Source organism: Citrobacter sp. S39, assembly GCF_009495675.1.
Classification (GTDB): domain Bacteria; phylum Pseudomonadota; class Gammaproteobacteria; order Enterobacterales; family Enterobacteriaceae; genus Citrobacter; species Citrobacter freundii.
The window spans coordinates 1-57,671 of record NZ_CP045555.1 but is presented as its reverse complement, the minus strand read 5'-3'; the positions used below and the strand labels follow the sequence as shown (position 1 = coordinate 57,671).

At 52.5% G+C, this 57,671-nt stretch carries 51 protein-coding genes, 1 rRNA gene and 1 pseudogene (1 of these 53 running past the window's edge); 37 read left to right on the top strand and 16 right to left on the bottom strand.

Annotated features, from left to right (window positions below; all coding sequences use genetic code 11):
- The 6 genes from GFB57_RS00265 to fhuB all read left to right on the top strand — a co-directional run.
- Positions 1-882, top strand: the end of a protein-coding gene (locus GFB57_RS00265) for a fimbria/pilus outer membrane usher protein (protein ID WP_003018599.1). 1,602 nt of this gene lie to the left of the window's left edge; only the last 882 of its 2,484 coding nucleotides appear in the window; the start codon falls outside the window, past its left edge; the stop codon is at positions 880-882.
- Between the two features lie 35 nt (positions 883-917).
- Positions 918-1,919: a fimbrial protein gene (locus GFB57_RS00260; protein WP_224769938.1), complete on the top strand. Its 1,002-nt coding sequence runs from the start codon at positions 918-920 to the stop codon at positions 1,917-1,919.
- A 210-nt stretch (positions 1,920-2,129) separates the two neighbouring features.
- The gene (gene fhuA, locus GFB57_RS00255; protein ID WP_003018594.1) at positions 2,130-4,319 is read left to right on the top strand and encodes a ferrichrome porin FhuA; all 2,190 of its coding nucleotides are present in this window, start codon (positions 2,130-2,132) and stop codon (positions 4,317-4,319) included.
- 46 nt (positions 4,320-4,365) lie between these two features.
- Entirely contained in the window at positions 4,366-5,163 is a 798-nt protein-coding gene (fhuC, locus tag GFB57_RS00250; RefSeq protein ID WP_003018592.1) for a Fe3+-hydroxamate ABC transporter ATP-binding protein FhuC, read from the top strand.
- Entirely contained in the window at positions 5,163-6,053 is an 891-nt protein-coding gene (fhuD, locus tag GFB57_RS00245; protein ID WP_003018590.1) for a Fe(3+)-hydroxamate ABC transporter substrate-binding protein FhuD, read from the top strand. Before fhuC ends, fhuD begins: the two co-directional genes overlap by 1 nt.
- Positions 6,050-8,032 (top strand): Fe(3+)-hydroxamate ABC transporter permease FhuB, encoded by a 1,983-nt coding sequence (gene fhuB, locus GFB57_RS00240; protein ID WP_003018589.1) that lies wholly within the window; start codon positions 6,050-6,052, stop codon positions 8,030-8,032. The genes fhuD and fhuB overlap by 4 nt, the downstream gene beginning before the upstream one ends.
- Before the next feature lie 73 nt (positions 8,033-8,105).
- Here the strand turns inward: fhuB and hemL are convergent, their stop codons facing one another.
- The gene (gene hemL / locus GFB57_RS00235; RefSeq protein ID WP_003018587.1) at positions 8,106-9,386 is read right to left on the bottom strand and encodes a glutamate-1-semialdehyde 2,1-aminomutase; all 1,281 of its coding nucleotides are present in this window, start codon (positions 9,384-9,386) and stop codon (positions 8,106-8,108) included.
- A 168-nt stretch (positions 9,387-9,554) separates the two neighbouring features.
- Here hemL and clcA point away from each other — a divergent pair, with 168 nt between their 5' ends.
- The 3 genes and pseudogenes from clcA to erpA all read left to right on the top strand — a co-directional run bounded on the left by clcA (position 9,555) and on the right by erpA (position 11,402).
- Positions 9,555-10,976: a H(+)/Cl(-) exchange transporter ClcA gene (gene clcA / locus GFB57_RS00230; protein WP_003018583.1), complete on the top strand. Its 1,422-nt coding sequence runs from the start codon at positions 9,555-9,557 to the stop codon at positions 10,974-10,976.
- A 23-nt stretch (positions 10,977-10,999) separates the two neighbouring features.
- Positions 11,000-11,065, top strand: a pseudogene (gene yadW / locus GFB57_RS00225) (small protein YadW).
- A complete protein-coding gene (erpA, locus tag GFB57_RS00220) occupies positions 11,058-11,402 on the top strand; it encodes an iron-sulfur cluster insertion protein ErpA (RefSeq protein WP_003018581.1) in 345 nt (114 codons plus the stop codon). The pseudogene yadW and the gene erpA overlap by 8 nt, the downstream one beginning before the upstream one ends.
- A 119-nt stretch (positions 11,403-11,521) precedes the next feature.
- On the opposite strand, the gene GFB57_RS00215 is transcribed toward erpA, so the two are convergent.
- Genes GFB57_RS00215 through mtnN form a run of 3 tightly spaced genes read right to left on the bottom strand, consistent with a single transcriptional unit; the run spans position 11,522 to position 13,674 of the window.
- On the bottom strand, positions 11,522-12,145 hold the full coding sequence (locus GFB57_RS00215; protein ID WP_003018578.1) for a TRIC cation channel family protein: 624 nt from the start codon (positions 12,143-12,145) through the stop codon (positions 11,522-11,524).
- Between the two features lie 37 nt (positions 12,146-12,182).
- Positions 12,183-12,983, bottom strand: coding sequence for a vitamin B12 ABC transporter substrate-binding protein BtuF (btuF, locus tag GFB57_RS00210; protein ID WP_003018575.1), 801 nt, complete (start codon positions 12,981-12,983; stop codon positions 12,183-12,185).
- On the bottom strand, positions 12,976-13,674 hold the full coding sequence (gene mtnN / locus GFB57_RS00205) for a 5'-methylthioadenosine/S-adenosylhomocysteine nucleosidase (protein ID WP_003018572.1): 699 nt from the start codon (positions 13,672-13,674) through the stop codon (positions 12,976-12,978). The genes btuF and mtnN overlap by 8 nt, the downstream gene beginning before the upstream one ends.
- Positions 13,675-13,757: 83 nt before the next feature.
- Here mtnN and dgt point away from each other — a divergent pair, with 83 nt between their 5' ends.
- The 3 genes from dgt to cdaR all read left to right on the top strand — a co-directional run bounded on the left by dgt (position 13,758) and on the right by cdaR (position 18,143).
- Positions 13,758-15,275: a dGTPase gene (dgt, locus tag GFB57_RS00200; protein WP_003018569.1), complete on the top strand. Its 1,518-nt coding sequence runs from the start codon at positions 13,758-13,760 to the stop codon at positions 15,273-15,275.
- A 129-nt stretch (positions 15,276-15,404) separates the two neighbouring features.
- The gene (gene degP, locus GFB57_RS00195; RefSeq protein ID WP_003018567.1) at positions 15,405-16,838 is read left to right on the top strand and encodes a serine endoprotease DegP; all 1,434 of its coding nucleotides are present in this window, start codon (positions 15,405-15,407) and stop codon (positions 16,836-16,838) included.
- A gap of 147 nt (positions 16,839-16,985) precedes the next feature.
- Positions 16,986-18,143 (top strand): DNA-binding transcriptional regulator CdaR, encoded by a 1,158-nt coding sequence (gene cdaR, locus GFB57_RS00190; RefSeq protein WP_003018564.1) that lies wholly within the window; start codon positions 16,986-16,988, stop codon positions 18,141-18,143.
- Positions 18,144-18,230: 87 nt separating this feature from the next.
- Here the strand turns inward: cdaR and GFB57_RS00185 are convergent, their stop codons facing one another.
- From GFB57_RS00185 to map, 4 genes are all read right to left on the bottom strand, one after another.
- Positions 18,231-18,617, bottom strand: coding sequence for a DUF3461 family protein (locus GFB57_RS00185; protein WP_003018562.1), 387 nt, complete (start codon positions 18,615-18,617; stop codon positions 18,231-18,233).
- 109 nt (positions 18,618-18,726) lie between these two features.
- Complete coding sequence (gene dapD, locus GFB57_RS00180) at positions 18,727-19,551, bottom strand: 2,3,4,5-tetrahydropyridine-2,6-dicarboxylate N-succinyltransferase (RefSeq protein ID WP_003018560.1); 825 nt, start codon at positions 19,549-19,551, stop codon at positions 18,727-18,729.
- 31 nt (positions 19,552-19,582) lie between these two features.
- Positions 19,583-22,255, bottom strand: a complete 2,673-nt coding sequence (gene glnD, locus GFB57_RS00175; RefSeq protein ID WP_003018557.1) for a bifunctional uridylyltransferase/uridylyl-removing protein GlnD — start codon at positions 22,253-22,255, stop codon at positions 19,583-19,585.
- A gap of 113 nt (positions 22,256-22,368) precedes the next feature.
- Positions 22,369-23,163, bottom strand: coding sequence for a type I methionyl aminopeptidase (gene map / locus GFB57_RS00170; protein ID WP_003018555.1), 795 nt, complete (start codon positions 23,161-23,163; stop codon positions 22,369-22,371).
- A 324-nt stretch (positions 23,164-23,487) separates the two neighbouring features.
- On the opposite strand from map, the gene rpsB reads away from it, so the two are divergent.
- The 20 genes from rpsB (at position 23,488) to tilS (ending at position 46,965) form a co-directional block, all read left to right on the top strand.
- Positions 23,488-24,213: a 30S ribosomal protein S2 gene (gene rpsB / locus GFB57_RS00165; RefSeq protein WP_003018553.1), complete on the top strand. Its 726-nt coding sequence runs from the start codon at positions 23,488-23,490 to the stop codon at positions 24,211-24,213.
- Between the two features lie 136 nt (positions 24,214-24,349).
- Positions 24,350-25,201 (top strand): translation elongation factor Ts, encoded by an 852-nt coding sequence (tsf, locus tag GFB57_RS00160; RefSeq protein ID WP_003018551.1) that lies wholly within the window; start codon positions 24,350-24,352, stop codon positions 25,199-25,201.
- A gap of 145 nt (positions 25,202-25,346) precedes the next feature.
- On the top strand, positions 25,347-26,072 hold the full coding sequence (gene pyrH / locus GFB57_RS00155; protein ID WP_003018549.1) for a UMP kinase: 726 nt from the start codon (positions 25,347-25,349) through the stop codon (positions 26,070-26,072).
- A gap of 139 nt (positions 26,073-26,211) precedes the next feature.
- Positions 26,212-26,769 carry a ribosome recycling factor gene (gene frr, locus GFB57_RS00150; protein WP_003018547.1) on the top strand — a complete coding sequence of 186 codons (558 nt, stop codon included), beginning with the start codon at positions 26,212-26,214 and terminating at the stop codon, positions 26,767-26,769.
- 110 nt (positions 26,770-26,879) lie between these two features.
- Positions 26,880-28,076 carry a 1-deoxy-D-xylulose-5-phosphate reductoisomerase gene (ispC, locus tag GFB57_RS00145; RefSeq protein WP_003018545.1) on the top strand — a complete coding sequence of 399 codons (1,197 nt, stop codon included), beginning with the start codon at positions 26,880-26,882 and terminating at the stop codon, positions 28,074-28,076.
- 187 nt (positions 28,077-28,263) lie between these two features.
- On the top strand, positions 28,264-29,022 hold the full coding sequence (ispU, locus tag GFB57_RS00140) for a (2E,6E)-farnesyl-diphosphate-specific ditrans,polycis-undecaprenyl-diphosphate synthase (protein WP_003018543.1): 759 nt from the start codon (positions 28,264-28,266) through the stop codon (positions 29,020-29,022).
- Positions 29,023-29,034: 12 nt separating this feature from the next.
- On the top strand, positions 29,035-29,892 hold the full coding sequence (gene cdsA, locus GFB57_RS00135) for a phosphatidate cytidylyltransferase (protein WP_003018541.1): 858 nt from the start codon (positions 29,035-29,037) through the stop codon (positions 29,890-29,892).
- 11 nt (positions 29,893-29,903) lie between these two features.
- Positions 29,904-31,256: a sigma E protease regulator RseP gene (gene rseP, locus GFB57_RS00130; RefSeq protein ID WP_003018539.1), complete on the top strand. Its 1,353-nt coding sequence runs from the start codon at positions 29,904-29,906 to the stop codon at positions 31,254-31,256.
- Positions 31,257-31,285: 29 nt separating this feature from the next.
- Entirely contained in the window at positions 31,286-33,709 is a 2,424-nt protein-coding gene (gene bamA / locus GFB57_RS00125; RefSeq protein ID WP_003018536.1) for an outer membrane protein assembly factor BamA, read from the top strand.
- 122 nt (positions 33,710-33,831) lie between these two features.
- Complete coding sequence (gene skp, locus GFB57_RS00120) at positions 33,832-34,317, top strand: molecular chaperone Skp (RefSeq protein WP_003018533.1); 486 nt, start codon at positions 33,832-33,834, stop codon at positions 34,315-34,317.
- Between the two features lie 3 nt (positions 34,318-34,320).
- Entirely contained in the window at positions 34,321-35,346 is a 1,026-nt protein-coding gene (lpxD, locus tag GFB57_RS00115) for a UDP-3-O-(3-hydroxymyristoyl)glucosamine N-acyltransferase (protein WP_003018531.1), read from the top strand.
- Positions 35,347-35,449: 103 nt separating this feature from the next.
- Entirely contained in the window at positions 35,450-35,905 is a 456-nt protein-coding gene (gene fabZ / locus GFB57_RS00110; protein WP_003018528.1) for a 3-hydroxyacyl-ACP dehydratase FabZ, read from the top strand.
- A gap of 3 nt (positions 35,906-35,908) precedes the next feature.
- Complete coding sequence (lpxA, locus tag GFB57_RS00105) at positions 35,909-36,697, top strand: acyl-ACP--UDP-N-acetylglucosamine O-acyltransferase (protein WP_003018525.1); 789 nt, start codon at positions 35,909-35,911, stop codon at positions 36,695-36,697.
- The gene (lpxB, locus tag GFB57_RS00100) at positions 36,697-37,845 is read left to right on the top strand and encodes a lipid-A-disaccharide synthase (protein ID WP_003018522.1); all 1,149 of its coding nucleotides are present in this window, start codon (positions 36,697-36,699) and stop codon (positions 37,843-37,845) included. Before lpxA ends, lpxB begins: the two co-directional genes overlap by 1 nt.
- Positions 37,842-38,438, top strand: a complete 597-nt coding sequence (gene rnhB / locus GFB57_RS00095) for a ribonuclease HII (protein ID WP_003018518.1) — start codon at positions 37,842-37,844, stop codon at positions 38,436-38,438. Before lpxB ends, rnhB begins: the two co-directional genes overlap by 4 nt.
- A gap of 24 nt (positions 38,439-38,462) precedes the next feature.
- On the top strand, positions 38,463-41,945 hold the full coding sequence (dnaE, locus tag GFB57_RS00090) for a DNA polymerase III subunit alpha (protein ID WP_003018516.1): 3,483 nt from the start codon (positions 38,463-38,465) through the stop codon (positions 41,943-41,945).
- A gap of 12 nt (positions 41,946-41,957) precedes the next feature.
- The gene (accA, locus tag GFB57_RS00085; protein ID WP_003018513.1) at positions 41,958-42,917 is read left to right on the top strand and encodes an acetyl-CoA carboxylase carboxyl transferase subunit alpha; all 960 of its coding nucleotides are present in this window, start codon (positions 41,958-41,960) and stop codon (positions 42,915-42,917) included.
- 99 nt (positions 42,918-43,016) lie between these two features.
- Positions 43,017-45,155: a lysine decarboxylase LdcC gene (gene ldcC, locus GFB57_RS00080; RefSeq protein ID WP_003018509.1), complete on the top strand. Its 2,139-nt coding sequence runs from the start codon at positions 43,017-43,019 to the stop codon at positions 45,153-45,155.
- Between the two features lie 66 nt (positions 45,156-45,221).
- The gene (locus tag GFB57_RS00075; RefSeq protein ID WP_003018507.1) at positions 45,222-45,611 is read left to right on the top strand and encodes a VOC family protein; all 390 of its coding nucleotides are present in this window, start codon (positions 45,222-45,224) and stop codon (positions 45,609-45,611) included.
- Positions 45,612-45,672: 61 nt separating this feature from the next.
- Positions 45,673-46,965, top strand: coding sequence for a tRNA lysidine(34) synthetase TilS (tilS, locus tag GFB57_RS00070; protein ID WP_003018504.1), 1,293 nt, complete (start codon positions 45,673-45,675; stop codon positions 46,963-46,965).
- A gap of 62 nt (positions 46,966-47,027) precedes the next feature.
- On the opposite strand, the gene rof is transcribed toward tilS, so the two are convergent.
- Positions 47,028-47,288 carry a Rho-binding antiterminator gene (gene rof / locus GFB57_RS00065; protein WP_003018503.1) on the bottom strand — a complete coding sequence of 87 codons (261 nt, stop codon included), beginning with the start codon at positions 47,286-47,288 and terminating at the stop codon, positions 47,028-47,030.
- Positions 47,275-47,475, bottom strand: coding sequence for a YaeP family protein (locus tag GFB57_RS00060; protein ID WP_003018499.1), 201 nt, complete (start codon positions 47,473-47,475; stop codon positions 47,275-47,277). The genes rof and GFB57_RS00060 overlap by 14 nt, the downstream gene beginning before the upstream one ends.
- Before the next feature lie 188 nt (positions 47,476-47,663).
- Here GFB57_RS00060 and GFB57_RS00055 point away from each other — a divergent pair, with 188 nt between their 5' ends.
- From GFB57_RS00055 to nlpE, 3 genes are read left to right on the top strand one after another with little or no spacing between them, the layout of a single operon-like run.
- Positions 47,664-48,209 carry a YaeQ family protein gene (locus GFB57_RS00055; protein ID WP_003018497.1) on the top strand — a complete coding sequence of 182 codons (546 nt, stop codon included), beginning with the start codon at positions 47,664-47,666 and terminating at the stop codon, positions 48,207-48,209.
- Positions 48,206-48,628 (top strand): alternative ribosome rescue aminoacyl-tRNA hydrolase ArfB, encoded by a 423-nt coding sequence (arfB, locus tag GFB57_RS00050; protein ID WP_003018489.1) that lies wholly within the window; start codon positions 48,206-48,208, stop codon positions 48,626-48,628. The genes GFB57_RS00055 and arfB overlap by 4 nt, the downstream gene beginning before the upstream one ends.
- A 30-nt stretch (positions 48,629-48,658) precedes the next feature.
- Positions 48,659-49,357: an envelope stress response activation lipoprotein NlpE gene (nlpE, locus tag GFB57_RS00045; protein WP_085951559.1), complete on the top strand. Its 699-nt coding sequence runs from the start codon at positions 48,659-48,661 to the stop codon at positions 49,355-49,357.
- 44 nt (positions 49,358-49,401) lie between these two features.
- On the opposite strand, the gene proS is transcribed toward nlpE, so the two are convergent.
- The 6 genes from proS to metN all read right to left on the bottom strand — a co-directional run bounded on the left by proS (position 49,402) and on the right by metN (position 54,996).
- The gene (gene proS / locus GFB57_RS00040) at positions 49,402-51,120 is read right to left on the bottom strand and encodes a proline--tRNA ligase (protein ID WP_003018482.1); all 1,719 of its coding nucleotides are present in this window, start codon (positions 51,118-51,120) and stop codon (positions 49,402-49,404) included.
- A gap of 113 nt (positions 51,121-51,233) precedes the next feature.
- Positions 51,234-51,941 (bottom strand): tRNA (N6-threonylcarbamoyladenosine(37)-N6)-methyltransferase TrmO, encoded by a 708-nt coding sequence (gene tsaA, locus GFB57_RS00035; protein WP_003018479.1) that lies wholly within the window; start codon positions 51,939-51,941, stop codon positions 51,234-51,236.
- Entirely contained in the window at positions 51,938-52,342 is a 405-nt protein-coding gene (gene rcsF, locus GFB57_RS00030; RefSeq protein ID WP_003018477.1) for an Rcs stress response system protein RcsF, read from the bottom strand. The genes tsaA and rcsF overlap by 4 nt, the downstream gene beginning before the upstream one ends.
- Before the next feature lie 116 nt (positions 52,343-52,458).
- On the bottom strand, positions 52,459-53,274 hold the full coding sequence (gene metQ / locus GFB57_RS00025; RefSeq protein WP_003018474.1) for a methionine ABC transporter substrate-binding lipoprotein MetQ: 816 nt from the start codon (positions 53,272-53,274) through the stop codon (positions 52,459-52,461).
- Positions 53,275-53,318: 44 nt separating this feature from the next.
- Positions 53,319-53,972 (bottom strand): methionine ABC transporter permease MetI, encoded by a 654-nt coding sequence (locus GFB57_RS00020; protein ID WP_003018471.1) that lies wholly within the window; start codon positions 53,970-53,972, stop codon positions 53,319-53,321.
- A complete protein-coding gene (gene metN, locus GFB57_RS00015) occupies positions 53,965-54,996 on the bottom strand; it encodes a methionine ABC transporter ATP-binding protein MetN (RefSeq protein WP_003018468.1) in 1,032 nt (343 codons plus the stop codon). Before metN ends, GFB57_RS00020 begins: the two co-directional genes overlap by 8 nt.
- 189 nt (positions 54,997-55,185) lie before the next feature.
- Here metN and gmhB point away from each other — a divergent pair, with 189 nt between their 5' ends.
- Together gmhB and GFB57_RS00005 are read left to right on the top strand one after the other, a co-directional pair.
- Positions 55,186-55,752 (top strand): D-glycero-beta-D-manno-heptose 1,7-bisphosphate 7-phosphatase, encoded by a 567-nt coding sequence (gene gmhB, locus GFB57_RS00010; protein WP_003829138.1) that lies wholly within the window; start codon positions 55,186-55,188, stop codon positions 55,750-55,752.
- 366 nt (positions 55,753-56,118) lie between these two features.
- Positions 56,119-57,660, top strand: a 16S ribosomal RNA gene (locus GFB57_RS00005).
- Positions 57,661-57,671: the final 11 nt, after the last annotated feature.

Below are 57,671 nucleotides of genomic sequence, written 5' to 3'. Positions count from 1 at the left end.
TGGCAGGGCGTTAACTGGTCGCTGAATTACAGCCTGACAAAAACGCCATCAACCACTAACGATCAGCAGTTTTCTATCTCAATGAATGTCCCTCTTTCGCGTTGGCTGGCTAATGCCTGGGGAACATATACTCTGACAAGTTCAAAAAATGGTAATAGTGCACATCAGGTTGGCGTCAGTGGAACTTTACTGGAAGATAACAATTTAAATTATAACCTTCAGCAAACCTACACCGATAACGATGTCGGTTATGGTGCCTATCTCTCTTCCCGGTATCGGACATCGGTTGGCGAGTTCAGCGCCAATTACAGTTATCAAAAAGACAGTAAACAGTGGGGCTATGGCGCCCAGGGTTCCGTTGTTGCGCATTCGCAGGGAATAACGCTTGGACAATCCATTCAGGATGCTTTTGCCATTGTGCACATTACCGATGGCGATAATGTAAAAATACAAAATTCCCGGGGGGTTTACACCGATTATTGGGGCAATGCCATTGTGCCAACTTTAACCAATTATCGCCGTAATACTATTACTGTGAATACTCAGGGACGTGATGATATTGATATTCAGGATGCTTCTCTGGATGTGGTTCCGACAAAAGGGGCCGTCCTGAAGGCTGACTTCACGGCGCGTTCAGGTAAGCGTGCATTACTTACCTTAAAACATGGTCAGAGCGTGGTTCCTTTTGGTGCTCTGTTAAGTATGGACGGTACGACATCGATCGTGGGTGACGACGGTGAAGTGTATGTCACTGGGCTAAAAGGAACACAGCGCATTGAGGTGCAATGGGGAAATACCGCACAGACGAAATGTACGGGCAGCGTAAGCGTGCCTGAGAACATGGGTACGGGAATTCTCTCAGCTACGGTTAATTGCCAATAATGGAAGATGGCTTATGAATACGGAAATTGTCAGATATGAGTAAAAGGAACATAAACATTTTCAGGGCTATGTTGATCATATTGATTTTAGCTGGATCTGCGGCACCTGTTTATGCCGCCACATGTACCGGAAATTACCCGGAAAATGGCGCAATGACCTTTCAGCTACCGGCAAGCATCACTGTGGAACCTGACGTATCAGTTGGTACGGTTATTTATGAGGGAAGCATTGAGAGCGGCCAAATCGATATGGATTGCCAGGATACTGGCAACAAATACAAAGGTTACGCAGTGTTAACGGATGCCGATGCCCGCAATGGAGTGCTGGAAGGCGTTTATCAGACTAGCGTTCCAGGTATAGGTATCCGCATGGCTGAAGCGGAAGAACGAACACCTACCTTTACCTCTGAGGATATCGTCACACCCATGCATTTTTATAGCTATGGAGCAAGCGGATGGAACAGTATTCATACAAAGTACCATGCGTCAATGCAGTTGGTTGTGACGGGCGACGTCGAGGATGGTTATCTTGATACCTCCCGGCTGACAGCGCAAGAGAAGTGGGGTAATGATGTGATAGCTCAGATATTGGTATCTCCCACCAGCATTCATATCCAGACTAATACCTGTAACCTGGAGGATAAAAATATCTACGTGCCGCTGAAGACGATTAATGTCGATAACTTTGACAGTCAATTTTCAGAAGTACTCACCGATAACAGTTTCAAAATCGAGATTTCTGATTGTCGGGCAGGTACCCAAATCGATTATAAGTTCAACAGTGCTGGTTCGACAGGCGTTACGGATGGCAATATTTTGGCTATCGCCAGTGGAGACAGCTCTGCCAGCGGTGTCGGTATCCAGATTCTGGACACGAACAATAATGTGCTGAGTTTTGATCAAACCTATACAGCTGTGAGCAGCACCAGCGCTAACGAAGTGGCAGAAATTCCGCTGAAGGCACGCTATGCCAAAACCGGCAATGTCAAAGCCGGGAAAGTGGACGCCGTCGCGACTTTTGAGGTCTTTTACCGCTAACGCCTTGCGACCCGCTGCGGCGGGTTGTCAGCGCTCTAACATTCCAGCCTAATTTATTAACCCTTTCTTTTCATCTGGTTATTTCTTAACCCCTCAGTTTTAGTAGGGGCGCGTATTGCTTGCTATCTCGCCAGAGTTTCGAATATTATGCTGCCGTTATAATAATAATTCTCGTTTACGTTATCATTCACTTTCATCAGAGAAATACCAATGGCGCGTCTTAAAACTGCTCAGCCAAGTTCATCACTGCGTAAAATCGCAGTAGTGGTAGCCACAGCGGTTAGCGGCATGTCTGTCTATGCACAGGCGGCGGTTGACCCGAAAGAAGAAACCATCACCGTAACTGCAGCTCCTGCTCCGCAGGAAAGCGCATGGGGGCCAGCTCCGACCATTGCTGCTAAGCGTTCCGCTACTGCGACCAAGACTGATACGCCTATAGAAAAGACACCACAGTCTGTTTCGGTAGTGACCAACGAAGAGATGCAAATGCATCAATTCCAGTCGGTGAAAGAGGCTCTGGGATATACGCCTGGTGTGACTGTTAACAGTCGTGGCGCATCTAACACCTATGATTTTGTGATTATCCGTGGTTTCTCTTCCGTCGGCCTGAGCCAGAATAACTATCTGGATGGACTGAAATTGCAGGGTAACTTCTATAACGATGCGGTTATTGATCCCTACATGCTTGAACGTGTTGAGTTGATGCGTGGCCCAACGTCTGTACTCTATGGTAAGAGCAATCCTGGCGGCATCATCTCTATGGTCAGCAAGCGCCCGACCACAGAGCCGTTAAAAGAAATTCAGTTCAAAATGGGGTCGGACAATTTGTTCCAGACCGGTTTTGATTTTAGTGATGCGCTGGATGACAACGGGGAATTTTCCTACCGTTTAACCGGGCTGGCGCGCTCAACAAATGAGCAGCAGCAGGGTTCTGAATCACAGCGTTATACGATCGCGCCTTCCTTCTCATGGCGTCCTGATGACAAAACCAACTTTACGTTCCTGTCCTATTTCCAGAACGAACCGGAAACAGGTTACTACGGTTGGTTACCAAAAGAAGGCACCGTTGAACCGCTGCCAAACGGCAAGCGTTTGCCGACCGATTTCAATGAAGGTGCCTCAAACAATACTTATTCCCGCAATCAGAAAATGGTGGGATACAGCTTTGAGCATGGCTTTAACGATACATTTACCGTTCGCCAGAACCTGCGCTTTACTGAAATGAAGACGTCGCAGCAGAGTGTATACGGCACCGGGATCGCTTCCGATGGCCATACATTGAACCGTGGAACGGTCGTGGATGATGAGCGCCTGCAAAACTTTAGCGTCGATACGCAACTGGAAAGCAAATTTGCTACCGGTGCTGTGGAACATACTTTGTTAACTGGTGTTGATTTCATGCGCATGCGTAATGATATCAATGCTGCGTTTGGTAGTGCGCCACCCATTGATCTTAACGGCAACTATGACCCTGAGTATTTTGCATTTGGTGATACCGAACCGTATCAGATGAATGAAACCAAACAGACTGGTATCTACGTTCAGGATCAGGCTGAGTGGAATAAGTGGGTGTTTACCGTCGGCGGTCGCTACGACTGGTCTCAGCAAGCTACAACAATACGCCAGAACTCTTATACGCCAACGGAAGGATATATTGAGCGTAATGATCACCAGTTCACCTGGCGTGGTGGTGTAAACTACCTGTTTGATAATGGGATTACGCCGTATATCAGCTACAGTCAGTCGTTTGAACCGAGTTCATTTGACTTGTGGAGCGTGCCACGCGTTTCCTATGAGCCGTCCAAAGGCGAGCAGTATGAAGCCGGGATTAAGTATGTACCGAAAGATCTGCCGATTGTCGTCACCGGTGCGGTTTATCAGTTGACGAAAACCAATAATCTGACTGCTGATCCAACGAATCCACTGGCTCAGGTTCCTGCCGGTGAAATCCGTGCTCGTGGTGTTGAACTGGAAGCTAAAGCGGCGCTTACCGCGAATATCAACATGACTGCGTCTTATACCTATACCGATGCGGAATACACGAAAGACACCAATCTTAAGGGGAATACACCTGAGCAGGTGCCAGAACAAATGGCTTCTCTGTGGGGTGATTACACCTTCTATGAAGGTCCGTTATCTGGCCTGACGCTGGGTACCGGTGGGCGCTTTATTGGTTCAAGCTATGGCGATCCAGCAAATACCTTTAAGGTGGGTAGCGCAGCAGTCATGGATGCTGTTGTAAAATACGATTTAGCGCGTTTCGGTATGGCTGGCTCCAGTATTGCGGTTAACGTTAATAACTTGCTTGATCGTGAATACGTCGCCAGCTGCTTCCAGACCTATGGCTGCTTCTGGGGCGCAGAACGTCAGGTCGTTGCAACCGCAACCTTCCGTTTCTAATTTCTTTTGGGCACGCTTTGCGTGCCCGTTTTACAAGTTGGCTGCTATGCAGGAAAACAGATCCCATCCCGACACCACTTTTGCGTTGCGTAATGTCTCCTTTCGTGTGCCTGGCCGCACGCTTTTGCATCCTCTCTCATTAACTTTTCCTGTGGGCAAAGTGACCGGCCTTATCGGCCACAACGGTTCCGGAAAATCGACGTTATTGAAAATGCTGGGACGTCATCAGCCGCCGTCAGAAGGTGAAATCCTGCTCGACGAACAGCCGCTGGAGAACTGGAGCAGTAAAGCGTTTGCCCGCAAGGTCGCCTATCTGCCGCAGCAGTTGCCGCAGACCGAAGGGATGACGGTGCGCGAACTGGTGGCGATTGGCCGCTATCCGTGGCACGGGGCGCTGGGACGTTTTGGCGTTGCCGACAGAGAGAAAGTAGAAGAGGCGATTTCGCTGGTTGGCTTAAAACCGCTGGCGCACCGTTTGGTTGATAGTCTGTCCGGCGGAGAACGCCAGCGCGCGTGGATTGCCATGCTGGTAGCGCAGGACAGCCGCTGTCTGCTGCTTGATGAACCGACTTCCGCGCTGGATATCGCTCATCAGGTTGACGTACTGGCGCTGGTGCATCGCTTAAGTCAGCAGCGCGGGCTGACGGTGATTGCGGTGCTGCATGATATCAACATGGCGGCCCGCTACTGTGATTACTTAGTTGCGCTGCGCGGTGGTGAAATGATTGCACAAGGGACGCCAGCTGAACTGATGCGCAGTGAAACTCTGGAACAGATTTACGGTATCCCGATGGGCATTTTGCCGCATCCGGCCGGTGCCGCACCCGTGAGTTTTGTCTATTAATGATTGAATTACATCATATTACCCGTCGGCGGCTGCTTGCGGCGATGGCGCTGTCGCCGCTGCTGTGGCGGATGAATACGGCACACGCTGCGGCGGTTGATACGCAGCGCATTGTGGCGCTGGAATGGCTACCGGTAGAGCTACTGCTGGCGCTGGGTATTACGCCGTATGGCATCGCGGATATCCCTAACTACAAGCTGTGGGTCAGTGAGCCCCCGTTGCCGGATTCGGTGATTGACGTCGGGCTACGTACGGAGCCCAATCTCGAACTGTTGACCGAAATGAAACCCTCATTCTTGCTGTGGTCAGCAGGCTATGGTCCTTCCCCTGAAAAGCTGGCGCGGATTGCGCCTGGCCGAGGATTTAACTTCAGTGACGGTAAAAAGCCGCTGGCCGTTGCGCGACAATCGCTGCAGGAAATGGCGCAATTGTTCAATCTGCAAGCCTCTGCTGAACGCCATCTGACTGAGTACGATCGTTTTATCGCCAGCCTGAAACCGCGCTTCATTCAACGCGGCGCACGCCCTGTACTTCTCACTTCCCTGCTCGATTCACGACATATGCTGGTGTTTGGCCCAAATAGCCTGTTTCAGGACGTGCTGGATGATTATGGGATCCCCAACGCCTGGCAGGGCGAGACAAACTTTTGGGGCAGCACTGCCGTGAGTATTGACCGTCTGGCTGCTTATAAGGATGTCGATGTGCTGTGTTTTGACCACGGCAACGATAAAGAGATGACTGCACTGATGTCTACGCCATTATGGCAGGCGATGCCGTTTGTCCGCAGCGGACGTTTTCAGCGTGTGCCTGCCGTCTGGTTCTATGGTGCCACGCTCTCGGCGATGCATTTTGCCCGCATTCTGGATAATGCGCTGGGAGGCAAAGCGTGAGTAAACGAATTGCGCTGTTCCCAACGCTTCTTCTGGCGGTTCTGTTTGTCGCTGCCTGTTGGCTGACCTGGGTTAACTTCTCTGTTGCGCTACCGCGCAGTCAGTGGCAACAGGCTATCTGGTCACCGGATATCAATGCTATTGAGCAGATGGTTTTCCACTACAGTCTGCTGCCGAGGCTGGCGATTTCGCTGTTGGTCGGTGCCGGGCTGGGGCTGGTCGGTGTCTTGTTTCAGCAGGTGCTGCGTAACCCACTGGCAGAACCCACTACGTTAGGTGTCGCAACCGGGGCGCAGTTGGGCATTACGGTTACCACGCTGTGGGCTATTCCCGGTGCGCTGACCACGCAATTTGCGGCGCTGGCGGGAGCATGTGTTGTTGGGGCTCTGGTGTTTGGCGTTGCCTGGGGCAAACGTCTTTCTCCGGTGACGTTAATCCTTGCCGGGCTGGTGGTCAGCCTGTACTGCGGGGCAATTAACCAGTTGATGGTTATCTTCCATCACGATCAACTGCAAAGCATGTTTTTATGGAGCAGCGGTACGCTAACGCAGACCGACTGGAGCGGCGTACAGCGTCTGTGGCCGCAACTGCTGGGCGGTGTGATGCTGACGCTTTTGTTATTACGCCCAATGACGCTGATGGGACTGGATGACGGCGTGGCGCGTAACCTCGGTCTGGCGCTGTCGCTGGCACGTCTGGCGGCGTTATCGCTGGCCATTGTTATCAGCGCCTTACTGGTTAACGCGGTTGGGATTATCGGCTTTATTGGCCTGTTTGCACCGCTGCTGGCGAAAATGCTCGGCGCGCGTCGTCTGCTGGCGCGTCTGATGCTGGCCCCTCTGATTGGTGCGTTGATCCTCTGGCTCTCCGACCAAATCATTCTGTGGCTGACCCGCGTATGGATGGAAGTCTCCACTGGTTCGGTGACGGCGCTGATTGGCGCGCCATTGCTGCTGTGGCTGTTGCCGCGCCTTAGAAGTATGAGCGCGCCGGATATGAATGCCAGTAACCGCATCGCTGCTGAGCGCCAGAATGTACTGATGTTTGCCCTGGCGGGCGGGGCGATATTGCTGCTTACCGTTATTGTGGCGCTCGCGTTTGGCCGCGATGCGCACGGCTGGACATGGGCCAGCGGCGCGATGCTGGATGAGCTCATGCCCTGGCGCTGGCCACGTGTTCTGGCAGCGCTGATTGCCGGGGTAATGTTAGCGGTAGCTGGCTGTATTATTCAGCGTCTGACCGGAAATCCAATGGCCAGTCCGGAAGTATTAGGAATTAGCTCCGGGGCGGCATTTGGCGTGGTGCTAATGTTATTTCTGGTCCCTGGCAATGCCTTTGGCTGGCTGCTGCCGGCCGGGAGCCTCGGTGCGGCAGCCACCTTGCTTATCATTATGATTGCCGCCGGGCGCGGGGGCTTTTCACCGCACCGCATGTTGCTGGCAGGGATGGCGCTCAGCACGGCGTTTACAATGCTGCTGATGATGCTGCAGGCCAGCGGCGATCCGCGTATGGCGGGGGTGCTAACCTGGATCTCCGGCTCAACCTATAACGCGAGTGGCGAACAGGTGCTGCGCACCGGGATTGTAATGGTTATCCTGCTGGCGATGACGCCGCTGTGCCGCCGTTGGCTGACAATTTTACCGCTCGGCGGCGATACGGCACGGGCTGTCGGTATGGCTATTACGCCATCACGCGTGGGATTACTGCTGCTGGCGGCAGGGCTGACGGCGACAGCCACCATGACTATTGGACCGTTGAGCTTTGTCGGGCTGATGGCGCCGCATATTGCCCGGATGATGGGTTTTCGTCGGGCGATGCCGCATATGCTGATTTCGGCGCTGGCGGGTGGCGTGTTGCTGGTCTTTGCTGACTGGTGCGGCAGGATGGTGTTGTTTCCGTATCAGATCCCGGCGGGATTACTGTCGACGTTTATTGGCGCGCCGTACTTTATCTATCTGCTACGTAAGCAGAGCCGGTAAGTTATGCCGCCATCCGGCCTACGGCGTAGAATGTAGGCCGGGTAAGCGTAAGCGCCACCCGGCAATTCATCCTTTACAGTTTCGCAAACACCCGGCGCGCGGCGTCGATGGTGTTATTGATATCTTCTTCACTGTGCGCCACGGACATAAAGCCTGCTTCGAACGCGGACGGCGCCAGATAAACACCTTCATCCAGCATCATGTGGAAGAAACGCTTGAAGCGTTCAACGTCGCATGCCATCACATCCTGATAGCAGGTTACGGTTTCTGCATCAGTGAAGAAAATCCCGAACATCCCGCCTACATGGTTAACTACCAGCGGAATATTCGCTTCTTCGGCAGCTTCCAGCAGACCTTCCGCCAGACGCGTCGTCAGTTCGTTCAGCGTTTCATGAATACCCGGCTGGGCGACTTCGGTCAGACAGGCATAACCTGCCGCCATCGCGATTGGGTTACCGGAAAGCGTCCCCGCCTGGTAAACCGGTCCAGTCGGCGCCAGTGCGTCCATCACATCGCGACGCCCACCGAATGCGCCAACGGGCATTCCGCCACCGATGATTTTGCCAAGACAAGTCAGATCCGGCACGACGCCGTAATAATCCTGTGCACCGGCCAGCGCCACGCGGAAACCGGTCATCACTTCATCGATGATCAATAGCGCGCCAAACTCATCGCACAGTGCACGCAGGCCCGGCAGGAATTCCTGCAGCGGCGGGATGCAGTTCATGTTGCCTGCGACCGGCTCAACGATGATGCAGGCGATCTCCTGCGGATATTGTTCAAATGCCGCACGTACTGAAGCGAGATCGTTATAGGTGCAGGTCAGAGTGTGTTTCGCGAAATCAGCCGGAACGCCCGGGGAGTTCGGCTGACCCAGCGTTAACGCGCCCGAACCCGCTTTGACCAGCAGACAGTCGGCATGACCGTGGTAGCAGCCTTCAAATTTGATGATCTTATCGCGACCGGTGAAACCGCGCGCCAGACGGATTGCGCTCATCGTCGCTTCCGTGCCGGAGTTCACCATGCGCACCATGTCCATGGTCGGCACGAGTTCAGTGACCAGCTCCGCCATTTTCACTTCCATTTCGGTCGGTGCGCCAAAGCTTAAACCGCGCTCCGCAGCTTCAATCACCGCATTACGGATTGCCGGGTGATTATGGCCCAGCACCATCGGTCCCCAGGAACCGACGTAGTCAACATAGGCTTTACCATCGACATCGTACAGATACGCGCCGTCGGCTTTTTCGATAAACAGCGGAGTACCACCCACGCCAGTAAAGGCGCGAACGGGGGAGTTAACGCCGCCTGGGATAAGTTCGCGTGCTGCGCTGTAGAGATTTTCAGACTTACTCATGGATGGGGTCCTGGTTCGTAGAAAAAGTAAATGCCCGCTATTCTAGTTATTCAGAGAAGGTTATGAAAGTTTTACGCATTTGAAACAATACGATTTGCAGGGGATTTTCGTGAAATGTGCGAGTAGAATGCCGATTCCGTATTTGTATTACCAATTAATGATCATCTGATGAAGACAGACACTCCCTCTTTTGAAGCACAACAAATTGTGCGTTTACGCCGCAGGGATCAAATCCGTCGACTCCTGGAACGAGACAAAACGCCGTTGGCGATCCTGTTGATGGCTGCCGTAGTGGGTACAGTGACAGGGCTTGTTGGCGTGGCATTTGAGAAAGCGGTGACCTGGGTGCAGAATCAGCGCATTGGCGCGCTGGCTCAGGTTGCGGACCATGCCATTCTGCTGTGGCCGCTGGCATTTATTCTCTCTGCGTTGCTGGCGATGGTCGGCTATTTCCTGGTGCGTAAGTTTGCGCCGGAAGCCGGTGGTTCGGGGATCCCAGAGATTGAAGGCGCGCTGGAAGAGCTGCGGCCTGTGCGCTGGTGGCGCGTACTGCCGGTGAAATTTTTCGGCGGTATGGGCACGCTGGGTGCCGGTATGGTGCTCGGGCGAGAAGGACCGACCGTGCAGATCGGTGGTAACCTCGGGCGCATGGTGCTGGATATTTTCCGCATGCGTAGCGCAGAAGCGCGGCATACCTTATTGGCGACCGGTGCGGCAGCGGGCCTTTCGGCGGCGTTTAACGCTCCGCTGGCGGGGATCCTGTTCATTATTGAAGAGATGCGCCCGCAGTTTCGCTATAACCTTGTCTCGATCAAAGCCGTGTTTACCGGCGTCATCATGTCGAGCATTGTGTTTCGTGTTTTCAACGGCGAGGCACCGCTTATTGAAGTTGGGAAGCTCTCCAATGCACCGGTGAACACGCTGTGGTTGTATCTGGTCCTGGGGATTATTTTTGGCTGTGTCGGACCGTTGTTCAACACCATGGTGTTACGGACTCAGGATATGTTCCAGCGTTTCCACGGCGGCGATCTCAAAAAATGGGTGCTGATGGGCGGTGCGATCGGCGGTCTGTGCGGGATTCTTGGCTTAATTACACCAGAAGCGGCTGGAGGCGGGTTTAACCTGATACCTATCGCTGCGGCAGGGAATTTCAGCGTTGGTTTACTGCTGTTTATCTTTATTGCCCGCGTCATTACCACTCTGCTGTGCTTCTCGTCCGGCGCGCCCGGCGGGATATTTGCCCCGATGCTGGCATTGGGCACGTTGCTTGGCACCGCGTTCGGTATGGCGGCAGCGGCCTCTTTTCCGCATTATCATCTGGAGGCCGGGACCTTTGCCATCGCCGGAATGGGGGCATTGTTGGCGGCGTCGGTAAGGGCGCCGCTCACCGGTATTGTGCTGGTGCTGGAGATGACCGATAACTATCAGCTCATTTTGCCAATGATTATTACCTGTCTTGGCGCAACACTATTAGCCCAATTTATGGGCGGAAAGCCGCTATACTCGACTATCCTTGCCCGTACGCTGGCAAAACAGGAAGCGGAGCAGGCGGCTAAAAGCCAGGGTACAGCCGCTGGCGAGAATACTTGAACGAAATACCAGGGTATTAGATAATGGCCTTAACCATTGGGTTATAATTTGCCCAATTGCCAATGTCGTTTGGAGCAAAATATGAGTGATGACGTAGCGCTGCCACTGCAATTTACTGAAGCAGCAGCCAATAAAGTAAAAAGCCTGATCGCTGACGAAGATAACCCGAATCTGAAATTACGTGTGTATATCACCGGCGGTGGTTGCAGCGGTTTCCAGTACGGTTTCACCTTTGACGATCAGGTGAACGATGGTGATATGACCATTGAGAAACAAGGTGTTGGTCTGGTGGTTGACCCGATGAGCCTGCAATATCTGGTGGGCGGCGCGGTTGACTATACCGAAGGTCTGGAAGGTTCCCGCTTCGTTGTGACTAACCCGAATGCGAAAAGCACCTGCGGGTGTGGTTCTTCTTTCAGCATCTGATTGCTGTCTGTAATACCAGTGGTCTGATGGTGTAGGCCCGGTAAGCGTAGCGCCACCGGGCAATGTGCCGGATGGCGGCGTAAACGCCTTATCCGGCCTACATATTCTGCATCATCATGTCAACGTCCGTTATCATCCAGCGCAAACGTCGGTAATTTCAAATGCCAGCGAATGGCGGCAAGCCGAATCAGCAGGGTGACAATCATCCCCATCATACTGGCGTTTTCCAGTGAAACATCAAAGGTATAAAACGCCGTCGCATGCACGATCCCGCCGATAATACAGGCTGTGGCGTAGATCTCGGTGCGCAAAATCATCGGGACTTCACGTGCTAATACATCGCGAATGATCCCACCGCCGACGCCGGTAATCACCCCCATACAAATCGCAACCAAGGGTCCTGTTCCTGCGAGAAAGGCCTTGTTGACGCCAATACCCACGAACACCGCCAGGCCAACGGCATCAAGCACCGGAAGGATCCATTTCGGCAGGCGTCTTGGCTGCCGTACCAACAGGATCGTCAGCATGCTGGTGATCATCGCTACGACCAGATCGGTTGGATCTTTAACCCAAAAAACCGGTCCATTATCCAGCGCCATATCGCGGATCGTGCCACCTCCGACGGCGGTAACCACGCCGAGGACCAGGACGCCAAACGGATCCATACGTAATTTTCCGGCCAGTAATACGCCAGAGATTGCAAATACCGCGGTGCCGACAATATCCAGCCAATAGACGAGCATTTTTAAATCCTCACAACAGACCTGGTGGGGGCAGGCGCTAATTTATCTGTGAAAGCGCATTACAGAGTTGTTTTGCGGCGAGGATAATACGCGGGCTCGCGCGTTCGAACCAGTCACTATTAAGTGTAATAACGGGTATTTTTAGCTGGTTTCCCCAGTATTGCTCAATTTTCAGAGTTTCGCCCGGACCGCCGGTTGCAACAATAGCCTGGGGGGCTCGTGCCAGGACCTGTTCACGGCTAACCTGCGGCCAGGGAACCCGACTACCGGCAAAGATGTTTTCTCCGCCGCATACCTCAAGAACTTCGTGCTGAATAGAACCTTTTCCACTGGTAAACAGAGGATTGGCACCAAACTGGAGAAACACGCGTTTTTTCGGTTTGTTGGCATACTGAGATTTAAGTAAAGCATAGTCATCAAGCATGGTTTGCGCCGCCTGTTTAGCTTGTTCAGGCTTGGGACTCCACGCAGCCAACTGGCGTAGCGCATCGGCAACCTGCTCAATGGAAACGGCGTCCACCCAGATGACCTTAATTCCCAGGGAGGTCAGTTGATTCACCTGCCGCTCAGCATTTCCCCCGCGCCAGGCGACGACCAAATCAGGTTTCAGCGCCACAATACGCTCAAGATTCATACCTTGCCATGTTGAGACCTCTTCAATATTTTTGGCTTCTGGCGGGTAGTTTGAGTAGCTGCTGACGCCAACGGGGGTAATGCCTGCGGCAAAAGCGAGTTCGGTATTGGCAGGAGAAAGCGTTACAACACGCGGTGCGGCGTAAAGGAACGCCGGGAGAGTGAAAAGCAGGGCGACCAGCGCCCTGGAGAATAATTTAGCCATGCGCCAGTTTCTGCACCAGCGTTTCAACCATCAGGCTTGACTGCTTCGCGGCAACCACCAGGAATTCGTCAAAGCTGAGATGGGACTGCTGATCGGCAACGTCAGAGATAGCGCGAACCACGACAAATGGCACCTTAAAGTTGTGGCAAACGTGCGCAATTGCGGTCGCTTCCATCTCAACGGCAATCGCCTGCGGGAAGTTATGCTTAATTTTAGCCAGCCCCACGGAACCATTAATGAATGCATCGCCGCTGACGATAAGTCCGCGAACAGCGTTCAGATTGAGTTCGGCGATGCAAGATTCTGCGGCTGCAATCAACGCAGGATCGGCTTTAAAACCAGCCGGGCAACCCGGTAGCTGACCAAATTCATAACCAAAGGCAGTGACGTCGGCGTCGTGATAGCGCGCTTCATCAGAAACTACGATATCGCCGACTTTCAGCGTAGAGGCCAGGCCGCCCGCGGAACCGGTATTAATGATGGCGTCCGGCTTGCAGCGTTCAAGCAGCAGCGTAGCGCCGAGCGCCGCAGCCACTTTACCGATACCTGATTTCAGAAGCGCAACCTCAGTACCATTCAGTTGGCCGGTGTAAATTTCACAACCGCCGAGCGTGATGGTCTGACGGTTTTCGATTTTGTCACGCAGCAGCGTAACTTCTTCTTCCATTGCACCAATGATGCCGATTTTCATAGATTTACTCGCGATAAGCCAGATTTGAGGGCATAGTCTATCATGCGCTTAAGGGGTAGCGCATTTCTCAGGCGGGAGAGGATATGGTACAGATCGATTTCCGAAAAAAAATAAACTGGCATCGCCGTTACCGTTCGCCGCAGGGCGTGAAGACGGAGCATGAGATCCTGCGAATTTTTGAAAGCGATCGTGGACGTATTATCAATTCTCCGGCTATTCGCCGGCTGCAACAAAAAACCCAGGTCTTTCCGCTGGAGCGTAATGCAGCGGTGCGTACGCGTCTGACGCACTCGATGGAAGTGCAGCAGGTTGGGCGCTATATCGCGAAAGAGATCCTCAGCCGACTGAAAGAGCTAAAGCTGCTGGAGCAGTATGGTCTGGATGAACTGACGGGACCGTTTGAGAGTATTGTCGAAATGTCGTGCCTGATGCATGACATCGGTAATCCGCCGTTTGGTCATTTTGGCGAAGCGGCGATTAATGACTGGTTTCGCCAGCGGTTGTATCCCGCCGACGCGGAAAGTCAGCCTCTGAGTGATGACCGCTGCCAGGTGACGGCATTACGTTTGCGTGAAGGTGAAGAGTCGCTGAATGATATTCGCCGCAAGGTACGCCAGGACTTGTGTCATTTTGAAGGCAATGCGCAGGGTATTCGTCTGGTGCATACTTTGATGCGTATGAACCTTACCTGGGCGCAGGTTGGCGGTATTTTAAAATATACCCGTCCGGCATGGTGGCGCGGCAGTGCACCCGAGACGCACAACTATTTAATGAAGAAGCCTGGTTATTACCTTTCCGAGGAACCGTATATTGAGCGGTTACGTAAAGAATTATCATTAGCACCTTACAGTCGTTTTCCATTAACCTGGATTATGGAAGCTGCCGATGATATCTCATATTGCGTGGCCGACCTGGAAGATGCCGTTGAGAAAAGAATCTTTAGCGTCGAGCAACTTTACCATCATCTGCATGAAGCGTGGGGGCATCACGAAAAAGGCTCTCTGTTTAGTCAGGTTGTTGAGAACGCCTGGGAAAAATCACGTTCAAATACATTAAGCCGCAGCACCGAAGATCAGTTCTTTATGTATTTACGCGTCAATACGCTGAATAAACTGGTTCCGTATGCGGCCCAGCGGTTTATTGATAATTTGCCGCAGATTTATGAAGGCAGCTTTAATCATGCGCTGTTAGAAGATGCCAGTAGCTTCAGCCAGTTACTGGGCCTTTATAAGAATGTGGCGGTAAAACATGTGTTTAGCCATCCGGATGTTGAGCAACTGGAATTACAGGGCTATCGGGTGATCAGCGGGTTGCTGGAGATCTATCAACCGTTATTGAAAATGTCTCAGTCAGATTTTACTGAACTGGTCGACAATGAAAGAGTAAAACGTTTTCCTATCGAGTCCCGTTTATTTCAGAAGTTGTCTACCCGCCATCGTCTTGCGTATGTTGAGGCGGTTAGTAAAATATCGACGGAGTGCGCTGAGTATTCGGTTCTGGAATATTATTATCGCTGCCGGTTGATCCAGGATTATATCAGCGGGATGACAGATTTGTATGCCTGGGATGAATATCGTCGCTTGATGGCCGTAGAACAATAAATACTCATTTGTAAAGACGGCCAATAAAATTTTACTTTTTCCTTAAACTCAATTCTGGAACTTAGCGTTATAAAACGAATCTGACGTATACAGCAATTTTGCGTTACCTGTTAATCGAGAACGAAACACATGAAAAAAACCACATTAGCAATGAGTGCACTGGCTCTGAGTTTAGGTTTGGCGTTGTCCCCCCTGTCTGCAACTGCGGCTGAGACGTCGTCTTCAGCAATGACCGCCCAACAGATGCCAAGCCTGGCCCCGATGCTCGAAAAAGTGATGCCATCGGTGGTAAGTATTAACGTCGAGGGGAGCACGACGGTGAATACGCCGCGTATGCCGCGTAATTTCCAGCAGTTCTTTGGTGATAATTCACCGTTCTGCCAGGACGGCTCTCCGTTCCAGAGTTCACCGTTCTGCCAGGGCGGCGCACCGGGCGCTGGTAACGGCGGCGGCCAGCAGCAGAAATTTATGGCGCTGGGTTCCGGCGTAATTATTGATGCTGCGAAAGGGTATGTCGTGACCAACAACCACGTGGTGGATAACGCTACGGTAATTAAGGTTCAGTTGAGCGATGGTCGCAAATTTGACGCGAAGATCGTGGGCAAAGATCCACGCTCCGATATCGCGCTGATCCAAATTCAGGATCCGAAAAACCTGACGGCGATTAAGCTGGCAGACTCCGACGCGCTGCGCGTGGGGGATTACACCGTAGCAATCGGTAACCCGTTTGGCCTCGGTGAGACCGTGACCTCCGGCATCGTTTCTGCTCTGGGCCGTAGCGGCCTGAATGCGGAGAACTATGAAAACTTTATTCAGACGGATGCTGCGATCAACCGGGGTAACTCCGGTGGCGCGCTGGTCAATCTGAACGGTGAGCTGATCGGCATTAACACCGCGATCCTCGCGCCGGACGGCGGTAACATCGGTATCGGTTTTGCAATCCCAAGCAACATGGTGAAAAACCTGACTTCGCAGATGGTTGAGTTTGGTCAGGTTAAACGTGGTGAGCTGGGTATTATGGGGACCGAACTGAGCTCTGAGCTGGCGAAAGCGATGAAAGTTGACGCTCAGCGTGGCGCATTCGTCAGCCAGGTAATGCCGAACTCTTCCGCAGCGAAAGCCGGTATTAAAGCCGGGGATGTGATTACCTCCCTGAACGGCAAACCAATCAGCAGCTTCGCCGCTCTGCGTGCGCAGGTGGGGACGATGCCGGTCGGCAGCAAAATCACCCTGGGTCTGCTGCGTGACGGTAAGCCGGTCACCGTGAACCTGGAATTGCAGCAGAGCAGCCAAACTCAGGTTGATTCCAGCTCTATCTTCAAAGGCATTGAAGGTGCCGATATGAGCAACAAAGGCCAGGATAAAGGTGTCGTGGTAAGCGACGTGAAACCGAATTCTCCGGCTGCACAGATCGGCCTGAAGAAAGGGGATGTGATTATCGGTGCGAATCAGCAGCCGGTGAAAAACATCGCCGAATTGCGCAAAATCCTCGACAGCAAACCCGCTGTGCTGGCGCTGAACATTCAGCGTGGCGACAGCTCCATCTATCTGTTGATGCAGTAATCTCCCTCAACCCCTTCCTGTACAGGAAGGGGTTCTTTTTGTGATACCTCCCACAACTCCATATTTCTCCCTTCCGCTTTGTGCATTTGCACAATGTCGCCGCTTATTATCTTCCCTATGCTTGAGCTCTGCTCACAGGAGGGGTTTATGGCTGGCTGGCATCTTGATACCAAAATGGCGCAGGATATCGTGGCGCGAACCATGCGCATCATTGATACCAATATCAACGTAATGGATGCCCGTGGGCGGATCATTGGCAGTGGCGATCGCGAACGCATTGGTGAATTGCACGAAGGTGCGCTGCTGGTGCTTTCGCAGGGCCGGGTGGTGGACATTGACGATGCAGTGGCGAGGCATTTGCACGGCGTGCGTCAGGGGATAAACCTGCCGTTGCGCCTGGAAGGCGAAATCGTTGGCGTTATCGGGCTTACCGGTGAACCGGAACATCTGCGTAAATACGGCGAGCTGGTGTGCATGACAGCCGAAATGATGCTGGAGCAGTCGCGCCTGATGCATCTGTTAGCGCAGGATAGCCGCCTGCGTGAAGAGCTGGTGATGAATCTGATTCAGGCGGAAGAGAATACCCCGGCGCTGATGGAGTGGGCGCAACGTTTAGGCATTGATTTGAACCAGCCGCGCGTGGTGGCAGTGGTAGAGGTTGATAGTGGCCAGCTTGGCGTTGACAGCGCGATGGCGGAGCTACAGCAATTGCAGAACGCGTTGACTACGCCTGAACGTAATAATCTGATTGCGATTGTTTCCCTGACCGAGATGGTGGTGCTGAAACCGGCGCTCAATCAGTTTGGTCGCTGGGACGCGGAAGATCACCGCAAGCGTGTTGAGCAGCTCATTGCTCGCATGAAAGAGAACGGACAGCTGCGTTTTCGCGTGTCGCTGGGCAACTATTTTACCGGGCCAGGCAGTATTGCCCGTTCGTATCGTACGGCGCGCACGACCATGATGGTCGGCAAGCAACGGATGCCGGAAAGTCGTAGCTATTTCTACCAGGATTTGATGCTGCCAGTTCTGCTGGACAGCCTGCGCGGCGGCTGGCAGGCCAACGAGCTGGCGCGTCCGTTGGTACGGCTGAAAGCAATGGATAACAACGGCTTACTGCGTCGAACATTAGCGGCGTGGTTTCGGCATAACGTTCAGCCGCTGGCGACCTCAAAAGCGTTATTTATCCACCGTAATACGCTGGAATATCGCCTGAATCGAATTTCAGAGCTGACCGGGCTGGATTTAGGGAATTTTGACGACCGATTGCTGCTGTATGTCGCGCTACAACTGGATGAGCAGCATTAATTCCTTGCCTGTTGGCGCTACGCTTATCAGGCAAAATGCCGGGGGGCGGTTTCGCCTTACCCGGCCTACGAACACATTCACTCGCGGTTATTTACGCGTTAGTTTTTCCAGATCGGCTTCAATTTCGCTGATCTTGTTGGTCACGACGCTTTCCAGATGACGTAAATCATCAAGGATCTTGCGTTTAAGATCGACTTCGCTGCGATCGCGCTGGCAGATCTGATCCAGTTCGTCGATTACATAGCGCAGGTTGGGACTGATCTCCTGCACTTCTTTGTAACCCTGGCCGACGCCATCGGCGACAACCGTTTTACGCTGACGGGGATATTTGAACTTCACGCTCTTGGCAAAAAACTCGCCTTTATCCTTCTGGAAATAGATTTTCAGGATATCGTTGTTGGCTTCTTGCCGCAGGCTGTAACGATCGATTTCTTCAGGATTAGTAATGCCCAGACTTTTCAGATTGTCATACATAGCGGTACCCTTAAGCTCACCATAACCATTGAATAATTAACGAAAAGCCTTGTTTATGCCACTCGCAGATGTAAAAAAAGCGGGCTAAGCCCGCTTTTTCAAATCACTGTTAGTCGATGGTGCGTAACAGTTCGTTGATTCCTACTTTGCCACGCGTTTTGGCATCGACTTTCTTCACAATCACCGCGCAGTACAGGCTGTATTTGCCATCTTTCGACGGCAGGTTGCCGGAGACAACCACAGAGCCCGCCGGAACGCGGCCATAATGCACTTCGCCGGTTTCACGATCGTAAATACGGGTGCTCTGACCAATGTACACGCCCATAGAGATAACAGAGCCTTCTTCGACGATCACGCCTTCAACCACTTCAGAACGTGCGCCGATGAAGCAGTTGTCTTCGATGATGGTCGGGTTAGCCTGTAACGGCTCCAGTACGCCACCGATGCCAACGCCGCCGGACAGGTGAACGTTTTTACCAATTTGCGCGCAGGAACCCACGGTCGCCCAGGTATCAACCATCGTACCTTCATCCACATAAGCGCCGATGTTCACGTAAGACGGCATCAGCACGGTGTTACGGGCGATAAACGCACCCTGGCGTACGGCCGCTGGCGGAACCACGCGGAAACCTTCTTTCTGGAAGCGTGCTTCGTCGTAGTTGGCGAATTTCATCGGCACTTTATCGAAGTAACGGCTTTCCGCACCCTCGATAACCTGATTATCGTTAATACGGAAAGAGAGCAGGACCGCCTTTTTCAGCCACTGATGCGTGACCCACTGACCCTCAATCTTTTCTGCGACGCGCAGTGCACCGTAATCCAGTAAAGCAATAACCTGATTCACCGCTTCGCGGGTTACGGTATCTACATTTGCCGGAGTAATGTCGGCACGGCGCTCGAAAGCGGACTCAATAACGTTCTGTAACTGCTGCATTGTTAAACTCTTTCCATAATAAATAAAAACATCACCCTTTATCGTTTGGATTGAGGGCCTCTGTCAACCGTTGATGCACTTCCTGCTGCAGCTCATTATTAAGGGCGCGCCGGTCGGCGGTGGCGATTATGAATAAATCTTCTACTCGCTCGCCAATGGTTGTAATTCGGGCGCCATGCAGCGAAATTCCCAGATCGGCAAAAATCTGCCCGACCCGCGCCAGCAGTCCAGGCTGGTCGAGAGCGATAAGCTCAAGAAATGATTTTCGGTCGGTGTGGGTCGGCAGGAAATTAACCTCGGTATCGACGGTAAAGTGGCGTAATTTTGCCGGCTGACGACGTGGTTGCGGTGGCTGCCAGCTGCGCTGCGTGATGGTCTGTTCCAGTCCAAAACGGATCGCTTCGTGTCTGTCTGAAGACAGCGGGCTGCCGTCCGGTTCCAGCACGATGAACGTATCCATCGCCATCCCATCGCGGGTAGTGAAAATCTGCGCATCGTGGACGCTTAGATTGCGCCTGTCCAGTTCGGCGCAGACGGCGGCAAACAGGTAAGGGCGATCGGGGCTCCAGATGAAAATTTCCGTTCCGCCGCGCGTGGCCTGCGGGCTGAGCAGGATTAGCGGCTTACTGAGATCGTGCTGCAGCAGATGACGCGCATGCCAGGCCAGTTGATTTGGGCTGTGGCGCACGAAATAGTTGGCGCGACAGCGCGACCAGATGTGGTGCAGGGCTTCTTCATCAATGTTGTCCATACGCAGTAGCGCCAGTGCCTGAAGCTGATGATGGCGAACGCGTTCGCGCATATCTGGCGTGTTTTGCATCCCTCGACGTAGCTGTTTTTCCGTCGCAAAGTACAGCTCGCGCAGCAGACTTTGCTTCCAGCTATTCCACAGCGTTTCGTTAGTAGCGCAAATATCCGCGACGGTCAGGCACACTAAAAAGCGCAGACGATGTTCCGTTTGTACTTCTTCAGCGAATTGCTTGATCACTTCCGGATCCTGAATATCACGGCGCTGAGCGGTCACCGACATCAGCAAATGCTGACGCACCAGCCAGACGATCAGCTGCGTTTCACGCGAGTTCAGACTGTGCAGCTCGGCGAATTTGAGCACGTCCTGGGCGCCGAGAACCGAGTGATCGCCGCCGCGACCTTTGGCGATATCGTGGAACAGCGCGGCAATCAGAATTAGCTCCGGCTGTCGCAAGCGCGGCCACAGATCCACGCACAGCGGATGGCGCGGACGGGTCTCTTCGTTAGCAAAACTCTCCAGCTTGAGCATCACACGGATAGTGTGCTCATCCACCGTATAGGCATGAAACAGGTCAAACTGCATTTGGCCGACAATGTGCGACCATTGCGGCATATAGGCCCACAAAACGCTGTGCCGATGCATCGGCAGCAGGCCGCGACTCACCGCGCCCGGATGGCGCAACATACTGAGAAACAGCGAACGCGCTTCCGGAATGTAGCAGAGTGGCTGGGTTAAATGACGGCGGGCATGACGCAAATGGCGCAGCGTGGTGGAGTAAATCCCGCTGATCGCGCTGTTACGTACCATGATGTAGAACATCCGCAATATCGCTTCGGGTTTACGGATAAACAGGTCGTCGTTGCGCAGATCGATCAATGTGCCGCGCAGTTGAAAGTCGTCATCAATCGGGCGCGGTTTTTCATCGGCTGGCAGGGCGAGGATCGCTTCGTCGAACAGTTGCAACAGCATATGGTTCAGTTCGCTGACCCGTCGCGTGACCCGGAAATAGTCTTTCATCATCCGCTCGATCGGCTCGTTGCCTTCGCCGCCGTAGTTTAGCCGTTGCGCCACGCTGAGTTGGCGGTCAAACAGCAGGCGGTTGTCGTAACGACTAACGACCAGATGCAGGGCGAAGCGAATCCGCCACAGGATATGCAAACATTCATTCAGTTCGGCGCGTTCTGCCAGCGTCAAAAAGCCGAAGCCGACCATTTCGTCCAGCGAGGTGGCGCCAAAATGGCGACGGGCCACCCATTGCAGAGTATGGATATCGCGCAGGCCGCCGGGACTGCTTTTGATATCCGGCTCCAGGTTGTAGCTGGTGCCGTGATAACGCTGGTGGCGCTGATTTTGCTCTTCCACTTTGGCGGCGTAAAATTTATCGGACGGCCAGAAACCTTCGCTAAAAATATGCTTTTGCAGCTCAAGAAATAACGCCACATCGCCGATAAGCAGGCGTGTTTCAATCAGGTTAGTGGCGACGGTTAAATCTGATAATCCTTCCAGCAGACACTCTTCCAGCGTACGCACGCTGTGCCCAACCTCCAGCCTCACGTCCCATAGCAGCGTTAACAGCTCACCGACTTTTTCTGCCTGCGAATCAGGTAGCTTTTTACGACTGAGGATCAGCAGGTCAATATCGGAGAGCGGATGCAGTTCGCCGCGCCCGTAGCCGCCAACGGCAACCAGCGCCAGGTCGGCAATTTGACCGAAACCGGCTTCAATCCACAGGCGCTGAAGCAACTGATCAATAAATTCGGTGCGGGCCTCAATGAGCTGTTCTGCGGAAATTCCACTGTCAAACGCTTCGCCTAACCAGCTCTGGAAGGTGTCGATATGCGCTTTAATACCGGTGCAGTTGAGGTCGTGCTGTGGCCATGTCCCTGGGTTTTGTGGCTGGCCAGGCAGGGTGGGGAGGGCAGTATTTGCGTGCTGTTCAGGAAGAGTATTCATTATGCGCCACCCATTAAAAAGCCGGATGATGGCGTGAACGCCTTACCCGGCCTACTAAGTAGTACAATTTGTAGGCCTGATAAGATGCGAATGTATCGCCATCAGGCAAAACATTATTCGCCGTGTGTGATGATCGCCGGGATGGTGTCATCCTTGCGTAACGTCAGAATCTCACAGCCGTTTTCCGTCACTACAATAGTATGCTCGTACTGTGCAGACAAGCTCCGGTCTTTGGTTTTCACCGTCCAGCCGTCTTTCATGGTGCGGATGCGGTAATCACCGGCATTCAGCATCGGTTCTACGGTGAACGTCATGCCCGGCTGCAGTACCACACCGCCGTCGTCTGCATCGTAGTGCAGAACCTGCGGCTCTTCATGGAAGCCGCGACCGATACCGTGACCGCAGTATTCACGAACGACAGAGAAACCTTCACCTTCCGCATATTTCTGAATTGCAGCGCCCAGCGTGCGCAGGCGAATGCCCGGTTTCACCATCCGCAGCGCCAGATACAGGCTTTCCTGCGTGACGCGGCACAGACGCTCGCCCAGAATAGTAGGTTTGCCGACGATAAACATTTTCGAGGTGTCGCCGTGGTACTCGTCTTTAATCACAGTCACATCGATGTTGACGATATCGCCGTCTTTCAGAAGTTTGGCGTCGTCCGGGATCCCGTGGCACACCACTTCATTAATAGAGATACACACGGACTTCGGATAGCCGTGGTAACCCAGGCAGGCGGAAATGGCCTGCTGCTCATTCACGATATAGTCATTACAGATACGATCCAGCTCGCCGGTGCTGACGCCCGGTTTAACAAACGGTTCGATCATTTCCAGTACATCAGCGGCCAGGCGGCCAGCGACGCGCATTTTTTCGATTTCTTCAGGGGTCTTGATTGAGATAGCCATGAATTCTGTCCATCAGTGCCGATGATATCGGCAATAATTGTTTAAGTGCTGCCAATGGTATCAGTCCCGCATACGTGCTGCCAAATTGAGAATCATTAACAGCACACAGTGCCAACAATTATTGGTGTCTATGGCGTATTTGTGGTATAAAGCGCGCCGGACTTCCGATCCATTCGAAGACTACACACGATGGACGGGAGCGAAAAATCTCACTTTGTGTAACAACACACACGTATCGGCACATATTCCGGGGTGCCCTTTGGGGTCGGTAATATGGGATGCGTGGAGGCTTAACCCCAACTTTTATATATAGAGGTTTTAATCATGGCAACTGTTTCCATGCGCGACATGCTCAAGGCTGGTGTTCACTTCGGTCACCAGACCCGTTACTGGAACCCGAAAATGAAGCCGTTCATCTTCGGTGCGCGTAACAAAGTTCACATCATCAACCTTGAGAAAACTGTACCGATGTTCAACGAAGCTCTGGCTGAACTGAACAAGATCTCTGCTCGTAAAGGTAAAATCCTTTTCGTTGGTACTAAACGCGCTGCAAGCGAAGCGGTGAAAGAAGCTGCTAACAGCTGCGACCAGTTCTTCGTGAACCATCGCTGGCTGGGCGGTATGCTGACTAACTGGAAAACCGTTCGTCAGTCCATCAAACGTCTGAAAGATCTGGAAACTCAGTCTCAGGACGGTACTTTCGAAAAGCTGACCAAGAAAGAAGCGCTGATGCGTACTCGTGAGCTTGAGAAACTGGAAAACAGCCTGGGCGGTATCAAAGACATGGGCGGTCTGCCGGACGCTCTGTTCGTAATCGATGCTGACCACGAGCACATTGCTATCAAAGAAGCAAACAACCTGGGTATCCCAGTATTTGCAATCGTTGATACCAACTCTGATCCGGACGGTGTTGACTTCGTTATCCCGGGTAACGACGACGCAATCCGTGCTGTGACCCTGTACCTGGGCGCTGTAGCTACTACCGTTCGTGAAGGCCGTTCTCAGGATCTGGCTTCCCAGGCGGAAGAAAGCTTCGTAGAAGCTGAATAATAAGGCACGCTCGTTAGAGCCCTTATAGACCAGGTAGTATCACGTTTGGTTAGGGGGCCTGTATATGGCCCCCTTTTTCACTTTTAAATCTGTGCGGTTTCATGCCGGGCAGATCAAATCTTCCGAGGATTTTAGAATGGCTGAAATTACCGCATCCCTGGTAAAAGAGCTGCGTGAGCGTACTGGCGCAGGCATGATGGATTGCAAAAAAGCACTGACTGAAGCTAATGGCGACATCGAGCTGGCAATCGAAAACATGCGTAAGTCCGGTGCAATCAAAGCGGCGAAAAAAGCAGGCAACGTTGCTGCTGACGGCGTAATCAAAACCAAAATCGACGGCAACATCGCTTTCATTCTGGAAGTTAACTGCCAGACTGACTTCGTTGCTAAAGATGCTGGTTTCCAGGCATTTGCTGACAAAGTACTGGACGCTGCCGTTGCTGGCAAAATCACTGACGTTGAAGTTCTGAAAGCACAGTTCGAAGAAGAACGTGTTGCTCTGGTTGCTAAAATCGGTGAGAACATCAACATCCGTCGCGTTGCTTCCCTGGAAGGCGAAGTTCTGGGTAACTACCAGCATGGTGCTCGTATCGGTGTTCTGGTTGCTGCAACTGGCGCTGACGAAGAACTGGTTAAACAGCTGGCAATGCACGTTGCTGCAAGCAAACCAGAATTCGTTAAGCCGGAAGACGTTTCCGCTGAAGTGGTAGAAAAAGAATACCAGGTTCAGCTGGACATCGCTATGCAGTCTGGCAAGCCGAAAGAAATCGCAGAGAAAATGGTTGAAGGCCGCATGAAGAAATTCACCGGCGAAGTTTCTCTGACCGGTCAGCCTTTCGTCATGGAACCGAGCAAATCTGTTGGTCAGCTGCTGAAAGAGCATAACGCTGACGTAACAGGCTTCATCCGCTTTGAAGTGGGTGAAGGCATCGAGAAAGTTGAGACTGACTTTGCAGCAGAAGTTGCTGCGATGTCCAAGCAGTCTTAATTTTGAAAGGAGCCGCCTGAGGGCGGCTTCTTTTTGTGTCTGGCTTGTAAATTCAGCGAACCGCTATAGTGGTCCTGCTGAAAAGCGACATACAATGTCGCTGGAATTAACTCATCTCATTCGTTGACAGTCTCAGGAAAGAAACATGGCTACCAATGCAAAACCCGTCTACAAACGTATTCTGCTTAAGTTAAGTGGCGAAGCTCTGCAAGGTTCGGAAGGCTTCGGTATTGATGCAAGCATCCTTGACCGCATGGCTCAGGAAATCAAAGAGCTGGTTGAGCTGGGTATTCAGGTTGGCGTAGTGATTGGTGGTGGTAACCTGTTCCGTGGCGCTGGTCTGGCGAAAGCAGGGATGAACCGCGTTGTGGGCGACCACATGGGCATGTTAGCCACCGTAATGAACGGTCTGGCGATGCGCGATGCGCTTCACCGCGCCTATGTGAACGCTCGCTTGATGTCCGCAATTCCTCTGAACGGCGTGTGTGATAACTACAGTTGGGCTGAAGCTATCAGCCTGCTGCGTAACAACCGCGTTGTTATTTTGTCTGCGGGTACCGGCAATCCGTTCTTCACCACCGATTCAGCAGCCTGCCTGCGTGGTATTGAAATTGAAGCGGATGTGGTACTGAAAGCTACCAAAGTCGATGGCGTATTTACTGCCGACCCGGCTAAAGATCCGACGGCGACCATGTACGAACAGTTGACCTACACTGAAGTACTGGATAAAGAGCTGAAAGTCATGGATCTGGCTGCGTTCACGCTGGCTCGTGACCACAAATTACCGATTCGTGTCTTTAACATGAACAAACCAGGTGCACTGCGCCGTGTTGTTATGGGTGAAAAAGAAGGCACGTTAATCACGGAATAATTCCCGTTGCGGCTAAATGCAGGTAATATTCCGCTTTAATGTCGCGGGATACGTCCCTCAAAATTAATCAAGACTATACTTGTCACATCTTGCGCGGCGGGTATGGTCTGACTGAAACAAGCTTTCAAGGATTCGTAACGTGATCAACGATATCAGAAAAGATGCTGAAGTACGCATGGACAAATGCGTCGAAGCGTTCAAAAACCAAATCAGCAAAATTCGCACGGGTCGTGCTTCTCCTAGCCTGCTGGATGGTATTGTCGTGGAATATTACGGCACACCGACTCCGCTGCGCCAACTGGCAAGCGTAACGGTTGAAGATTCCCGTACCCTGAAAATCAACGTGTTTGACCGTTCTATGGGGCCAGCCGTTGAGAAAGCCATCATGGCTTCCGACCTCGGTCTGAATCCAAGCTCTGCGGGTTCCGACATCCGCGTTCCGCTGCCGCCGCTGACCGAAGAACGTCGTAAAGATCTGACCAAGATCGTGCGTGGCGAAGCTGAAGGCGCGCGTGTTGCGGTACGTAATGTACGCCGCGATGCAAACGACAAAGTGAAAGCGTTGTTGAAAGAAAAAGAGATCAGCGAAGATGACGATCGCCGTTCTCAGGACGACGTACAGAAACTGACTGACGCTGCAATCAAGAAAGTTGATGCGGCGCTGGCAGAGAAAGAAGCGGAACTGATGCAGTTCTGATTCGCCTGTACGCTAAAAACGCCGCTTAGAAGGCCTGAGAAGGCTGGATGGCGGCGTTTTGCTTTTTTCTGTCTATATACCTTAAAGGGTAAAATTCTTCTGGATGTCTCATGAAGCAATTAACCATCCTGGGATCAACCGGTTCCATTGGTTGCAGTACGCTGGATGTAGTACGCCATAACCCGGAAAAATTTCGTGTTACTGCGTTGGTGGCGGGTAAAAATGTCGCCCGCATGGTAGAGCAATGCCTGGAGTTTTCTCCTCGCTATGCGGTAATGGACGATGAAAAAAGCGCTGCGTTGGTAAAAGCAGCTCTGCTGGAGCAGGGCAGTCGCACTGAGGTCATGAGCGGTCAGCAGGCTGCCTGTGATATGGCTGCGCTGGATGATGTTGATCAGGTCATGGCGGCAATTGTCGGCGCAGCGGGCTTATTGCCAACGCTGGCGGCAATTCGTGCGAGCAAAAGTATTTTACTGGCGAACAAAGAGTCTCTGGTGACCTGCGGTCGTCTGTTTATGGACGACGTGAAACGTCACAAAGCGCAGCTTTTGCCGGTAGATAGCGAGCATAACGCGATTTTTCAGAGTTTACCGCAACCTATCCAACACAATCTGGGATACGCTGACCTTGAGCAAAACGGCGTCATGTCAGTTCTGCTTACCGGGTCTGGTGGCCCATTCCGTGAAACGCCATTGCGCGATCTGGTCTCTATGACCCCCGATCAGGCATGTCGTCATCCGAATTGGTCGATGGGACGAAAAATCTCTGTCGATTCCGCCACCATGATGAACAAAGGTCTGGAATACATTGAAGCGCGTTGGCTATTTAATGCCAGTGCAAGCCAGATGGAAGTGCTGATTCACCCGCAGTCGGTTATTCATTCGATGGTCCGTTATCAGGATGGTAGTGTTCTGGCGCAGTTGGGTGAACCGGACATGCGTACACCTATTGCCCATACCATGGCATGGCCAGAACGAGTGACGTCCGGTGTTAAGCCTGTCGATTTTTGCAAACTCAGTGCGCTGACGTTTTCTGCACCTGATTACCAGCGTTATCCGTGCCTGAAACTGGCGATGGACGCGTTTGAGCAAGGGCAGGCGGCGACGACCGCACTTAATGCTGCGAATGAAATTACCGTTGCCGCGTTTCTGGCGCAGCAGATCCGATTTACCGATATTGCTGACCTGAATATATCCGTGCTGGATAAGATGGATTTGCAGGAGCCGCAGAGCGTTGATGACGTGCTGAAGGTTGATGCCATCGCGCGGGACGTCGCCAGAAAAGAAGTGATGCGACTCTCAAGCTGATGATAATCCCTCTACGGAGAATCGTGCTATTTGTTAGCGTTGGGCTTCAGTGATATAGTCTGCGCCACCCGATCGCGGGTATTTGCTTTTTTTCGGTCGGGTAAGCCGTGGTTTGACACGGCTTTTTTGTGGATGGGCTTCAGTATTCCTGAGTACCGTAAATCCTTTCAGGGACTAATAACGCGTTATGTTGTCTGCAACTAAACCATTAAGCGAAAATTTGCCAGCACATGGTTGTCGCCATGTCGCAATTATCATGGATGGCAATGGCCGCTGGGCGAAAAAGCAAGGGAAGATTCGCGCCTTTGGGCATAAGGCCGGAGCAAAATCCGTCCGCCGGGCTGTCTCTTTTGCTGCCAATAACGGTATTGATGCGTTAACGCTGTATGCCTTTAGCAGTGAGAACTGGAACCGACCTGCGCAGGAAGTGAGCGCGTTAATGGAACTGTTTGTGTGGGCACTTGATAGTGAAGTGAAAAACCTGCACCGCCATAACGTACGTCTGCGTATTATCGGGGATATCAGTCGATTTAACTCTCGTTTGCAAGAACGGATTCGCAAATCAGAAGCGATTACTGCCCAGAATACCGGGTTGACGCTGAATATTGCAGCGAATTACGGTGGACGGTGGGATATAGTCCAGGGGGTCAGGCAATTGGCACAACAGGTGCAGGATGGTCTGCTGCGTCCAGAGCAAATCGATGAAGAGATGCTTGGGCAGCAAATTTGTATGCATGAACTGGCTCCTGTGGATTTAGTGATAAGGACTGGGGGAGAGCATCGAATTAGTAATTTTCTGTTGTGGCAAATTGCCTATGCCGAACTTTACTTTACGGATGTTCTCTGGCCCGATTTCGATGAACAAGACTTTGAAGGTGCGCTGCATGCCTTTGCTAATCGTGAGCGTCGTTTCGGCGGCACCGAGCCCGGTGATGAAAAAGCCTGATGGGGGTCGCTTTTGCTGAAGTATCGCCTGATTTCTGCTTTTGTTTTAATACCCGTTGTCATCGCGGCGCTGTTTTTGCTGCCGCCGGTGGGGTTCGCCATTGTCACGCTGGTCGTTTGTATGCTGGCCGCCTGGGAATGGGGACAGTTAAGCGGTTTTACCACGCGTACACAGCGAGTCTGGCTGGCGGTTTTGTGCGGGCTATTGCTGGCGCTAATGCTGTTCTTACTGCCGGAATACCATCGCAATATTCATCAGCCGCTGGTTGAAGTATCGCTGTGGGCGTCGCTGGGCTGGTGGGTCGTGGCGCTGTTGCTGGTATTGTTTTATCCCGGCTCTGCGTCGGTCTGGCGTAATTCCAAAACATTACGCATAATTTTCGGCGTGTTAACCATTGTTCCGTTCTTTTGGGGAATGCTGGCGCTACGTGCATGGCACTATGATGAGAATCATTATAGTGGCGCGCTATGGCTGCTGTATGTCATGATCCTCGTTTGGGGAGCGGACTCTGGTGCGTATATGTTTGGTAAGCTGTTTGGCAAACATAAGCTGGCACCGAAGGTTTCTCCTGGTAAAACCTGGCAGGGTTTTATTGGCGGACTCGCCACTGCGGCCGTGATCTCATGGGGTTATGGCATGTGGGCGAATCTTGAAGTTGCGCCTGTCACCTTGCTCATTTGCTCCATCGTTGCAGCCCTGGCCTCCGTGCTGGGTGACCTGACCGAGAGTATGTTTAAGCGTGAAGCAGGTATTAAGGATAGTGGTCACTTAATTCCAGGACACGGTGGTATTCTGGACCGTATTGATAGCCTGACGGCTGCGGTACCGGTCTTTGCCTGCCTGTTGTTACTGGTATTCAGGACGCTCTAACGGATGGTCTTATGCTGAGTATTCTCTGGAATCTGGCTGCATTCATTGTCGCACTTGGTGTGCTTATCACCGTGCATGAATTTGGTCATTTCTGGGTTGCGCGGCGCTGCGGAGTCCGCGTCGAACGCTTTTCCATTGGTTTTGGAAAAGCGCTTTGGCGGCGTACCGATAAATTAGGTACGGAATACGTTATCGCCCTGATTCCCCTCGGCGGTTACGTCAAAATGCTGGATGAGCGCGCTGAACCAGTCGCACCGGAGCTGCGCCATTACGCTTTCAACAATAAAACGGTTGGACAACGCGCAGCCATCATCGCCGCAGGTCCGATTGCAAACTTCCTTTTTGCTATTTTCGCTTACTGGCTGGTGTTTATCATCGGTGTCCCTGGCGTTCGTCCGGTTGTTGGTGAAATAACACCCAACTCGATTGCCGCGCAGGCGCAAATTCAGCCGGGTACGGAACTAAAAGCGGTTGATGGTATCGAAACCCCTGATTGGGATGCCGTGAGATTGCAACTGGTAGCCAAAATTGGCGATGAGCATACGACTCTCAGCGTAGCGCAGTTTGGCAGTAACCAGCGTCAGGACAAAACGCTGGATTTACGTCAGTGGGCATTTGAGCCAGACAAAGAGGATCCCGTCTCCAGTTTAGGGATTCGTCCGCGCGGTCCGCAGATTGAACCGGTGCTGTCAGAAGTGCAGGTTAACTCCGCTGCAAGTAAGGCAGGTTTGCAAGCAGGCGACAGGATCGTTAAAGTCAATGGTCAGCCGCTGACGCAATGGATGACGTTTGTGACGCTGGTGCGCGATAATCCGGATAAGCCGTTAGCGCTAGATATTGAAAGACAAGGAAGTTCCTTGTCTTTAACGTTAACCCCAGATTCAAAACAGGTTAACGGGAAGGCAGAAGGTTTTGCGGGCGTGGTGCCTAAAGTTATTCCTCTGCCTGATGAGTATAAGACTGTACGCCAGTATGGGCCATTCAGCGCCATCCTCGAAGCCTCGGATAAAACGTGGCAGTTGATGAAGCTGACGGTCAGTATGCTGGGAAAATTGATTACCGGTGATGTAAAACTGAACAACCTCAGTGGGCCGATTTCTATCGCCCAGGGGGCTGGGATGTCAGCGGAGTTCGGGGTTATTTATTACCTGATGTTCCTTGCGCTTATCAGCGTGAACTTAGGGATAATCAACCTGTTTCCGTTGCCCGTTCTTGACGGGGGGCATCTGCTGTTCCTGGCGATTGAAAAGCTGAAGGGCGGTCCGGTATCCGAGCGGGTTCAAGACTTTAGTTATCGCATTGGCTCTATCTTGCTGGTGTTGTTAATGGGGCTTGCACTTTTCAATGATTTCTCTCGGTTGTAAGAGAGTGTTAGGAAGAACGCATAATAACGATGGCGATGAAAAAGTTGCTCATAGCGTCGCTGCTGTTTAGCAGCGCCACCGTATACGGTGCTGAAGGGTTCGTAGTGAAGGACATTCATTTCGAAGGCCTACAGCGAGTCGCCGTTGGTGCGGCTCTCCTCAGTATGCCGGTGCGCACAGGCGACACGGTTAATGATGAAGACATCAGTAATACCATTCGTGCTCTGTTCGCCACCGGTAACTTTGAGGATGTCCGCGTCCTGCGCGATGGTGATACCCTTCTGGTTCAGGTAAAAGAGCGTCCGACGATTGCCAGCATCACTTTCTCCGGTAATAAATCGGTGAAAGATGACATGCTCAAGCAAAACCTCGAGGCGTCTGGCGTGCGTGTTGGCGAGTCTCTGGATCGCACCACGCTTGCCGATATCGAAAAAGGCCTGGAAGATTTCTACTATAGCGTCGGTAAGTACAGCGCCAGTGTGAAAGCGGTGGTGACGCCGTTGCCGCGTAACCGCGTTGACCTCAAGCTGGTCTTCCAGGAAGGTGTTTCGGCGAAGATCCAACAGATCAATATCGTCGGCAACCATGCCTTCACGACTGACGAACTTATCTCTCACTTCCAGTTGCGTGATGAAGTACCGTGGTGGAACGTGGTGGGCGATCGCAAATACCAGAAACAGAAACTGGCGGGCGACCTTGAAACCCTGCGCAGTTACTATCTGGATCGCGGTTATGCTCGCTTCAATATCGATTCTACTCAGGTCAGCCTGACGCCGGATAAAAAAGGTATCTACATCACCGTTAACATCACAGAAGGCGAGCAGTACAAGCTTTCTGGTGTTCAGGTGAGCGGTAACCTGGCCGGGCACTCCGCCGAAATTGAGACCCTGACGAAGATCGAGCCAGGTGAACTCTATAACGGCACCAAAGTGACCAAAATGGAAGATGATATCAAGAAGCTCCTGGGTCGCTATGGCTATGCCTATCCGCGCGTACAGTCGCAGCCTGAAATCAACGACGCTGACAAAACCGTTAAATTACGCGTAAACGTGGATGCGGGTAACCGTTTCTATGTGCGTAAGATTCGTTTTGAAGGTAACGACACCTCTAAAGATTCCGTTCTGCGTCGCGAAATGCGTCAGATGGAAGGTGCATGGTTGGGCAGCGATCTGGTCGACCAGGGTAAAGAGCGTCTGAACCGTCTGGGTTACTTTGAAACAGTTGATACCGATACTCAGCGTGTTCCGGGCAGACCGGATCAGGTTGATGTAGTCTACAAGGTCAAAGAGCGTAACACCGGTAGCTTTAACTTCGGCGTCGGTTACGGTACCGAGAGCGGCGTGAGCTTCCAGGCTGGCGTTCAGCAAGATAACTGGTTAGGTACCGGTTATTCTGTTGGCATCAACGGCACCAAAAACGACTACCAGACCTATACTGAGTTGTCTGTGACTAACCCGTACTTCACCGTTGATGGTGTGAGCTTGGGTGGCCGTGTCTTCTATAACGACTTTGAAGCGAATGATGCGGATCTGTCCGACTATACCAACAAAAGTTATGGTACAGACGTAACGCTTGGCTTCCCGGTAAACGAATACAACACGTTGCGTGCCGGCCTGGGTTATGTACATAACAAACTGTCCAACATGCAGCCGCAGGTTGCGATGGATCGTTATCTTGAGTCAATGGGCGAGACCAATACCAACAGCTTTGCCGCTGATGACTTCACCTTTAACTACGGTTGGACGTACAACAAACTGGACCGTGGATATTTCCCAACGGACGGTACACGCGTCAACCTGAACGGTAAAGTGACCATTCCGGGTTCTGATAACGAATACTACAAAGTGTCGATGGATACCGCGACCTATGTGCCGATCGATGACGATCACAAGTGGGTGGTTTTAGGACGTACGAAGGTAGGCTATGGCGACGGCATTGGCAGCAAAGAAATGCCGTTCTATGAGAACTTCTATGCAGGTGGTTCCAGCACCGTGCGTGGCTTCCAGTCGAATACTATCGGTCCAAAAGCAGTCTACAAAAACGGTGCTTACGCCAGTGGTTCTGATAATAGTGACTACGAAGAGTGTTCCAACGCAGACGGTAAGGACTGTAAATCGGATGACGCAGTGGGCGGTAACGCCATGGCTGTCGCCAGCCTGGAGTTTATTACCCCAACGCCGTTCATTAGCGACAAGTATGCCAACTCGGTTCGTACCTCGTTCTTCTGGGATATGGGTACCGTTTGGGATACTAACTGGCAGGATAGCGCTCAAACACGTGCTATAGGTGTGCCGGACTACAGTGATCCAAGTAATATCCGTATGTCAGCGGGTATCGCTTTACAATGGATGTCCCCATTGGGGCCGTTGGTTTTCTCCTACGCCCAGCCGTTCAAGAAGTACGATGGAGACAAAGCGGAACAGTTCCAGTTTAACATTGGTAAAACCTGGTAATTGTTCTTCGCAAAGGAATGTAGTGGTAGTGTAGCGATGACTTTAGGCGATCTTGCATGGGATCGCCTGGCCACGCAAAGAACTGCACCTTCGGGTGCAAATGGGATGGTAAGGAGTTAATTGTGAAAAAGTGGTTATTAGCTGCAGGTCTCGGTTTAGCGATGGCAACGTCCGCACAAGCGGCTGACAAAATTGCAATCGTCAACATGGGTAGCCTGTTCCAACAGGTTGCACAGAAGACAGGCGTTTCTGCTACGCTGGAAAACGAGTTCAAAGGCCGTGCCAGCGAACTGCAGCGTATGGAATCCGATCTGCAATCTAAGATGCAGCGTCTGCAATCAATGAAAGCAGGTAGCGATCGTACCAAGCTGGAAAAAGACGTTATGGCTCAGCGCCAGACTTTCTCTCAGAAAGCTCAGGCTTTTGAGCAGGATCGTGCGCGTCGCTCCAACGAAGAACGTGGCAAACTGGTTACTCGTATCCAGACTGCTGTGAAATCTGTTGCCAGCAGCCAGAGCATCGATCTGGTCGTTGACGCAAACACCGTTGCATACAACAGCAGCGATGTAAAAGACATCACCGCTGACGTACTGAAACAGGTTAAATAAGTAATGCCTTCAATTCGACTGGCTGATTTAGCAGAGCAGTTGGATGCAGAATTACACGGTGATGGCGATATCGTCATCACCGGCGTAGCGTCCATGCAATCTGCGCAAACTGGCAATATCACGTTCATGGTGAATCCTAAGTACCGTGAACACTTAGGCGTATGCCAGGCTTCTGCCGTAGTAATGACGCAGGACGATCTTCCTTTTGCTAAAAGTGCCGCGTTGGTAGTGAAGAATCCCTATCTGACCTATGCACGTATGGCGCAAATTCTAGATACCACGCCTCAGCCTGCACAGAACATTGCACCGAGTGCAGTGATCGATGCAACGGCGAAGCTGGGTAATAATGTCTCTGTGGGCGCAAATGCGGTCATTGAGTCTGGCGTAGAACTGGGTGATAACGTCGTTATCGGCGCAGGCTGCTTCGTCGGAAAAAATACTAAAATCGGTGCAGGTTCACGCTTGTGGGCGAATGTGACGATTTACCACGACATTCAGATCGGTGAGAATTGCCTGATCCAGTCAAGCACTGTCGTTGGATCTGATGGATTTGGTTACGCGAACGATCGCGGTAACTGGGTAAAGATCCCGCAGCTTGGTCGCGTGATTATCGGCGATCGCGTCGAGATCGGCGCTTGTACCACCATTGACCGTGGTGCTCTGGACGATACTGTGATCGGTAATGGTGTTATCATTGATAACCAGTGCCAGATTGCGCATAACGTTGTGATTGGCGACAATACGGCAGTAGCCGGTGGCGTCATTATGGCGGGTAGCCTGAAGATTGGCCGTTACTGCATGATTGGCGGCGCCAGCGTGATCAATGGGCATATGGAAATATGCGACAAAGTCACGGTGACTGGCATGGGTATGGTGATGCGTCCTATCACCGAACCTGGCGTCTATTCCTCAGGCATTCCGCTACAACCCAATAAGGTATGGCGTAAAACAGCTGCACTGGTGATGAATATTGATGATATGAGCAAGCGCCTCAAAGCGATTGAGCGCAAGGTTAATCAACAAGACTAAAGCACCGTTTTTGCATGTCTGACTTTTCGGCCTGTCCCATTCATACGATTGCGACAGGCCGTGTTATTATTGCCTTTTAGTATATTTTGACAGGAAGAGTATTTTGACTACTAACACTCATACTCTGCATATTGAAGAGATTTTAGAACTTCTGCCGCACCGTTTTCCGTTTCTGCTGGTTGATCGCGTGCTGGATTTTGAAGAAGGTCGTTTTCTGCGCGCAGTGAAAAATGTATCCGTTAACGAGCCTTTCTTTCAGGGCCACTTCCCGGGTAAACCTATTTTCCCTGGCGTATTGATTCTGGAAGCGATGGCACAGGCTACCGGTATCCTTGCGTTTAAAAGCGTAGGAAAACTGGAACCAGGCGAACTGTATTATTTCGCGGGTATTGACGAAGCACGCTTTAAGCGTCCTGTCGTGCCTGGCGATCAGATGATCATGGAAGTGACTTTCGAGAAAACGCGCCGTGGCCTGACCCGTTTTAAAGGGGTTGCGCTGGTCGACGGTAAAGTTGTGTGCGAAGCAACGATGATGTGTGCCCGTAGCCGGGAGGCCTGATACGTGATTGATAAATCCGCCTTTATTCACCCGACCGCCATTGTAGAAGAGGGCGCCAGCATTGGTGCCAATGCTCACATTGGCCCATTTTGTATTGTTGGACCCCATGTTGAAATTGGTGAGGGTACCGTACTGAAGTCTCATGTTGTCGTGAATGGCCATACAAAAATTGGTCGCGATAACGAGATCTATCAGTTTGCCTCCATCGGTGAAGTTAACCAGGATCTTAAATATGCTGGCGAACCGACCCGTGTGGAAATTGGCGATCGCAACCGCATCCGCGAAAGCGTCACCATTCATCGTGGCACAGTGCAGGGCGGTGGAGTGACGAAGGTGGGCAGCGATAACTTACTGATGATTAATGCGCATGTCGCGCATGATTGTACGGTAGGAAACCGCTGTATTCTGGCGAATAACGCCACGCTTGCCGGACATGTTTCGCTGGATGATTTTGTTATCATCGGCGGCATGACTGCGGTGCATCAGTTCTGCATCATCGGTGCTCATGTGATGGTTGGCGGCTGTTCTGGTGTAGCCCAGGACGTGCCTCCGTACGTTATCGCCCAGGGCAACCACGCGACGCCGTTTGGCGTCAATATCGAAGGTCTGAAGCGTCGTGGATTCACCCGCGAAGCGATTACCGCGATTCGTAACGCCTACAAAGCGTTGTACCGTAGTGGTAAAACGCTGGAAGAAGTGAAACCAGAAATCGCGGAACTGGCGAAACAGTACCCCGAAGTTCAGGCTTTCAGCGACTTCTTTGAGCGCTCAACGCGTGGCCTGATTCGTTAATGACTGAACAGCGTCCTTTAACGATTGCCCTCGTCGCCGGAGAAACCTCCGGCGATATTCTTGGTGCAGGGTTAATCCGTGCACTCAAGGCTCGCGTTCCCAATGCGCGTTTTGTTGGTGTGGCGGGTCCGCTGATGCAGGCCGAAGGCTGTGAAGCCTGGTACGAAATGGAAGAGCTGGCGGTCATGGGCATTGTTGAAGTGCTCGGACGTCTGCGCCGTTTACTGCATATTCGTGCCGACCTCACTCGCCGATTCACCGACTTAAAGCCGGATGTTTTCGTTGGCATTGATGCACCTGATTTCAACATTACCCTCGAAGGGAACTTGAAAAAACAGGGCATTAAAACCATTCATTATGTCAGTCCGTCCGTCTGGGCGTGGCGACAGAAACGCGTTTTCAAAATAGGCAGATCCACCAACATGGTGCTGGCCTTTCTGCCTTTCGAAAAAGCGTTTTATGACAAATTTAACGTCCCGTGCCGCTTTATCGGTCATACCATGGCGGATGCCATGCCGTTGGACCCGGATAAAAACGCGGCACGTGATATTCTGGGTATTCCTCATGACGCTCACTGCCTGGCGCTACTGCCAGGAAGCCGTGGTGCAGAAGTGGAGATGCTCAGCGCCGATTTTCTGAAAACGGCGCAGCTATTACGCCAGCATTATCCGGATCTCGAAGTGGTGGTGCCGTTGGTGAATGCCAAACGTCGCGAGCAGTTTGAACGCATTAAAGCGGAAGTTGCACCGGAGCTTTCCGTACATCTGCTCAATGGTATGGGACGTGAAGCAATGGTGGCCAGCGACGCCGCACTGCTGGCTTCAGGTACCGCCGCGCTGGAATGTATGCTGGCAAAATGCCCGATGGTGGTTGGCTACCGTATGAAACCCTTCACCTTCTGGCTGGCGAAGCGTCTGGTGAAGACTGATTACGTTTCGCTACCTAACCTGTTGGCGGGAAGAGAACTGGTTAAAGAGCTGTTGCAGGAAGAGTGTGAACCGCAGGCGCTGTCGCAAGCGCTGTTGCCGTTGCTGGCGAAGGGTAAAACCAGCCATGCGATGCACGACACATTCCGTGAACTGCACCAGCAGATCCGTTGCAATGCTGATGAGCAGGCAGCGGATGCGGTCCTGGAGTTAGCGCAATGATTGAATTTGTGTATCCGCATACGCATTTAGTGGCGGGTGTGGATGAAGTCGGACGCGGCCCTTTAGTCGGCGCGGTCGTCACTGCTGCCGTCATTCTGGATCCGGCTCGCCCTATTATCGGTCTTAACGACTCAAAAAAACTGTCAGAAAAACGTCGCCTGGCGCTATTTGATGAAATTAAAGAAAAGGCGTTAAGCTGGAGCCTGGGTCGGGCGGAACCGCATGAAATCGACGAACTGAACATTTTGCATGCTACCATGCTGGCCATGCAGCGTGCGGTTGCGGGTCTGCATATTGCGCCCGAATACGTGCTGATTGACGGCAATCGTTGCCCGGCATTACCGGTACCGTCGATGGCGGTGGTCAAAGGTGATAGCCGTGTGGCGGAGATCAGCGCTGCATCGATTCTGGCAAAAGTGACCCGTGACGCTGAAATGGCGGCGCTGGATACGGTTTTTCCACAGTATGGTTTTGCGCAGCACAAAGGTTATCCAACCGCATTTCATCTGGAAAAATTGGCACTGCATGGTGCGACTGAGCACCATCGCCGCAGCTTTGGCCCCGTCAAACGCGCACTGGGACTCTCGTCCTGATTCTTGTGTCGAAGGAATCTGAAGATGTCTGAACCACGTTTCGTCCACCTACGGGTGCACAGCGACTACTCCATGATCGATGGGCTGGCGAAAACCGGACCGCTGGTAAAAAAGGCGGCCGCGTTAGGCATGCCTGCGCTGGCGATCACCGATTTTACCAACCTGTGTGGTCTGGTGAAGTTTTACGGAGCGGGCCATGGCGCGGGTATCAAGCCGATAGTTGGCGCAGATTTTCATGTCCGCAGTGAGCTGTTGGGCGATGAACTCACGCAGCTTACCGTGCTGGCCGCAAATAATACCGGCTATCAGAACCTGACGTTGTTGATTTCGAAAGCCTATCAGCGCGGCTATGGCGCAGAAGGACCGGTTATCGACCGGGACTGGTTGGTCGAGTTAAAAGAAGGTTTGATTTTGCTCTCCGGCGGTCGCATGGGCGATGTCGGACGAAGTCTGCTGCGCGGCAATAACGCACTGGTTGACGAGTGCGTGGCGTTTTACGAAGAACATTTTCCCAATTGCTATTTCCTCGAACTGATTCGCACCGGCAGGCAAGATGAAGAAAATTATCTGCACGCAGCCGTAGCACTGGCCGAAACGCGTGGTCTACCGGTGGTGGCGACTAACGATGTCCGCTTCCTTGAAACCGGAGATTTCGATGCGCATGAAATCCGCGTAGCGATCCACGACGGCTTTACCCTTGATGACCCGAAACGCCCGCGTAACTATTCGCCGCAGCAGTACATGCGCAGCGAAGATGAGATGTGCGAGCTGTTCTCCGATATTCCGGAAGCACTGCAAAACACCGTCGAGATAGCTAAACGCTGCAACGTGACGGTGCGTCTGGGCGAATATTTCCTGCCGCAGTTCCCGACCGGCGATATGACCACCGAAGATTTCCTTGTGGCGAAATCACGCGAAGGGCTGGAAGAACGTCTCGAATTTTTGTTCCCTGACCCTGAAGTTCGTGCGCAGAAGCGCCCACCTTACGATGAACGTCTGGAAGTTGAACTTAAAGTTATCAACCAGATGGGATTCCCGGGCTACTTCCTGATCGTTATGGAATTTATCCAGTGGTCGAAAGATAACGGCGTACCGGTCGGCCCGGGACGTGGTTCCGGTGCTGGCTCACTTGTTGCCTATGCGCTGAAAATTACCGATCTCGACCCGCTGGAATTTGACCTGCTGTTCGAACGTTTCCTTAACCCGGAACGTGTCTCAATGCCCGACTTCGACGTTGACTTCTGTATGGAGAAACGCGACCAGGTCATCGAGCACGTGGCGGAAATGTACGGTCGTGATGCGGTTTCGCAGATTATTACCTTCGGTACGATGGCAGCAAAAGCGGTTATCCGCGACGTGGGCCGCGTACTGGGGCATCCGTACGGCTTCGTTGACCGTATTTCGAAGCTAGTACCGCCCGATCCGGGCATGACGCTGGCAAAAGCCTTTGAAGCCGAACCCCAACTGCCGGAAATCTATGAGGCAGATGAAGAGGTTAAAGCGCTGATCGATATGGCGCGTAAGCTGGAAGGCGTCACGCGTAACGCCGGTAAGCACGCCGGTGGTGTGGTTATCGCACCGACCAAAATTACTGATTTTGCTCCGCTGTACTGCGATGAACAGGGGCTGCACCCGGTTACTCAGTTTGATAAGAACGATGTGGAATATGCTGGTCTTGTGAAGTTCGACTTCCTCGGCCTGCGTACGCTCACCATCATCAACTGGGCGCTGGAAATGATCAACGCGCGCCGTGAAAAGAACGGTGAGCCACCGCTAGATATTGCGGCTATCCCGCTGGATGACAAGAAAAGCTTCGATATGCTGCAACGCTCGGAGACCACGGCGGTCTTCCAGCTTGAATCCCGCGGCATGAAAGACCTGATCAAACGTCTGCAGCCTGACTGCTTCGAAGATATGATCGCACTGGTGGCTCTGTTCCGCCCTGGCCCGCTACAGTCGGGAATGGTAGATAACTTTATCGACCGTAAGCATGGTCGCGAAGAGATTTCCTATCCGGATGTACAATGGCAGCATGAGTGTCTGAAACCGGTACTGGAGCCGACCTACGGCATTATCCTGTATCAGGAACAGGTTATGCAGATTGCCCAGGAGTTGTCCGGGTACACCCTTGGCGGCGCGGATATGCTGCGTCGTGCGATGGGTAAGAAAAAGCCGGAAGAGATGGCCAAGCAGCGCGGCACCTTTGAAGAAGGGGCGAAAAAGCGCGGCGTAGACGGCGAACTGGCGATGAAAATCTTTGACCTGGTGGAGAAATTCGCCGGTTACGGATTTAACAAATCGCACTCCGCTGCCTATGCGCTGGTTTCTTACCAGACTCTGTGGCTGAAGGCGCATTATCCTGCCGAGTTTATGGCGGCGGTAATGACCGCCGATATGGATAACACCGAGAAAGTCGTCGGACTGGTGGATGAATGCTGGCGCATGGGGCTCAAAATCCTGCCGCCGGATATCAACTCCGGGCTTTACCATTTTCACGTGAATGATGATGGCGAGATTGTTTATGGCATCGGCGCGATAAAAGGCGTGGGTGAAGGGCCAATTGAAGCTATTATTGAGGCGCGTAACGAAGGCGGCTACTTCCGTGAGCTGTTTGATCTCTGCGCGCGCACGGATATCAAAAAACTTAACCGCCGGGTGCTGGAAAAGCTAATCATGTCCGGGGCGTTTGATCGCCTTGGCCCGCATCGTGCGGCGTTGATGAATTCGCTCAACGACGCACTAAAAGCCGCCGATCAGCATGCAAAAGCCGAAGCTATTGGTCAGGCCGATATGTTTGGCGTGCTGGCGGAAGAACCGGAGCAAATTGAACAATCCTATGCCAGCTGCCAACCGTGGCCGGAGCAGGTGGTATTAGACGGTGAGCGTGAAACGTTGGGGCTTTACCTGACGGGACACCCCATCAACCAGTATTTAAAAGAAATTGAGCGCTATGTCGGAGGCTACAGGCTGAAAGACATGCATCCGACAGAACGTGGTAAAGTCACCACGGCTGCGGGGCTCGTCATTGCTGCGCGGGTAATGGTCACCAAGCGCGGCAATCGTATCGGCATCTGTACACTGGATGACCGTTCCGGACGTCTGGAGGTTATGTTGTTTACCGATGCTCTGGATAAATACCAGCAATTGCTGGAAAAAGACCGCATACTTATCGTCAGCGGACAGGTCAGCTTTGATGACTTCAGTGGCGGGCTTAAAATGATGGCCCGTGAAGTCATGGATATTGACGAAGCCCGGGAAAAATATGCTCGCGGGCTTGCTATCTCGCTGACGGACAGGCAAATTGATGACCAGCTTTTAAACCGACTCCGTCAGTCTCTGGAACCCCACCGCTCGGGGACAATTCCAGTACATCTCTACTATCAGAGGGCGGATGCACGTGCGCGGTTGCGTTTTGGCGCGACGTGGCGTGTCTCTCCGAGCGATCGTTTGCTAAACGATCTCCGTGGCCTTATTGGTTCGGAGCAGGTGGAACTGGAGTTTGACTAATACAGGAATACTATGAGTCTGAATTTCCTTGATTTTGAACAGCCGATTGCAGAGCTGGAAGCAAAAATCGATTCTTTGACTGCGGTTAGCCGTCAGGATGAGAAACTGGATATTAACATCGATGAAGAAGTGCATCGTCTGCGTGAAAAAAGCGTAGAACTGACGCGTAAAATCTTCGCCGATCTTGGCGCATGGCAGGTAGCCCAACTGGCGCGCCATCCACAGCGTCCGTACACCCTGGATTATGTCCGCCTGGCGTTTGATGAATTTGATGAGCTGGCGGGCGATCGAGCCTATGCGGATGATAAAGCTATTGTCGGCGGTATCGCGCGTCTGGATGGCCGTCCGGTGATGATCATTGGTCATCAGAAAGGCCGTGAGACCAAAGAAAAGATTCGCCGTAATTTCGGCATGCCAGCGCCGGAAGGCTATCGCAAAGCGCTGCGCCTGATGGAAATGGCCGAGCGCTTCAACATGCCGATCATTACCTTCATCGACACCCCAGGGGCTTACCCGGGCGTGGGCGCGGAAGAACGTGGTCAGTCAGAAGCGATTGCGCGCAACCTGCGTGAAATGTCGCGTCTGAGCGTGCCGGTAATCTGCACCGTTATCGGTGAAGGTGGTTCCGGCGGCGCGCTGGCTATCGGTGTGGGCGATAAAGTTAATATGCTGCAGTACAGCACCTATTCCGTTATCTCCCCGGAAGGTTGTGCTTCCATTCTGTGGAAAAGCGCCGACAAAGCGCCGCTGGCCGCAGAAGCAATGGGAATTATCGCGCCGCGTCTGAAAGAGCTGAAGCTGATTGACTCTATCATCCCGGAACCGCTGGGCGGCGCGCACCGCAACCCTGAAGTAATGGCTGCGTCCCTGAAGGCACAGCTGCTGGCCGATCTCGCCGATCTCGACGTGTTAAGCAAAGATGATCTGAAAAACCGTCGTTACCAGCGTCTGATGAGCTACGGTTACGCGTAAACTGCATTAATTCTGAAAAGGGCCACAATGCTGTGGCCCTTTTTTTTACCTGTGGTTTGGCCAGGCTATGATTAACTAAGGTTTTTCCAGGAGGAACGCATGAATATCATTGCCATCATGGGACCGCATGGCGTCTTTTATAAAGATGAGCCCATCAAGGAACTTGAACGTGCGCTGCAGCAGCAGGGGTTTCAGATTATCTGGCCGCAGAATAGCGTCGACCTGCTGAAGTTTATCGAACATAACCCGCGAATTTGCGGCGTCATTTTTGACTGGGATGAATACAGTCTGGAACTGTGCAGCGACATCAACCAGCTCAACGAGTATCTCCCGCTCTACGCCTTTATTAATACCCATTCGACGATGGATGTCAGTGCGCACGACCTGCGCATGGCGCTGTGGTTTTTTGAGTATGCGCTGGGTCAGTCTGAAGACATTGCCACCCGCATCCGCCAGTACACCAGCGAATACCTCGATAACATCACGCCTCCTTTCACCAAAGCGCTGTTTACCTATGTGAAGGAAGGGAAGTATACCTTCTGCACGCCTGGGCACATGGCGGGAACGGCGTACCAGAAAAGTCCGGTCGGCTGCCTGTTCTATGATTTCTTTGGCGGTAATACGCTGAAAGCCGACGTGTCCATTTCCGTAACCGAACTGGGCTCATTGCTTGATCATACCGGTCCGCACCTGGAAGCGGAGGAGTATATCGCGCGTACTTTTGGTGCCGAGCAGAGCTATATGGTGACCAACGGCACCTCGACATCGAACAAGATTGTCGGTATGTATGCTGCACCTGCAGGCAGTACGCTCCTGATTGACCGCAACTGCCATAAGTCACTGGCGCATTTGCTGATGATGAGTGATGTGGTGCCCATCTGGCTAAAACCTACGCGTAACGCGCTGGGGATCCTCGGCGGTATACCCCGTCGGGAATTTACCCACGCAAGCATTGAACGCAAAGTTGAGGAAACCAATCAGGCGCAATGGCCGGTCCACGCGGTGATCACCAACTCCACCTATGATGGCCTGTTGTATAACACCAACTGGATCAAACAAACGCTGGATGTGCCCTCCATCCATTTTGATTCAGCCTGGGTGCCGTATACCCATTTTCATCCGATCTATCAGGGGAAAAGCGGGATGAGCGGCGAACGGGTACCGGGAAAAGTGATTTTTGAAACCCAGTCCACCCACAAGATGCTGGCGGCGTTGTCACAGGCTTCGCTGATCCACATTAAGGGCGACTATGATGAAGACACGTTCAACGAAGCCTTTATGATGCACACCTCTACGTCTCCGAGCTATCCGATAGTGGCGTCGATAGAAACGGCGGCGGCAATGCTGCGTGGCAATTCAGGCAAGCGGTTAATCAATCGTTCGGTGGAACGGGCGCTGCATTTCCGTAAAGAAGTGCAACGTCTGCGTGAAGAGTCGGATGGCTGGTTCTTTGATATCTGGCAGCCGGAAAAGGTAGATGAAGCAGAATGTTGGCCGGTAGCGCCAGGTGAAGACTGGCACGGATTTGTTGATGCTGATGCCGACCACATGTTCCTTGACCCGGTGAAGGTCACGATTTTGACGCCGGGAATGGATGAACAGGGAAATATGAGTGAAGAGGGGATCCCCGCGGCGCTGGTGGCGAAATTCCTTGATGAACGCGGTGTCGTAGTCGAGAAGACGGGACCGTATAACCTGTTGTTCCTGTTCAGCATTGGTATTGATAAAACCCGGGCGATGGGGCTGCTACGTGGCCTGACGGAATTTAAGCGCTCGTACGATCTGAATTTACGTGTGAAAAATATGCTGCCGGATCTATATGCTGAAGATCCCGATTTCTATCGCAATATGCGTATTCAGGATCTGGCGCAGGGGATCCATCAGTTGATCCGCCAGCATGATCTCTCCGGGTTGATGCTGCGGGCATTTGATACCTTGCCGGAAATGAAAATGACGCCGCACCAGGCCTGGCAGCGGCAGATCAAAGGTGAGGTCGAAACGGTAGCACTTGATCAACTGGTGGGGCGCGTTTCTGCCAATATGATCCTGCCTTATCCTCCCGGTGTGCCGCTTTTGATGCCCGGGGAAATGATCACTGCCAAAAGCCGGGCTGTCCTCGATTTTCTTCTGATGCTGTGCTCGGTAGGGCAGCGCTACCCTGGATTTGAAACCGATATCCATGGCGCTAAACTGGGTGAGGATGGCCTGTATCGCGTGAGAGTCTTAAAAATGGCATAACGACTTGCCTGACCCCAAGACGTTCGAGTAACGTTCTGACAGAAAAATGAAAGAGGCGATGACGCTATGCTGGGATTAAAACAGGTTCACCATATTGCCATTATTGCGACTGACTACGCGGCGAGTAAGGCATTTTACTGCGATGTGCTTGGCTTTACACTGATGAGCGAAGCCTATCGGGAAGAGAGAGACTCGTGGAAAGGCGATCTGGCATTGAACGGCCAGTATGTGATTGAGCTTTTTTCTTTCCCGTTTCCACCTTGCCGTCCGAGCCGACCGGAAGCCTGTGGTTTGCGTCATCTGGCGTTCAGCGTAGATGACGTGGAAAAGGCGATAATTCATCTGGAAAGCCATGATGTGAAATGCGAGCCGGTACGAATCGATCCGTTTACCGGCAAACGTTTTACGTTTTTTAACGATCCGGACGGATTACCCCTCGAACTGTACGAGCTGTAAGGCTTGTCATTGTGGCGTTAGCCCGGTAACGTGCCGGGCAATGCCATTGTAAGTAACCATCATGACGACACTCACGCTGAACACTTCGCTGCTGAATTCTCAATCGATTCTGGTCGCCTTTAGCGGCGGGCTGGATTCCACCGTATTGCTGCATCAGTTGGTGCAGTGGCGAGCGCTGCATCCTGATGTTGCTTTACGCGCAATCCACATTCATCACGGATTAAGCCCACACGCAGACAGTTGGGTACAGCATTGTGAGTCGGTATGCGCGCAGTGGCAGGTGCCGCTGGTGGTTGAGCGGGTATACCTTGAGGATGATGGTCTGGGCATCGAAGCCCAGGCGCGACGCGCGCGCTATCAGGCGTTTGCGCAGACCTTACTACCGGGCGAGGTGCTGATGACCGCACAGCATCTCGATGACCAGTGTGAAACCTTTCTGCTGGCGCTTAAACGCGGCAGTGGTCCTGCCGGACTTTCCGCCATGGGGGAAAGCTCTCCGTTTGCCGGAACCCAGCTGATTCGACCGCTGCTGGCGCAAACGCGAGAGGCGCTTGAAGCATGGGCACAGCAGCATGAATTATGCTGGATTGAAGATGAAAGTAATCAGGATGATACCTACGATCGCAATTTCCTCAGATTGCGCGTTACCCCATTGCTCCAACAGCGCTGGCCGCACTTCGCGCAAGCCGTTGCCCGCAGCGCTGCGCTGTGCGCTGAGCAGGAGAGTTTACTGGATGAACTGCTGGCCAGCGATTTAGCCGATTGCATCACACCCCGCGGAACACTGTTACTGACGCCATTAATGATGATGAGTGGCGTGCGTCGTGCCGCGCTGCTTCGTCGCTGGCTGGCGGGGTTAAATGCGCCGATGCCTTCCCGTGATGGGCTGGAACGTATCTGGCAGGAAGTGGCGCTGGCGCGGGAAGATGCGTCACCAAGTTTTCGCCTCGGTGAGTACGAGGTCCGTCGTTATCAGTCACAGCTGTGGTGGGTGAAGTCAGTCGATGGGCAAAGCGAAACTGTTATCCCGTGGTTAGAGTGGAAAACACCGTTGACGCTGCCTACCGGATTGGGTTCGGTTCAGTTAATCTCTGCGGGTGATTTGCGCTTGCCACAAGCGGATGAAGTCGTCAGTATCCGTTTTAAAGCGCCAGGGTTATTGCATATTGTCGGGCGTAACGGCGGACGGAAATTAAAGAAAATCTGGCAGGAGCAGGGGATCCCGCCCTGGCGACGAGATACCACACCGCTGCTGTTTTACGGCGAAACGTTGATTTCGGCTGCGGGTGTTTTCGTGACGCGTGAGGGGACGGCAGAAGGTGAAGAAGGCGTAAGTCTGGTATGGCATGCCTGATGGCGCTGCGCTTATCAGGCCTACGTTTCACATGGAAAGTAGGCCGGATAAGGCGAAAAAAGTTAAGATTCGCTGACCACCACGGTACCGATCTGCGGGTGGCTGAAGCTGGCAATTTTGTCGAGACGAAGCTCCCGGGTTTCACCTGCGACATCTGCGACCAGATACTCCACGTTTTTGCGTGAAACCAAGTCGTTCGCTTTCGCCTGCAAAACTTCGCCATCTTTTAGCGCCAGCGTCAGTAACAAATGGTGCTGGCAGGCGAGTTCAAGATTGTCGTAATCATCGCAGTTGATGGGTTGATACGTTTCATTCATTGACATAATCGCTCACCAGTAAGTTCGCGGCAGCATACGCCGCTTTTTCCCTGACCGACTCTGGAAGGGCGCTGTCTGCCGCCACTTCATTAAGCACCTTCAATACGCAACCCAGCGCATCCGGGATATACCCTAAGTCTCCGCTGGCGATTTCCGCGTACCGCTTGCGTATTAACTCACAATATTTTTCCACATGCCCTCCTGTCAGCACTCTGACTTAACCGTGGATGCAAGTCTAAGCCTACGAAGATAAACTCTGTTTAGCAAGGTGACTATACCATACTCATTCAAGCAATATCAGCGCCTTGATAGTGGAGCAGTTAGCAGCCTTTTGCCGCAGTTTTCGCTACAATGTGCGCCTGATTCGAAAGGAGTTCTCTCATGGCGCTTAAAGCGACAATTTATAAAGCCGTCGTCAACGTAGCGGATCTTGACCGCAACCAGTTCCTTGACGCGGCCTTGACGCTGGCGCGTCACCCCTCTGAAACCCAGGAGCGCATGATGTTGCGCCTGCTGGCCTGGATCAAATATGCCGATGAACGGCTGCAGTTCACGCGTGGCCTGAGTGCGGAAGACGAGCCTGAAGCATGGCTGCGTAATGACCATCTGGGTATCGATCTCTGGATTGAGCTGGGTCTGCCGGATGAGCGCCGTATTAAAAAAGCCTGTACCCAGTCTGGAGAGGTTGCCCTGTTTGCTTACAACAGCCGTGCGGCTCAGATCTGGTGGCAGCAAAATCAGAACAAGTGCGCGCAGTTTAAAAATCTGACCGTGTGGTATCTGGATGATGAACAACTGGCGCAACTGAGTGATTTTGCAGGTCGTACAATGGCGCTGCAGGCAACTATCCAGGACGGTGCTATCTGGCTGTCTGACTCTCAGAACAATCTGGAAATTCATCTGACCGCGTGGCAGCCGCGTTCATGATTGTTATCTCCCGAAACGTCTCTATCCCTGATAATGAGCTGGAAATCACGGCGATTCGGGCGCAGGGCGCGGGCGGTCAGCACGTTAACAAGACCTCGACGGCTATCCATTTGCGCTTTGACATTCGGGCCTCTGGCCTGCCAGAGTATTACAAGGAACGTTTGCTTGCCGCCAGCCATCATCTGATTAGCGGTGATGGCGTTATTATCATTAAGGCGCAGGAATACCGTAGCCAGGAACTTAATCGGGAAGCGGCAATCTCCCGGCTGGTAGCGGTGATAAAAGAATTAACCGCAGTGCAAAAAAGCCGACAGGCAACTCGCCCTACACGCGCCTCGAAAGAGCGCAGGTTGTCATCGAAGGCGCAAAAATCCACAGTGAAAGCACTGCGTGGGAGAGTTCGTCGAACGCAAGACTGACGAGCGGGAATAAAAATTTATAAGGAATTGATAGTGAAAACAGCAATATTGTCCGTAGTCGCTGCATGCACGCTTTTTTCCTTGATCGGCTGTAATAACCGTACTGAAGTTGAAGTACTACAGCCGACGCGGGCGGCAGAATTAAAACCGATGCAGCAAAGCTGGCGTGGCATCTTACCTTGCGCGGACTGTGAAGGGATTGAAACCTCTCTGTTTCTGGAAAAAGACGGTACATGGGTGATGAACGAACGTTATCAGGGCGTGCGGGATGAACCGTCTTCGTTTGCCTCTTATGGCACATGGGCGCGCACTGCCGACAAGCTGGTGCTGACCGACAGCAAAGGTGAAAAGTCGTACTACCGGGCTAAAGGCGAGGCGCTGGAAATGCTCGATCGTGAAGGTAACCCGATTGAGTCACAGTTTAACTACACGCTCCAGCCGGTTTCCGCCAGCTTACCGGTGACGCCAATGCCGATGCGAGGCATGTATTTCTATATGGCTGACGCGGCAATCTTTACCGACTGCGCAACGGGTAAACGGATGCCGGTGGCGAATAATGCTCAGCTTGAACGTGACTATTTAGCTGCGCGTGCGGAAAATGGACAGTCCGTATTGCTGACGCTTGAGGCGCATTTCACGCTGGAGTCAAACCCGGATACGGGTGAGAAAGTGAAAACGTTGATGGCGGATAAAGACGCGAAATTTATCCCCGGTAAAGCGTGTAATTAATCGATAGAAAAAAGGCCCTGATAATCAGGGCCTTTTTGTTGGTATTAGCCTTTAATGGCTTTGACCAGGAAGTCGACGATGTCGCCGGTTTTAATCAGCTCTTTCTCGCCGTTACGACGGTATTTGTATTCGATATCGTCGTTGTCGAGGTTACGGTCGCCCAGCACGATAGTGTGCGGAATACCGATCAGTTCCATATCGGCAAACATCACGCCCGGACGCTCTTTACGGTCGTCCATCAGCACTTCAATGCCGTGAGCGCGCAGCTCAGCGTACAGTTTTTCAGCCAGTTCCTGCACGCGGTAGGACTTGTGCATGTTCATCGGCAAAATCGCGACCTGGAACGGAGCAATGGCGTCTGGCCATACGATGCCGCGATCGTCATAGTTCTGTTCGATAGCAGCAGCAACCACGCGAGTGACCCCGATACCGTAGCAACCCATGGTCAGGATCTGGTTACGACCATCTTCGCCCTGTACGGCGGCTTTCATCGCTTCAGAGTACTTGGTACCCAACTGGAAGATGTGGCCGACTTCGATACCGCGTTTGATCATCAGCGTACCTTTGCCGTCCGGGCTCGGGTCGCCGGCGACCACGTTACGGATGTCTGCAACTTCCGGGGTGACTACGTCGCGATCCCAGTTGATACCGAAATAGTGTTTACCGTCGATGTTGGCACCGGCAGCGAAATCGCTCATTACTGCAACGGTACGGTCGATAACCACCGGAATCGGCATATTCACCGGACCGAGCGAGCCTGGACCTGCTTTTACCAACGCACGAATTTCTTCTTCGGTGGCAAAGGTCAGCGGGCTGGCAACCTGCGGCAGTTTTTCCGCTTTGACTTCGTTCAGCTCGTGATCGCCACGAACCAGCAGGGCGACCAGCGGGTAGCTGCTGCCTTCAACCGCTTTCACCAGCAGGGTTTTCACGGTTTTTTCGATAGGCAGGTTGAACTGCTCAACTAGTTCGGCGATGGTTTTGGCGTTCGGAGTATCAACCAGCGTCATTTCCTGAGTTGCTGCTGCGCGCGGCTCTTTCGGCGCAACGGCTTCGGCGAATTCGATGTTCGCCGCATAATCGGAGGAGTCGGAGAAGATCACATCGTCTTCGCCGCTCTGTGCCAGGACCTGGAATTCGTGAGAGGCGCTGCCGCCAATAGAACCGGTATCTGCTTGTACTGCACGGAAATCCAGCCCCATACGGCTGAAGATTTTGCTGTACGCAGCGTACATCGCATCGTAGGTTTCCTGCAGGGATTCCTGAGAGGTGTGGAAAGAGTAGGCATCTTTCATCAGGAATTCGCGGGAACGCATCACGCCGAAGCGCGGACGGACTTCGTCACGGAATTTGGTCTGGATCTGATAGAAGTTCAGCGGCAGCTGTTTGTAAGAGCTCAGCTCGTTACGGATCAGGTCGGTGATCACTTCTTCATGCGTTGGGCCGAGGACGAACGAACGATCGCCACGGTCAGCAATACGCAGCAGTTCCGGGCCGTATTGTTCCCAACGGCCACTCTCTTCCCACAGTTCAGAAGGCTGAACGACCGGCATCAACACCTCGATCGCACCGGCGTTGTTCATCTCTTCACGCACGATATTTTCGACTTTTTTCAGGACGCGCACGCCGGTCGGCAGCCAGGTATATAACCCGGAGGCCAGCTTGCGGATCATCCCGGCGCGCAGCATCAGCTGGTGGCTGATGACTTCGGCGTCGGCAGGTGTCTCCTTCAGAGTGGAGAGCAGATATTGGCTAGTACGCATGTTGTTACGGTTCCAGTTGAACGATCGAACAGGCTCAAAACGAGCCTGGCACAAAACAAAAGTGGTTTAGTTTACCAGCGAGAAAGGGATGTCAAAAGAGTACGCGACGCAAATTAGCGGGCTTCCAGAGCAAAGACCTCAAATCCTGACGGTGTGACGCGCCAGCGCACGTTAAAGTCCAGCAGCCAGACGGCGTAGGTTTTGCCTTCTTCCTCATTTTTACGGTAGGCAGGACGCGGATCCTGCGCCAGCACTTCGGTAATAAACTGACGAAGACGCGGGTAACGTTGTTCGAGCTTCAGTAGTTGCTCCGCGAGATCTTCACTGAACGTCACCTCGACGCTGGCCTGAGGTGCGTCCTGGGCATAGCTGGCGCGAGCATCAGGCAGCGATTCGGCAAACGGCAGATACGGCTTAATATCCACTACTGGCGTTCCGTCAACAAGGTCCAGTCCACCGAGTTCGAGGATTACGTGCTCTTTATGGCAGCGGATGCCCCGCAGCTCTACCAACGACATGCCAACAGGGTTAGGACGAAACGTTGAACGTGTGGCAAAGACACCCATTCTGGCGTTGCCACCAAGACGGGGAGGGCGCACGGTCGGACGCCATCCACCTTCCATTGTCTGGTGAAAAACAAAAATCACCCACAAATGACTGAAGGCTTCCAGGCCGCGAACGGCATCGGCCTGGTTATAAGGTGCGAGCAAATGCAGTTCGCCGCAGGCGCTTTTCACCAGACCTGGCTGGCGTGGAACGGCGAACTTTTCTTTATATGGTGAGCGGATAACGCCTATTTGCTCGAACTGAAAATGGCTCATTTCGCCGAAATGTTCAGTGCAGAACCGATGCAAACCGCCTGACGATAGCAACCCGGTGTTCCGCTGGTCACTTCGCAACTGTGCAGCAATACCGCATTAGCTTTCATTTTTGATGCGTTAATCTGCATGCGTTTGCGCGCGGTTGGAATGCTCGGAGGGGAATCCTGGTTGGATGCCTGGCAGGATTCACCGCTAACTTCGCCAAGATCGCGGAACGGCTTGCCTACTAAATCTTCAGCGTTAGTAATGATTCTTACCGGCGTCGCGCGCGGTGCTTTCGGTTTTTCCGGCTCCGCTTTCGGCGGGGTTGCGGTGCTTTGAACGGGTTCAACAGGGGATCTGCTTAACATAGAACAGCCGCTCAGCAAGAGTGCTACTAAACAGATCGGTAAAGCACGCATAATATTTCCTCAATGAATGATCTAAACGTCAGATATTGAATCAGGTGCTTGCATAAATGACAAGACGGGCAAGCGCCCGTCCTGATGATATTACATATTCTGTAAACAGCCTAAAATTACCAGCCCTTAACAGCACCGCCGTTAAAGACTTTGTTTGCTGCTTCGTACACTTCATCAGACTGATATGCCTGAACGAATTTCTTCACGTTCTCAGCATCTTTGTTGTCTTCACGCGTCACGATCAGGTTTACGTACGGAGAATCTTTATCTTCAACAAAGATACCGTCTTTTGCCGGGGTCAGGCCGATCTGGCTGGCGTAGGTGGTGTTGATGACCGCCAGTGCGATTTGAGCATCGTCCAGAGAACGCGGCAGCTGCGGCGCTTCCAGTTCAACCAGCTTCAGATTTTTCGGGTTTTCAATCACGTCCAGCGCGGTCGGCAGCAGGCCAACACCATCTTTCAGCTTGATTAAGCCCACTTTTTGCAGCAGCAGCAAGGAACGGCCAAGGTTAGTCGGGTCGTTTGGAATCGCGACCTGTGAACCGTCCTGCAGCTCATCCAGTGATTTGATTTTTTTGGAATAGCCCGCAATCGGGTAAACAAAAGTATTGCCTACAGCAACCAGCTTGTAACCGCGATCTTTGATCTGCTGATCCAGGTACGGTTTGTGCTGGAAGGCGTTAGCATCGATATCGCCTTTGCTCAGCGCTTCGTTAGGCAGAACGTAATCGTTAAACGTGACCAGCTCAACGTCCAGACCGTATTTTTCTTTAGCTACTTTCTGCGCGACTTCTGCAACCTGCTGCTCTGCGCCAACAATAACGCCCACTTTGATGTGATTAGGATCTTTTTCATCCTGACCGCAACCCACAAGTGCCAGAGAACCGATCAGGGCTCCAACTGCCGCAAAGGTTTTGAATTTGAACGCCATGCTTATTTCCTTTTCTTAATGAGTTTTTAGTGTTGTGTGCAACGTTATTTGTGCGTGACAGCCCGGACGATGCGATCGCCGGATAACTGAATTAAATAAACCAGAACGACGAGCAATACCAGTACTGTATTCATTACTGTAGCGTTGTAACCAATATAGCCGTACTGATAACCAATCTGTCCAAGACCACCGGCACCGACGGCACCGCCCATCGCGGAGTAACCAACCAGCGTGATAAGGGTGATGGTGGCCGCATTGACCAGTCCTGGCAGCGCTTCTGGTAGTAATACCTTACGTACAATTTGCAGCGGCGTGGCGCCCATCGCACGAGAGGCTTCTATTAGCCCGGTCGGGATTTCGAGCAGCGCGTTTTCCACCATACGGGCGATAAACGGCGCGGCGCCGACGGTCAGCGGGACGATAGCGGCCTGCAGTCCGATAGAGGTGCCTACGATCATGCGGGTGAACGGAATCATCCACACCAATAAGATGATGAACGGGATGGAACGGAAAATGTTCACCAGCGCAGAGAGCGTACGGTAGAGCTTCGCGTTCTCAATGATTTGCCCCGGACGCGTTACGTACAGCAACACGCCAACCGGCAGACCGATCACAAAACCAAAAAAACCGGACACAAAGGTCATTGCCAGCGTTTCCCATACGCCGCGAACCAGCAGCCACATCATCGGCTCAGACATAACCCAGTACCTCTACTTTTACATGGTGTTCCTGCAACCAGTTGATGGCTGCTTGTGTATCTTCCTGTGTGCCGTGCATTTCAGTCAGCATGATGCCGAATTTCACACCGCCGGCGTAATCCATCTGCGCGCTAATAATGTTGTTATTAACGTTAAAGCGACGGGCCGTCTCAGAAAGTAGCGGCGCATCGACCGAATGACCGGTGAATTCCATACGCAACATCGGCACACTGTCTGCTTCTGGCTCGGCTTTTAACCGTTCCAGATAATCTTCCGGGATATCCAGGTGCAGCGTGGACTGGATAAATTTCTGTGCCAGCGGCGTTTTCGGGTGTGAGAACACTTCGCTGACGGTGTCTTGCTCAATCAGTTCACCATTACTGATGACTGCCACGCAGTCACAAATACGTTTTACAACGTCCATCTCGTGGGTAATCAGCAGAATGGTGAGTCCCAGACGACGGTTAATGTCTTTCAATAATTCAAGAATCGAGCGGGTCGTTGCCGGATCGAGTGCGCTGGTGGCTTCATCGCACAGCAACACTTTGGGATTGCTTGCCAGCGCACGGGCGATCGCCACACGCTGTTTTTGTCCACCGGAAAGATTGGCCGGGTAGCTATCGTGCTTGTCACCAAGACCAACCAAATCCAACAGTTCTGTTACACGGCGTTTGATCTCTTCTTTTGGCGTGTTATCCAGTTCCAGCGGCAGCGCGACGTTGCCAAACACGGTGCGGGAAGAGAGCAGGTTAAAGTGTTGGAAAATCATGCCGATTTGACGGCGAGCTTTGGTCAGCTCTGACTCAGAAAGCGTCGTGAGTTCCTGACCGCCGACCTGAACGCTGCCTTCGGTTGGGCGTTCAAGTAAGTTAACGCAGCGGATGAGCGTACTTTTACCGGCACCGGAGGCGCCAATAACGCCATAAATCTGCCCGGCAGGAACATGCAGGCTGACGTTATTTAACGCCTGAATGGTGCGAGTCCCCTGCTGGAACACTTTGGTGATATTCGAAAGTTTAATCATTGGTTATTTATTATCGTAATTAAGTTAGCCGTGGCATTTTCGTCTGTCAGGTACGGTCGAAGCCGTCAACAAGATGGATGTTAAGGCATCCAGACGTCTAAATCAATCAGGCTTTGCGCGATGAGCACTTTCTTGCCCACTGAAACATGCGATACTAGAGCCACATGCCTTATTCAGGAGCTATAAAAGGTGGCAAAGTCTGTACCCGCAATTTTTCTCGACCGTGACGGTACCATTAATGTGGACCACGGTTATGTACATGAGATCGACGAGTTTGAGTTTATCGACGGCGTTATTGATGCCATGCGTGAACTTAAAAAGATGGGTTACGCGCTCATTATTGTGACGAACCAGTCTGGTATCGCGCGTGGTAAATTTACTGAGGCGCAGTTTGAAACGTTGACCGAATGGATGGACTGGTCGCTGGCCGATCGCGATGTTGAGCTGGATGGCATCTACTACTGCCCGCATCACCCACAGGGCACCGTGGAAGAGTATCGTCAGGTCTGCGACTGTCGTAAACCGCATCCTGGCATGTTTATCTCCGCCCGAGACTTCTTGCACATCGATATGGCCGCTTCTTATATGGTAGGCGACAAAATTGAAGATATGCAGGCGGCGGCAGCTGCAAATGTTGGCACGAAGGTATTGGTGCGCACAGGCAAACCCGTCACGCCGGAAGCAGAAAATGCGGCAGATTTAGTCATAAATAGTCTGGCAGACCTGCCAATGGCGATAAAAAAGCAGCAAAAGTAAGCGTTGTGGGTAAAAGGTGAGCGGTTGAAACAAAAATGCATTTTTCCGCTTGTCTTCCTGAGTCGACTCCCTATAATGCGCCTCCATCGACACGGCGGATGTGAATCACTTCACACAAACAGCCGGTTCGGTTGAAGAGAAAAACCTGAAAATGAGGGTTGACTCTGAAAGAGGAAAGCGTAATATACGCCACCTCGCGACAGAGCGCTAAAGCGCGTCGCAACTGCTCTTTAACAATTTATCAGACAATCTGTGTGGGCACTCGAAGATACGGATTCTTAACGTCGCAAGACGAAAAATGAATACCAAGTCTCTGAGTGAACATACGTAATTCATTACGAAGTTTAATTCACGAGCATCAAACTTAAATTGAAGAGTTTGATCATGGCTCAGATTGAACGCTGGCGGCAGGCCTAACACATGCAAGTCGAACGGTAGCACAGAGGAGCTTGCTCCTTGGGTGACGAGTGGCGGACGGGTGAGTAATGTCTGGGAAACTGCCCGATGGAGGGGGATAACTACTGGAAACGGTAGCTAATACCGCATAACGTCGCAAGACCAAAGAGGGGGACCTTCGGGCCTCTTGCCATCGGATGTGCCCAGATGGGATTAGCTAGTAGGTGGGGTAACGGCTCACCTAGGCGACGATCCCTAGCTGGTCTGAGAGGATGACCAGCCACACTGGAACTGAGACACGGTCCAGACTCCTACGGGAGGCAGCAGTGGGGAATATTGCACAATGGGCGCAAGCCTGATGCAGCCATGCCGCGTGTATGAAGAAGGCCTTCGGGTTGTAAAGTACTTTCAGCGAGGAGGAAGGCGTTGTGGTTAATAACCGCAGCGATTGACGTTACTCGCAGAAGAAGCACCGGCTAACTCCGTGCCAGCAGCCGCGGTAATACGGAGGGTGCAAGCGTTAATCGGAATTACTGGGCGTAAAGCGCACGCAGGCGGTCTGTCAAGTCGGATGTGAAATCCCCGGGCTCAACCTGGGAACTGCATCCGAAACTGGCAGGCTAGAGTCTTGTAGAGGGGGGTAGAATTCCAGGTGTAGCGGTGAAATGCGTAGAGATCTGGAGGAATACCGGTGGCGAAGGCGGCCCCCTGGACAAAGACTGACGCTCAGGTGCGAAAGCGTGGGGAGCAAACAGGATTAGATACCCTGGTAGTCCACGCCGTAAACGATGTCGACTTGGAGGTTGTGCCCTTGAGGCGTGGCTTCCGGAGCTAACGCGTTAAGTCGACCGCCTGGGGAGTACGGCCGCAAGGTTAAAACTCAAATGAATTGACGGGGGCCCGCACAAGCGGTGGAGCATGTGGTTTAATTCGATGCAACGCGAAGAACCTTACCTACTCTTGACATCCAGAGAACTTAGCAGAGATGCTTTGGTGCCTTCGGGAACTCTGAGACAGGTGCTGCATGGCTGTCGTCAGCTCGTGTTGTGAAATGTTGGGTTAAGTCCCGCAACGAGCGCAACCCTTATCCTTTGTTGCCAGCGGTTAGGCCGGGAACTCAAAGGAGACTGCCAGTGATAAACTGGAGGAAGGTGGGGATGACGTCAAGTCATCATGGCCCTTACGAGTAGGGCTACACACGTGCTACAATGGCATATACAAAGAGAAGCGACCTCGCGAGAGCAAGCGGACCTCATAAAGTATGTCGTAGTCCGGATTGGAGTCTGCAACTCGACTCCATGAAGTCGGAATCGCTAGTAATCGTGGATCAGAATGCCACGGTGAATACGTTCCCGGGCCTTGTACACACCGCCCGTCACACCATGGGAGTGGGTTGCAAAAGAAGTAGGTAGCTTAACCTTCGGGAGGGCGCTTACCACTTTGTGATTCATGACTGGGGTGAAGTCGTAACAAGGTAACCGTAGGGGAACCTGCGGTTGGATCACCTCCTTACCTTAAAGAAA

Excerpts from the sequence above, each read along its gene's own strand:
- dnaE (WP_003018516.1), top strand. The coding sequence starts at position 38,463 with ATGTCTGAACCACGTTTCGTCCACCTACGGGTGCACAGCGACTACTCC.
- ispU (WP_003018543.1), top strand. The coding sequence starts at position 28,264 with ATGTTGTCTGCAACTAAACCATTAAGCGAAAATTTGCCAGCACATGGT.
- lpxB (WP_003018522.1), top strand. The coding sequence starts at position 36,697 with ATGACTGAACAGCGTCCTTTAACGATTGCCCTCGTCGCCGGAGAAACC.
- arfB (WP_003018489.1), top strand. The coding sequence starts at position 48,206 with ATGATTGTTATCTCCCGAAACGTCTCTATCCCTGATAATGAGCTGGAA.
- GFB57_RS00215 (WP_003018578.1), bottom strand. The coding sequence starts at position 12,145 with ATGCTCGTCTATTGGCTGGATATTGTCGGCACCGCGGTATTTGCAATC.
- glnD (WP_003018557.1), bottom strand. The coding sequence starts at position 22,255 with ATGAATACTCTTCCTGAACAGCACGCAAATACTGCCCTCCCCACCCTG.
- rnhB (WP_003018518.1), top strand. The coding sequence starts at position 37,842 with ATGATTGAATTTGTGTATCCGCATACGCATTTAGTGGCGGGTGTGGAT.
- tsf (WP_003018551.1), top strand. The coding sequence starts at position 24,350 with ATGGCTGAAATTACCGCATCCCTGGTAAAAGAGCTGCGTGAGCGTACT.
- cdaR (WP_003018564.1), top strand. The coding sequence starts at position 16,986 with ATGGCTGGCTGGCATCTTGATACCAAAATGGCGCAGGATATCGTGGCG.
- fhuD (WP_003018590.1), top strand. The coding sequence starts at position 5,163 with ATGATTGAATTACATCATATTACCCGTCGGCGGCTGCTTGCGGCGATG.
- erpA (WP_003018581.1), top strand. The coding sequence starts at position 11,058 with ATGAGTGATGACGTAGCGCTGCCACTGCAATTTACTGAAGCAGCAGCC.
- tsaA (WP_003018479.1), bottom strand. The coding sequence starts at position 51,941 with ATGAGCCATTTTCAGTTCGAGCAAATAGGCGTTATCCGCTCACCATAT.
- lpxD (WP_003018531.1), top strand. The coding sequence starts at position 34,321 with ATGCCTTCAATTCGACTGGCTGATTTAGCAGAGCAGTTGGATGCAGAA.
- btuF (WP_003018575.1), bottom strand. The coding sequence starts at position 12,983 with ATGGCTAAATTATTCTCCAGGGCGCTGGTCGCCCTGCTTTTCACTCTC.
- rof (WP_003018503.1), bottom strand. The coding sequence starts at position 47,288 with ATGTCAATGAATGAAACGTATCAACCCATCAACTGCGATGATTACGAC.
- rseP (WP_003018539.1), top strand. The coding sequence starts at position 29,904 with ATGCTGAGTATTCTCTGGAATCTGGCTGCATTCATTGTCGCACTTGGT.
- accA (WP_003018513.1), top strand. The coding sequence starts at position 41,958 with ATGAGTCTGAATTTCCTTGATTTTGAACAGCCGATTGCAGAGCTGGAA.
- GFB57_RS00020 (WP_003018471.1), bottom strand. The coding sequence starts at position 53,972 with ATGTCTGAGCCGATGATGTGGCTGCTGGTTCGCGGCGTATGGGAAACG.
- mtnN (WP_003018572.1), bottom strand. The coding sequence starts at position 13,674 with ATGAAAATCGGCATCATTGGTGCAATGGAAGAAGAAGTTACGCTGCTG.
- map (WP_003018555.1), bottom strand. The coding sequence starts at position 23,163 with ATGGCTATCTCAATCAAGACCCCTGAAGAAATCGAAAAAATGCGCGTC.
- rpsB (WP_003018553.1), top strand. The coding sequence starts at position 23,488 with ATGGCAACTGTTTCCATGCGCGACATGCTCAAGGCTGGTGTTCACTTC.
- dgt (WP_003018569.1), top strand. The coding sequence starts at position 13,758 with ATGGTACAGATCGATTTCCGAAAAAAAATAAACTGGCATCGCCGTTAC.
- fhuA (WP_003018594.1), top strand. The coding sequence starts at position 2,130 with ATGGCGCGTCTTAAAACTGCTCAGCCAAGTTCATCACTGCGTAAAATC.
- GFB57_RS00185 (WP_003018562.1), bottom strand. The coding sequence starts at position 18,617 with ATGTATGACAATCTGAAAAGTCTGGGCATTACTAATCCTGAAGAAATC.
- ispC (WP_003018545.1), top strand. The coding sequence starts at position 26,880 with ATGAAGCAATTAACCATCCTGGGATCAACCGGTTCCATTGGTTGCAGT.
- metN (WP_003018468.1), bottom strand. The coding sequence starts at position 54,996 with ATGATTAAACTTTCGAATATCACCAAAGTGTTCCAGCAGGGGACTCGC.
- GFB57_RS00075 (WP_003018507.1), top strand. The coding sequence starts at position 45,222 with ATGCTGGGATTAAAACAGGTTCACCATATTGCCATTATTGCGACTGAC.
- degP (WP_003018567.1), top strand. The coding sequence starts at position 15,405 with ATGAAAAAAACCACATTAGCAATGAGTGCACTGGCTCTGAGTTTAGGT.
- pyrH (WP_003018549.1), top strand. The coding sequence starts at position 25,347 with ATGGCTACCAATGCAAAACCCGTCTACAAACGTATTCTGCTTAAGTTA.
- hemL (WP_003018587.1), bottom strand. The coding sequence starts at position 9,386 with ATGAGTAAGTCTGAAAATCTCTACAGCGCAGCACGCGAACTTATCCCA.
- ldcC (WP_003018509.1), top strand. The coding sequence starts at position 43,017 with ATGAATATCATTGCCATCATGGGACCGCATGGCGTCTTTTATAAAGAT.
- GFB57_RS00055 (WP_003018497.1), top strand. The coding sequence starts at position 47,664 with ATGGCGCTTAAAGCGACAATTTATAAAGCCGTCGTCAACGTAGCGGAT.
- clcA (WP_003018583.1), top strand. The coding sequence starts at position 9,555 with ATGAAGACAGACACTCCCTCTTTTGAAGCACAACAAATTGTGCGTTTA.
- rcsF (WP_003018477.1), bottom strand. The coding sequence starts at position 52,342 with ATGCGTGCTTTACCGATCTGTTTAGTAGCACTCTTGCTGAGCGGCTGT.
- tilS (WP_003018504.1), top strand. The coding sequence starts at position 45,673 with ATGACGACACTCACGCTGAACACTTCGCTGCTGAATTCTCAATCGATT.
- GFB57_RS00260 (WP_224769938.1), top strand. The coding sequence starts at position 918 with ATGAGTAAAAGGAACATAAACATTTTCAGGGCTATGTTGATCATATTG.
- dapD (WP_003018560.1), bottom strand. The coding sequence starts at position 19,551 with ATGCAGCAGTTACAGAACGTTATTGAGTCCGCTTTCGAGCGCCGTGCC.
- fhuC (WP_003018592.1), top strand. The coding sequence starts at position 4,366 with ATGCAGGAAAACAGATCCCATCCCGACACCACTTTTGCGTTGCGTAAT.
- proS (WP_003018482.1), bottom strand. The coding sequence starts at position 51,120 with ATGCGTACTAGCCAATATCTGCTCTCCACTCTGAAGGAGACACCTGCC.
- metQ (WP_003018474.1), bottom strand. The coding sequence starts at position 53,274 with ATGGCGTTCAAATTCAAAACCTTTGCGGCAGTTGGAGCCCTGATCGGT.
- bamA (WP_003018536.1), top strand. The coding sequence starts at position 31,286 with ATGGCGATGAAAAAGTTGCTCATAGCGTCGCTGCTGTTTAGCAGCGCC.